This window comes from Halorientalis pallida (assembly GCF_049605515.1).
GTDB classification, from domain to species: domain Archaea; phylum Halobacteriota; class Halobacteria; order Halobacteriales; family Haloarculaceae; genus Halorientalis; species Halorientalis pallida_A.
In genome coordinates this window covers 1,475,614-1,529,702 of the sequence record NZ_CP187158.1, presented here as the reverse complement: position 1 = coordinate 1,529,702, position 54,089 = coordinate 1,475,614, and the positions used below count along the sequence as shown (strand labels likewise).

The 54,089-nt window shown below is 67.9% G+C and carries 60 protein-coding genes and 1 pseudogene (2 of these 61 only partly in view); 30 read left to right on the top strand and 31 right to left on the bottom strand.

What is annotated here, in order from left to right:
• Positions 1–3,298: the 5' portion of a glutamate synthase large subunit gene (gltB, locus tag ACOZ4N_RS09545; protein ID WP_424019692.1), read on the bottom strand. 1,265 nt of this gene lie to the left of the window's left edge; only the first 3,298 of its 4,563 coding nucleotides appear in the window; it begins with the start codon at positions 3,296–3,298; its stop codon lies off the left edge, out of view.
• Between the two features lie 264 nt (positions 3,299–3,562).
• Positions 3,563–5,014, bottom strand: coding sequence for a proline--tRNA ligase (gene proS, locus ACOZ4N_RS09540; protein WP_424019691.1), 1,452 nt, complete (start codon positions 5,012–5,014; stop codon positions 3,563–3,565).
• 116 nt (positions 5,015–5,130) lie between these two features.
• Between proS and ACOZ4N_RS09535 the strand changes: the two genes are divergently transcribed.
• Complete coding sequence (locus tag ACOZ4N_RS09535) at positions 5,131–5,526, top strand: winged helix-turn-helix domain-containing protein (RefSeq protein ID WP_424019690.1); 396 nt, start codon at positions 5,131–5,133, stop codon at positions 5,524–5,526.
• Positions 5,523–6,248: a DICT sensory domain-containing protein gene (locus ACOZ4N_RS09530; protein WP_424019689.1), complete on the top strand. Its 726-nt coding sequence runs from the start codon at positions 5,523–5,525 to the stop codon at positions 6,246–6,248. The genes ACOZ4N_RS09535 and ACOZ4N_RS09530 overlap by 4 nt, the downstream gene beginning before the upstream one ends.
• Before the next feature lie 264 nt (positions 6,249–6,512).
• Here ACOZ4N_RS09530 and ACOZ4N_RS09525 read toward each other — a convergent pair whose 3' ends face one another.
• Positions 6,513–6,995: a hypothetical protein gene (locus ACOZ4N_RS09525; RefSeq protein ID WP_424019688.1), complete on the bottom strand. Its 483-nt coding sequence runs from the start codon at positions 6,993–6,995 to the stop codon at positions 6,513–6,515.
• A 261-nt stretch (positions 6,996–7,256) separates the two neighbouring features.
• Between ACOZ4N_RS09525 and ACOZ4N_RS09520 the strand changes: the two genes are divergently transcribed.
• Positions 7,257–9,182 (top strand): beta-CASP ribonuclease aCPSF1, encoded by a 1,926-nt coding sequence (locus tag ACOZ4N_RS09520; protein ID WP_424019687.1) that lies wholly within the window; start codon positions 7,257–7,259, stop codon positions 9,180–9,182.
• Here ACOZ4N_RS09520 and ACOZ4N_RS09515 read toward each other — a convergent pair.
• The 6 genes from ACOZ4N_RS09515 to ACOZ4N_RS09490 form a co-directional block, all read right to left on the bottom strand.
• Positions 9,179–9,526, bottom strand: coding sequence for a cupin domain-containing protein (locus ACOZ4N_RS09515; RefSeq protein WP_424019686.1), 348 nt, complete (start codon positions 9,524–9,526; stop codon positions 9,179–9,181). The genes ACOZ4N_RS09520 and ACOZ4N_RS09515 overlap by 4 nt on opposite strands.
• 249 nt (positions 9,527–9,775) lie before the next feature.
• On the bottom strand, positions 9,776–10,831 hold the full coding sequence (locus tag ACOZ4N_RS09510) for a phosphotransferase family protein (protein ID WP_424019685.1): 1,056 nt from the start codon (positions 10,829–10,831) through the stop codon (positions 9,776–9,778).
• On the bottom strand, positions 10,824–11,642 hold the full coding sequence (locus ACOZ4N_RS09505) for an endonuclease III domain-containing protein (RefSeq protein ID WP_424019684.1): 819 nt from the start codon (positions 11,640–11,642) through the stop codon (positions 10,824–10,826). Before ACOZ4N_RS09505 ends, ACOZ4N_RS09510 begins: the two co-directional genes overlap by 8 nt.
• A 42-nt stretch (positions 11,643–11,684) precedes the next feature.
• Positions 11,685–12,152, bottom strand: coding sequence for a hypothetical protein (locus ACOZ4N_RS09500; protein WP_424019683.1), 468 nt, complete (start codon positions 12,150–12,152; stop codon positions 11,685–11,687).
• A 67-nt stretch (positions 12,153–12,219) separates the two neighbouring features.
• A complete protein-coding gene (locus ACOZ4N_RS09495; protein ID WP_424019682.1) occupies positions 12,220–12,633 on the bottom strand; it encodes a DUF371 domain-containing protein in 414 nt (137 codons plus the stop codon).
• A 39-nt stretch (positions 12,634–12,672) separates the two neighbouring features.
• Positions 12,673–12,819: a hypothetical protein gene (locus ACOZ4N_RS09490; protein WP_424019681.1), complete on the bottom strand. Its 147-nt coding sequence runs from the start codon at positions 12,817–12,819 to the stop codon at positions 12,673–12,675.
• 135 nt (positions 12,820–12,954) lie between these two features.
• On the opposite strand from ACOZ4N_RS09490, the gene ACOZ4N_RS09485 reads away from it, so the two are divergent.
• The 4 genes from ACOZ4N_RS09485 to ACOZ4N_RS09470 all read left to right on the top strand — a co-directional run bounded on the left by ACOZ4N_RS09485 (position 12,955) and on the right by ACOZ4N_RS09470 (position 18,283).
• The gene (locus ACOZ4N_RS09485) at positions 12,955–14,805 is read left to right on the top strand and encodes a hydrolase (RefSeq protein ID WP_424019680.1); all 1,851 of its coding nucleotides are present in this window, start codon (positions 12,955–12,957) and stop codon (positions 14,803–14,805) included.
• A 249-nt stretch (positions 14,806–15,054) separates the two neighbouring features.
• On the top strand, positions 15,055–15,945 hold the full coding sequence (locus tag ACOZ4N_RS09480) for a coiled-coil protein (RefSeq protein ID WP_424019679.1): 891 nt from the start codon (positions 15,055–15,057) through the stop codon (positions 15,943–15,945).
• Between the two features lie 153 nt (positions 15,946–16,098).
• Positions 16,099–17,100, top strand: a complete 1,002-nt coding sequence (gene sppA, locus ACOZ4N_RS09475; protein WP_424019678.1) for a signal peptide peptidase SppA — start codon at positions 16,099–16,101, stop codon at positions 17,098–17,100.
• 46 nt (positions 17,101–17,146) lie between these two features.
• Positions 17,147–18,283, top strand: a complete 1,137-nt coding sequence (locus tag ACOZ4N_RS09470) for a DUF373 family protein (RefSeq protein ID WP_424019677.1) — start codon at positions 17,147–17,149, stop codon at positions 18,281–18,283.
• On the opposite strand, the gene ACOZ4N_RS09465 is transcribed toward ACOZ4N_RS09470, so the two are convergent.
• Entirely contained in the window at positions 18,280–19,101 is an 822-nt protein-coding gene (locus ACOZ4N_RS09465; protein ID WP_424019676.1) for a hypothetical protein, read from the bottom strand. The two genes, ACOZ4N_RS09470 and ACOZ4N_RS09465, sit on opposite strands and share 4 nt — an antisense overlap.
• A gap of 87 nt (positions 19,102–19,188) precedes the next feature.
• On the opposite strand from ACOZ4N_RS09465, the gene ACOZ4N_RS09460 reads away from it, so the two are divergent.
• On the top strand, positions 19,189–19,911 hold the full coding sequence (locus ACOZ4N_RS09460; RefSeq protein WP_424019675.1) for a diphthine--ammonia ligase: 723 nt from the start codon (positions 19,189–19,191) through the stop codon (positions 19,909–19,911).
• Positions 19,912–20,248: 337 nt separating this feature from the next.
• Here ACOZ4N_RS09460 and ACOZ4N_RS09455 read toward each other — a convergent pair whose 3' ends face one another.
• Positions 20,249–20,587, bottom strand: a complete 339-nt coding sequence (locus ACOZ4N_RS09455; RefSeq protein WP_424019674.1) for a winged helix-turn-helix transcriptional regulator — start codon at positions 20,585–20,587, stop codon at positions 20,249–20,251.
• An 85-nt stretch (positions 20,588–20,672) separates the two neighbouring features.
• On the opposite strand from ACOZ4N_RS09455, the gene merB reads away from it, so the two are divergent.
• Complete coding sequence (merB, locus tag ACOZ4N_RS09450) at positions 20,673–21,284, top strand: organomercurial lyase (RefSeq protein ID WP_424019673.1); 612 nt, start codon at positions 20,673–20,675, stop codon at positions 21,282–21,284.
• 12 nt (positions 21,285–21,296) lie between these two features.
• Here the strand turns inward: merB and ACOZ4N_RS09445 are convergent, their stop codons facing one another.
• Positions 21,297–22,262, bottom strand: a complete 966-nt coding sequence (locus ACOZ4N_RS09445) for a sugar phosphate nucleotidyltransferase (RefSeq protein WP_424019672.1) — start codon at positions 22,260–22,262, stop codon at positions 21,297–21,299.
• A gap of 119 nt (positions 22,263–22,381) precedes the next feature.
• Between ACOZ4N_RS09445 and ACOZ4N_RS09440 the strand changes: the two genes are divergently transcribed.
• Positions 22,382–22,678, top strand: a complete 297-nt coding sequence (locus ACOZ4N_RS09440) for a transcriptional regulator (RefSeq protein WP_092689373.1) — start codon at positions 22,382–22,384, stop codon at positions 22,676–22,678.
• A 118-nt stretch (positions 22,679–22,796) separates the two neighbouring features.
• The gene (locus ACOZ4N_RS09435; RefSeq protein WP_424019671.1) at positions 22,797–23,294 is read left to right on the top strand and encodes a hypothetical protein; all 498 of its coding nucleotides are present in this window, start codon (positions 22,797–22,799) and stop codon (positions 23,292–23,294) included.
• Here the strand turns inward: ACOZ4N_RS09435 and ACOZ4N_RS09430 are convergent.
• Positions 23,282–23,749 (bottom strand): Rieske (2Fe-2S) protein, encoded by a 468-nt coding sequence (locus tag ACOZ4N_RS09430; protein ID WP_424019670.1) that lies wholly within the window; start codon positions 23,747–23,749, stop codon positions 23,282–23,284. The genes ACOZ4N_RS09435 and ACOZ4N_RS09430 overlap by 13 nt on opposite strands.
• A gap of 92 nt (positions 23,750–23,841) precedes the next feature.
• On the opposite strand from ACOZ4N_RS09430, the gene ACOZ4N_RS09425 reads away from it, so the two are divergent.
• Positions 23,842–24,894 (top strand): saccharopine dehydrogenase family protein, encoded by a 1,053-nt coding sequence (locus tag ACOZ4N_RS09425; RefSeq protein WP_424019669.1) that lies wholly within the window; start codon positions 23,842–23,844, stop codon positions 24,892–24,894.
• Position 24,895: 1 nt separating this feature from the next.
• Positions 24,896–25,093, top strand: coding sequence for a hypothetical protein (locus ACOZ4N_RS09420; RefSeq protein ID WP_424019668.1), 198 nt, complete (start codon positions 24,896–24,898; stop codon positions 25,091–25,093).
• 1 nt (position 25,094) lies between these two features.
• Here ACOZ4N_RS09420 and ACOZ4N_RS09415 read toward each other — a convergent pair whose 3' ends face one another.
• The 5 genes from ACOZ4N_RS09415 to ACOZ4N_RS09395 are packed head-to-tail and all read right to left on the bottom strand — an operon-like array spanning position 25,095 to position 29,647.
• Complete coding sequence (locus tag ACOZ4N_RS09415) at positions 25,095–25,979, bottom strand: aminotransferase class IV (protein WP_424019667.1); 885 nt, start codon at positions 25,977–25,979, stop codon at positions 25,095–25,097.
• Positions 25,955–26,644: an anthranilate synthase component II gene (locus tag ACOZ4N_RS09410; RefSeq protein ID WP_424019946.1), complete on the bottom strand. Its 690-nt coding sequence runs from the start codon at positions 26,642–26,644 to the stop codon at positions 25,955–25,957. Before ACOZ4N_RS09410 ends, ACOZ4N_RS09415 begins: the two co-directional genes overlap by 25 nt.
• The gene (gene pabB / locus ACOZ4N_RS09405; protein WP_424019666.1) at positions 26,611–28,200 is read right to left on the bottom strand and encodes an aminodeoxychorismate synthase, component I; all 1,590 of its coding nucleotides are present in this window, start codon (positions 28,198–28,200) and stop codon (positions 26,611–26,613) included. The genes ACOZ4N_RS09410 and pabB overlap by 34 nt, the downstream gene beginning before the upstream one ends.
• A gap of 42 nt (positions 28,201–28,242) precedes the next feature.
• On the bottom strand, positions 28,243–28,824 hold the full coding sequence (locus ACOZ4N_RS09400) for a helix-hairpin-helix domain-containing protein (protein WP_424019665.1): 582 nt from the start codon (positions 28,822–28,824) through the stop codon (positions 28,243–28,245).
• Positions 28,825–28,849: 25 nt separating this feature from the next.
• A complete protein-coding gene (locus tag ACOZ4N_RS09395) occupies positions 28,850–29,647 on the bottom strand; it encodes a shikimate dehydrogenase (RefSeq protein WP_424019664.1) in 798 nt (265 codons plus the stop codon).
• 124 nt (positions 29,648–29,771) lie between these two features.
• Between ACOZ4N_RS09395 and ACOZ4N_RS09390 the strand changes: the two genes are divergently transcribed.
• The 7 genes and pseudogenes from ACOZ4N_RS09390 to ACOZ4N_RS09360 all read left to right on the top strand — a co-directional run bounded on the left by ACOZ4N_RS09390 (position 29,772) and on the right by ACOZ4N_RS09360 (position 35,577).
• Positions 29,772–31,157, top strand: a complete 1,386-nt coding sequence (locus ACOZ4N_RS09390) for a sodium:calcium antiporter (protein WP_424019663.1) — start codon at positions 29,772–29,774, stop codon at positions 31,155–31,157.
• Positions 31,157–32,533, top strand: coding sequence for a D-aminoacyl-tRNA deacylase (locus tag ACOZ4N_RS09385; protein WP_424019662.1), 1,377 nt, complete (start codon positions 31,157–31,159; stop codon positions 32,531–32,533). The genes ACOZ4N_RS09390 and ACOZ4N_RS09385 overlap by 1 nt, the downstream gene beginning before the upstream one ends.
• Before the next feature lie 96 nt (positions 32,534–32,629).
• Entirely contained in the window at positions 32,630–33,787 is a 1,158-nt protein-coding gene (gene ftsZ, locus ACOZ4N_RS09380) for a cell division protein FtsZ (protein WP_424019661.1), read from the top strand.
• A gap of 91 nt (positions 33,788–33,878) precedes the next feature.
• Entirely contained in the window at positions 33,879–34,055 is a 177-nt protein-coding gene (locus ACOZ4N_RS09375; protein WP_092689343.1) for a protein translocase SEC61 complex subunit gamma, read from the top strand.
• Between the two features lies 1 nt (position 34,056).
• The gene (locus ACOZ4N_RS09370) at positions 34,057–34,494 is read left to right on the top strand and encodes a transcription elongation factor Spt5 (protein WP_092689341.1); all 438 of its coding nucleotides are present in this window, start codon (positions 34,057–34,059) and stop codon (positions 34,492–34,494) included.
• Positions 34,495–34,593: 99 nt separating this feature from the next.
• Positions 34,594–34,662 (top strand): annotated as a pseudogene (locus ACOZ4N_RS09365) (transcription elongation factor Spt5); the annotation flags it as partial.
• Positions 34,663–34,815: 153 nt separating this feature from the next.
• Positions 34,816–35,577 (top strand): potassium channel family protein, encoded by a 762-nt coding sequence (locus ACOZ4N_RS09360; RefSeq protein WP_424019660.1) that lies wholly within the window; start codon positions 34,816–34,818, stop codon positions 35,575–35,577.
• A 2-nt stretch (positions 35,578–35,579) separates the two neighbouring features.
• Here ACOZ4N_RS09360 and ACOZ4N_RS09355 read toward each other — a convergent pair whose 3' ends face one another.
• Positions 35,580–35,981, bottom strand: coding sequence for a hypothetical protein (locus ACOZ4N_RS09355; protein WP_424019659.1), 402 nt, complete (start codon positions 35,979–35,981; stop codon positions 35,580–35,582).
• A gap of 80 nt (positions 35,982–36,061) precedes the next feature.
• Positions 36,062–36,367, bottom strand: a complete 306-nt coding sequence (locus ACOZ4N_RS09350; protein ID WP_424019658.1) for a DUF7565 family protein — start codon at positions 36,365–36,367, stop codon at positions 36,062–36,064.
• A 99-nt stretch (positions 36,368–36,466) separates the two neighbouring features.
• On the opposite strand from ACOZ4N_RS09350, the gene ACOZ4N_RS09345 reads away from it, so the two are divergent.
• Positions 36,467–37,240, top strand: coding sequence for a PHP-associated domain-containing protein (locus ACOZ4N_RS09345; protein ID WP_424019657.1), 774 nt, complete (start codon positions 36,467–36,469; stop codon positions 37,238–37,240).
• 1 nt (position 37,241) lies between these two features.
• Here ACOZ4N_RS09345 and ACOZ4N_RS09340 read toward each other — a convergent pair whose 3' ends face one another.
• Genes ACOZ4N_RS09340 through ACOZ4N_RS09330 form a run of 3 tightly spaced genes read right to left on the bottom strand, consistent with a single transcriptional unit; the run spans position 37,242 to position 38,779 of the window.
• A complete protein-coding gene (locus ACOZ4N_RS09340; protein WP_424019656.1) occupies positions 37,242–37,736 on the bottom strand; it encodes a metal-dependent hydrolase in 495 nt (164 codons plus the stop codon).
• A gap of 45 nt (positions 37,737–37,781) precedes the next feature.
• On the bottom strand, positions 37,782–38,300 hold the full coding sequence (locus ACOZ4N_RS09335) for a CinA family protein (RefSeq protein WP_424019655.1): 519 nt from the start codon (positions 38,298–38,300) through the stop codon (positions 37,782–37,784).
• Positions 38,301–38,338: 38 nt separating this feature from the next.
• Positions 38,339–38,779, bottom strand: a complete 441-nt coding sequence (locus tag ACOZ4N_RS09330; protein ID WP_424019654.1) for a hypothetical protein — start codon at positions 38,777–38,779, stop codon at positions 38,339–38,341.
• 141 nt (positions 38,780–38,920) lie between these two features.
• On the opposite strand from ACOZ4N_RS09330, the gene ACOZ4N_RS09325 reads away from it, so the two are divergent.
• From ACOZ4N_RS09325 to ACOZ4N_RS09310, 4 genes are all read left to right on the top strand, one after another.
• A complete protein-coding gene (locus ACOZ4N_RS09325) occupies positions 38,921–40,021 on the top strand; it encodes a pyridoxal phosphate-dependent aminotransferase (protein WP_424019653.1) in 1,101 nt (366 codons plus the stop codon).
• A 43-nt stretch (positions 40,022–40,064) separates the two neighbouring features.
• Positions 40,065–42,575, top strand: coding sequence for an ATP-dependent DNA helicase (locus tag ACOZ4N_RS09320; RefSeq protein ID WP_424019652.1), 2,511 nt, complete (start codon positions 40,065–40,067; stop codon positions 42,573–42,575).
• 66 nt (positions 42,576–42,641) lie between these two features.
• Positions 42,642–42,797: a DUF7563 family protein gene (locus tag ACOZ4N_RS09315; protein ID WP_170845305.1), complete on the top strand. Its 156-nt coding sequence runs from the start codon at positions 42,642–42,644 to the stop codon at positions 42,795–42,797.
• Positions 42,798–42,887: 90 nt separating this feature from the next.
• Entirely contained in the window at positions 42,888–44,006 is a 1,119-nt protein-coding gene (locus ACOZ4N_RS09310; protein ID WP_424019651.1) for an ArsA family ATPase, read from the top strand.
• Here the strand turns inward: ACOZ4N_RS09310 and ACOZ4N_RS09305 are convergent.
• The 3 genes from ACOZ4N_RS09305 to ACOZ4N_RS09295 are packed head-to-tail and all read right to left on the bottom strand — an operon-like array spanning position 44,003 to position 46,388.
• The gene (locus tag ACOZ4N_RS09305) at positions 44,003–44,179 is read right to left on the bottom strand and encodes a hypothetical protein (protein WP_424019650.1); all 177 of its coding nucleotides are present in this window, start codon (positions 44,177–44,179) and stop codon (positions 44,003–44,005) included. The two genes, ACOZ4N_RS09310 and ACOZ4N_RS09305, sit on opposite strands and share 4 nt — an antisense overlap.
• A 56-nt stretch (positions 44,180–44,235) precedes the next feature.
• Positions 44,236–45,564, bottom strand: a complete 1,329-nt coding sequence (locus tag ACOZ4N_RS09300) for a glycerate kinase type-2 family protein (RefSeq protein WP_424019649.1) — start codon at positions 45,562–45,564, stop codon at positions 44,236–44,238.
• Positions 45,561–46,388 (bottom strand): SDR family oxidoreductase, encoded by an 828-nt coding sequence (locus ACOZ4N_RS09295; protein ID WP_424019648.1) that lies wholly within the window; start codon positions 46,386–46,388, stop codon positions 45,561–45,563. Before ACOZ4N_RS09295 ends, ACOZ4N_RS09300 begins: the two co-directional genes overlap by 4 nt.
• A 114-nt stretch (positions 46,389–46,502) precedes the next feature.
• On the opposite strand from ACOZ4N_RS09295, the gene ACOZ4N_RS09290 reads away from it, so the two are divergent.
• The gene (locus ACOZ4N_RS09290) at positions 46,503–47,279 is read left to right on the top strand and encodes a creatininase family protein (RefSeq protein ID WP_424019647.1); all 777 of its coding nucleotides are present in this window, start codon (positions 46,503–46,505) and stop codon (positions 47,277–47,279) included.
• A 1-nt stretch (position 47,280) separates the two neighbouring features.
• Here the strand turns inward: ACOZ4N_RS09290 and ACOZ4N_RS09285 are convergent, their stop codons facing one another.
• The gene (locus ACOZ4N_RS09285) at positions 47,281–48,081 is read right to left on the bottom strand and encodes an endonuclease V (RefSeq protein WP_424019646.1); all 801 of its coding nucleotides are present in this window, start codon (positions 48,079–48,081) and stop codon (positions 47,281–47,283) included.
• A 3-nt stretch (positions 48,082–48,084) separates the two neighbouring features.
• Complete coding sequence (locus tag ACOZ4N_RS09280) at positions 48,085–49,056, bottom strand: rhomboid family intramembrane serine protease (RefSeq protein WP_424019645.1); 972 nt, start codon at positions 49,054–49,056, stop codon at positions 48,085–48,087.
• 119 nt (positions 49,057–49,175) lie between these two features.
• Between ACOZ4N_RS09280 and ACOZ4N_RS09275 the strand changes: the two genes are divergently transcribed.
• Genes ACOZ4N_RS09275 through ACOZ4N_RS09260 form a run of 4 tightly spaced genes read left to right on the top strand, consistent with a single transcriptional unit; the run spans position 49,176 to position 52,379 of the window.
• Positions 49,176–49,625, top strand: coding sequence for a DUF5788 family protein (locus tag ACOZ4N_RS09275; protein ID WP_424019644.1), 450 nt, complete (start codon positions 49,176–49,178; stop codon positions 49,623–49,625).
• A 48-nt stretch (positions 49,626–49,673) separates the two neighbouring features.
• Positions 49,674–50,084, top strand: a complete 411-nt coding sequence (locus ACOZ4N_RS09270; RefSeq protein ID WP_424019643.1) for a GNAT family N-acetyltransferase — start codon at positions 49,674–49,676, stop codon at positions 50,082–50,084.
• A 52-nt stretch (positions 50,085–50,136) separates the two neighbouring features.
• A complete protein-coding gene (gene polX / locus ACOZ4N_RS09265) occupies positions 50,137–51,879 on the top strand; it encodes a DNA polymerase/3'-5' exonuclease PolX (protein WP_424019642.1) in 1,743 nt (580 codons plus the stop codon).
• Positions 51,876–52,379, top strand: coding sequence for a Mut7-C RNAse domain-containing protein (locus ACOZ4N_RS09260; protein ID WP_424019641.1), 504 nt, complete (start codon positions 51,876–51,878; stop codon positions 52,377–52,379). Before polX ends, ACOZ4N_RS09260 begins: the two co-directional genes overlap by 4 nt.
• Before the next feature lie 25 nt (positions 52,380–52,404).
• Here ACOZ4N_RS09260 and ACOZ4N_RS09255 read toward each other — a convergent pair whose 3' ends face one another.
• The 3 genes from ACOZ4N_RS09255 to ACOZ4N_RS09245 form a co-directional block, all read right to left on the bottom strand.
• Positions 52,405–52,779, bottom strand: a complete 375-nt coding sequence (locus ACOZ4N_RS09255) for a hypothetical protein (protein WP_424019640.1) — start codon at positions 52,777–52,779, stop codon at positions 52,405–52,407.
• A gap of 44 nt (positions 52,780–52,823) precedes the next feature.
• Positions 52,824–53,582: an SDR family oxidoreductase gene (locus ACOZ4N_RS09250; RefSeq protein ID WP_424019639.1), complete on the bottom strand. Its 759-nt coding sequence runs from the start codon at positions 53,580–53,582 to the stop codon at positions 52,824–52,826.
• Positions 53,583–53,656: 74 nt separating this feature from the next.
• Positions 53,657–54,089: the 3' portion of a DUF7504 family protein gene (locus tag ACOZ4N_RS09245; protein WP_424019638.1), read on the bottom strand. The gene runs 224 nt beyond the window's last position; the window shows 433 of its 657 coding nt (coding positions 225–657); its start codon lies off the right edge, out of view; its stop codon occupies positions 53,657–53,659.

Sequence of the window (54,089 nt, the reverse complement as noted above, 5' to 3'; positions counted from 1 at the left end):
CGCGGCCGGTCTTCATGCCGCCGTCGGTCGAGACCTTGATCCGGGAGCGCAGGTTCGTCGCCCGGAGCATCTGGTTTGCCTCTGCGACACCGAGTTCCCAGGGCAGGCCCGCGCTCTTGATGGAGGTCTTCGGTGACGCCCCGGTCCCGCCGTCGTGACCCGAGATGTGGACCACGTCGGCGTTGGCCTTCGCGACACCGGCGGCGATGGTGCCGATGCCGTCCTCGGCGACCAGTTTGACGTTGATGTCGGCGTCCGGGTTGGCCGCCTTCAGGTCGTGGATCAACTGCTTGAGGTCCTCGATGGAGTAGATGTCGTGCAGCGGCGGCGGGGAGATGAGGCCGACGCCCGGCGTCGCGTACCGGACGTGGGCGATCATCTCGTTGACCTTCTTGCCGGGCAGGTGGCCACCTTCGCCGGGCTTCGACCCCTGGGCCATCTTGATCTGGATCTCCTCTGCGGCCGAGAGGTAATCACTGGTGACGCCGAACCGACCGGAGGCGACCTGTTTGGTCTTGCACTCCTTCTCGGTGCCGAACCGCTCGGGCGGTTCGCCACCCTCGCCGGTGTTGGCGTTGGCGCCCAGTCGGTTCATGGCGATGGCGTTGTTCTCGTGCATCTCCGGCGAGAGGCTCCCCAGGGACATCGCGGCCGTCTCGAAGCGCTCGACGATGTCCTCGATGGGTTCGACGTCTTCGATGGGGATGGACTCCCGATCCTCGTCGAACTCGAGCAGTCCGCGAAGGGTCTGGAGCTTCTCGTTCTGGACGTTGATCTTCTCGGCGAACTCCTTGTACTTCTCGTAGTCGCCCTGCCGGACGGCCTGCTGGAGCGTGCCGACCGTCTCGGGGTTCCACTGGTGGTGGATGCCGCCGGTACGGTGCTCGAACTCGCCCTGGCGCTCGATCTCGGGATCGTCGCTGAAGGCCACGTCGTAGCGCGTCCGGAGGTCGTCTTCGAGGTCCTCGATCTCGATCCCTTCGGTGCGGCAGGTCGTCCCCTCGAAGTACTCGGCGACGAAGTCCGAATCGAGTCCGACGGCCTCGAAGATCTGGGCCCCCTGGTAGCTCTCGACGGTCGAGATGCCCATCTTGGCCATCGTCTTGAGGAGGCCGTCCTCGACGGCTCCGATGTAGGCCTCGATGGCGGTGTCGAGGTTCGCGCCGTCCGGTCCGGCCACCAGGTCCTCGATGGTCTGGTAGGCCAGGTAGGGGTTGACCGCGCCCGCACCGTAGCCGATCAGCGTCGCGAAGTGATGGACCGTGCGCGGGTCGCCCGACTCGACGACGAGCCCGACGTGGTTGCGCAGGCCGTTGCGCACGAGGTGGTGGTGGACGCCGCCCACGGCCAGCAGGCTCGGGATGGGAACCGCGTCCTCGCCGGCACTGCGGTCCGAGAGGACGAGAATGTCGTGCTCGGTCGCGGCCGCGTCGGCCTCGGCCCGCACGTCCTCGACGGCCGTCCGGAGGTCTGTCTCCTCGGGGTCGTAGGTGATGTCGACGACCGCAGTCGAGAGGCCGTTCTCGTCGATATTCTTGATCGCCGCCGTCTCCTCGTCGGTGAGGACGGGGGAGTCGACGACGAGCTGGCGGGCGTGGTCCTGGCTCTCGGCGAGCAGGTTGCGCTGGTAGCCCAGCCGCGACTCCAGGGAGGTCACCAGTTCCTCGCGGATGTAGTCCAGCGGCGGGTTCGTGACCTGGGCGAACAGCTGTTTGAAGTAGCTAAAGAGCGGCCGGTTGTGCTCGGTGAGTACCGACAGCGGCGTGTCGTCGCCCATCGAGCCGACCGGGTCCTTGCCCTTCTCGGCCATGGGCTGGATGAGGTGGTCGACCTCGTCGTACGTGTAGCCGTACAGCGCCTGGTAGGACCGCAGGGCGTCGACGTTGCCCTGGGGTTCGATCTCGTGGTCGGCCACGTCGTCGAGGTGGACCTGCTCTTCGTCGACCCACTCGGCGTACTTCTCGTCGGTGAGCCGGTCGAACACCTCGTCGTCGGGGATGACCCGGCCCTCGTTGGGGTCGGCGAGGAACAGCTGACCGGGCTGGAGCCGTCCGCGCTCCTCGATTTCGGCCGGGTCGTTGTCCAGCGCGCCGGCCTCGCTGGACATCACGAGGCGGCCGTTCTGGAGGATGTCGTACCGGCAGGGTCGCAGGCCGTTGCGGTCCAGCACCGCGCCGATGCGCTCGCCGTCGGTCGCCGCCACGAGTGCGGGACCGTCCCAGGGCTCGACCAGCGAGGCGTGGTAGTCGTACCAGTCACGCCGCTTCTGGGAGATCATGTTGGCCTCGCCGCGCCACGCTTCCGGAATGAGCATCCGGAGCGCGTGGGGCAGGTCCCGACCGCCCTCCATGAGCAGTTCGAGGCCGTTGTCGACGCTCGCCGTGTCGGACTGCTCGGGGTCGTCGATGATCGGCTTGATCTTCTCCATCTCCGCGTCGGAGTAGTGGTCGGCGAAGCCCTCGGCGGAGAGGTCCGTCTCCCGCGCGCGCATCCAGTTGATGTTGCCCTGGATGGTGTTGAACTCGCCGTTGTGGATGATGTTGCGGTAGGGGTGTGCGAGGTGCCACGCGCCGAGCGTGTTCGTCGAGAACCGCGCGTGGACCATCGCGAACGTCGAGGTCATCCGCTCGTCTTCGAGTTCGGGGTAGTACTCGGGCAGCTGCTCGGCGAGGAGGAGGCCCTTGTAGACGACCGTGTCCTGATCGAGCGAGACGATGTAGAACCGTTCGTGGCCCGCCGGCTGTTCGTCCTCGACAGTGTTCTCTACTACTCGGCGTGCGACGTAGAGGCGCTTGTCGAACTCCTCGTCGTCCACGTCGCCCTCGGGGCGGACGAACGCCTGCTCGACGCGGGGTTCGGATTCGACCGCCGTCGTCCCCAGCGTCGAGTTGTCCGTCGGGACGGTTCGCCAGTGGAAGACCTCCAGGCCTTCCGCGGCGAGTTTCGACTCGAACAGGTCTTTCAGTCCCGCGGCGGCGTCCTCGTCGTCGCGGGGGAGAAAGAGCGACCCGACCGCGTACTCGCCTCGCGGCGGGAGATCGGCGTCGACCTCGGCGTCGAAGAACTCGTGTGGCATCTGGAGCAAGATGCCGGCACCGTCACCGGTGTTCTCCTCGGCACCCGTCGTTCCGCGGTGTTCGAGGTTCTCGAGTAGTTCCAAACCGTCGGCGACGATGTCGTTGTCTCGACCCCCGTCGAGATCCATGACGACACCGACGCCACAGTTAGACCGTACGTCAGTGGGATCCGCGAGCCCGGCCTCGCTCGCAGACTCATCAGTAGTCCGTTGCCCAACCATACGCGTTACTTTGACTGGTCCGTTAAGAGACTGTCCCTCAAGGGCTAAGGGTCTGTTAAACGCAAATAAGGGCATATAAACACATTCACTACAATACTGACAATATTCGACGAAAAACCGAAACACACTTCAGAGATGTCCCAGCCCGCCGGAACTCAGCTTTCAACAGACGAACTATTTCGGGACGGATCGTCTCGGACGCACCCTCTGGAGTCCCCCGTCACCGCCATCTAGCGGCAAAAGTAACTGCTTGTTGGGCGACTATCAGTAACTCTTGGCGAAGTATGCGGTCTCCGTGGCGTCCTCGCCACAGATCGCGCAGTCGTCGCCGATTGGGTCTTCGTCGGGGTCCATCGGGACCATGACGATCTCGGCGGCGATGGCCTCCTTGATCGGGTCCTCGCAGTCCTCGTCGCCACACCACGGCGCTTTGACGTAGCCGCCGTGCTGGCCGATGGTCCCGAGGATGTCCTCGCGGCTGTGGGCCTCACGGACGTTCGCCTCGAGGTTCTCCTCGGCGTCGGCTTTCAGCTTCGCGAACACCGTGTCGAGGTGGTCCTCGACCGTCTCGCCCAGCCCGTCGCGGTCGACCGTCTCTGTCTCCCCGTCGGGCCGATGCACGAGGGTGACTTCCTCGTCCTCGACCTCGTTGGGGCCGACCTCGATCCGGAGGGGGACGCCCTTCAGCTCCCACTCGTTGTACTTGAAGCCGGGGTTGCGCTCGTCGCGGTCGTCGAGGTGGACGCGGAACTCCTCGTCCAGGTCGAGTGCCAGATCCTCGGCGTAGTCGAGGACTTCGTCTTTCGTGTCTTCCTGCCAGATCGGGACGATGACGACCTGTTCGGGCGCGAGCGCGGGCGGGAGGACGAGTCCCTGGTCGTCGGAGTGGGTCATCACGAGCGCGCCCAGCGAGCGCCAGGACAGCCCCCAGGAGGTGGTGTGGGCGGTCTGTTCGTCCTCGTTCTCGTCGACGTAGGTCACGTCGTAGGCCTCGGCGAAGGACTGCCCGAGGTAGTGGGAGGTCGCGCCCTGGACGGACTTCCCGTCGGGCATCAGCGCCTCGACGGTCGTCGTGGTGTCCGCGCCGGGGAACTTGTCGTGGTCGGGCTTGCGGCCCCGGAGAACCGGGATGGCCAGCACGTCCTCGTAGAGTTTCTCGTACTGGTCCAGTCGGGTCATCGCCTCGTCCCAGGCCTCGTCGCCGTCCTCGTGTGCGGTGTGGCCTTCCTGCCAGAGGAACTCCTTGGTCCGGAAGAACGGCTTGGTTTCGGTGGCCTCCCACCGGACGACCGAACACCACTGGTTGACGCGGTGAGGAAGGTCACGGTGGCTTCGCGTCCACTGCGCGAGGAAGGGGGTGATGATCGACTCGCTGGTCGGGCGCACGGCCAGTCGCTCCTCGAGTTCGTCGTAGCCGCCGTGGGTGACCCAGGCCACTTCGGGGTCGAACCCCTCCACGATGTCTTTCTCCTTTTCGAGGTACGATTCGGGGATGAACATCGGGAAGTAGGCGTTGGTGACGCCCGTGTCCTTGAACCACGCGTCGAGGTGGTTCTGGAGGCGTTCCCAGAGCGCGTACCCGCGCGGGCGCGTCACGATGAATCCGCCCATCGGCGCGTAGTCGGCGAGTTTGGCCTTCTGGATCACTTCCGCGTACCACTCGCCCGTGGCGTGTTCCTTGCTCTCGGTGATACCGAGTTCCTGCGAATCGCTCATACACGGTCATCCGACACGGGACTAATAAACTCGCCGTGTTCGCACCCGATCCACCCGGAACAGATCATAATTACACCGCAAAAATAAATAAACCAACCTGTGATACAAATACACCCATGGGTCCCGATGCCACACCTTCCCCACCCCAGGCTGTCGACGGTCGACTCGAAGCGCTCTCGAACCACACCCGTCGGTTTCTCCTCTACTACCTCCGGGAACACGGGGACGCCACCCAGGCCGAATTGACCGACGTGGTGACCGGCTGGCTCGCGACGAACGCCGGGACCGACGCCGCCCCTGCCGCCCACGACGAGCGACGAATCGCTCTGCAACACGTCCACCTGCCGAAACTGCTGGAGTGCGGTCTCGTCGAACACGATCCCGACACCGGCGTCGTCGCGCTCGGGGACTACCCCGGGTGGGTGGACGACTGTCTCGACGTGACCTTTCAGGTCGAGGCCGCGGCCCCTGGTGATCGACCCCAGTCGCTCCAGGACCTGATCGACCGATGACCGAGACACTCCAGTCGCTCGTCGACGACCTGGCGGCCCAGCGGCGGACGGTGACCGTCTACGCCGCCGATCCACCCGCGGACCTCGCCGAGCGACTCTCGGACTGGCACGTCGACGTTCGATTCGACCGGCTCCCGCCGGAATCGGGGGACGGGTTCATCACCGTCCGGCAGGGCGACCGCTTCCTCGGAACCGTTCCGCTGGAAACCGTCGCGACGCTGTTCGAGCCCACCACCGGGGTTCTCGACGCCGAGACCACAGAGACTGGATCGCTCGAACCGTTACTGGAACTGCTCGACGACACGCTCTTTCAGTCGTTCGAGCGCCGGCAACTGCTGGCGGCGACCCGCGAGATCGAGGATCGGGCCTGGCGGCACGGACGGGGTGAACTCCACGCCGGCTTCCAGCGCCCGGCCGCACTGGCCGCCCAGCGTGCCGTCTACGAACGGCTCGCGGAAAGTGACCTCGACGTACACGTCTACTTCGACGGGGAGTGGGACGCCCCCTCGATAGCCGGCGTGACCGAACACAGCGAGTCCGACGGCGAACTCGGCGAGTTCTGGTTCGTGGCTTTCGAGCCCGACTCGGCCGCGCGGTCACAGACATGTGCTCTGCTCGCCCGTGAACGCGATGCCGCCACCTACGGCGGGTTCTGGACGTACGACCCCAACCGCGTCTCGGCACTGGTGTCTCATCTCCGGTCGACGTACGTCGACGCCTGACCCGATCCACCGTGCGGCGCGGACGGGTAGAGGTTATAAATGCCCCTCTATATCCGGCGAAGGTTACACCCCCGGAGAGCGTGTGAGAACATGTAGCCCGATGGCTGAGGGGGCCATCGGGGAACGACCCGTGGTATGGGCCTCCGACGGTACCTGGGGGGGTACTGGAGGACCACTGGGGTGGGGCCCAGAGGGTGGCACCGACACGCGCTCGCCGTTCTCCGGTTTCCGATTCGTCTCCAAGCGTCCGCTCCGCGCAGTCGCTCACTCGCTTCCGAACGGGCTCGCCGTCTCGGTCCACTCCCAGCCGGGGAGTCGCGTCTGGAACCCGGCGGCCAGCGCGGCGTCGAGGTCGTCCGCGCCGGCCGGGTCGTCGGCCTCGCCGTGTGTCAGCACGTCCGCGTAGTGGAACGTCGCCTCGCCGAGCAAGCGGAGCGGCTGGTTCCCGGCGAGCATCCCGGCCAGTTCCCGGCCGAGCAGTTCGTCCACGACGAACCCGGGGTAGTCCCCGTCCACGTCGAGGTCACGCAGGAGGTGGATCAGCGCGGCCACGTTGACCGCCAGGTCGCCGTTCGCGAACACGTCGTCGACCGCTCGGTGATACTGGTCGACGGTCACGGTGGCCACGTCAGTGCCGAACTGCTCGCCCAGGTCGGATCGGACGGTGTCGATCAGCGCGACGACGGTCGGTGCGCGGTCACGGACCCACTCGTGTTCGGCGGCCACGACGGCAGGGGAGACGTGCATGGGCTGTCATCGTCCCGAAATACCTACTGTTTTGCGAAGGCTTTTATAATGGAGAGGCAATAGAGGCGGATACAGGCCGGTTTTCCGGACTCATCCTGCAGCGACGAGTTCGGACCGCATATAGCGGATCACACAAGACACTATGACCCTTACAGGAGACAGCCTGTGTCCCGCCGTGTGGGGGCCGGTGGGGAGTACCCCCATCGACCACTGCCGGCGTTCCGTTCGGACACGGGACCGCTTTTTGGCCATTTTCGAGCTATGAGTACGGTAGAAAATCAGTTAGACGAGTTGAAAGCAGAGATCGTCAGCGAAGTTCCCGACGACATTTCCATCTCGGACGTCCAGTACGAGGGACCGGAACTTGTCGTGTACACGCGCGACCCGAAGAAGTTCGCCCAGAACGGCGATCTCATCCGGCAACTGGCGAGCCAGTTGCGCAAGCGCATCACCGTCCGGCCGGACCCGGACGTGCTCTCGGTACCGGACAAGGCCCGCGAGCAGATCATGGACGTGACGCCGGAGGAAGCCGGCATCACGGATCTGGACTTCCACGCCGACACCGGCGAGGTCGTCATCGAGGCCGAGAAACCCGGCATGGTGATCGGTCGCCACGGCTCGACGCTCCGGGAGATCACACAGAAGGTCGGCTGGACACCCGAGGTCGTCCGGACGCCGCCCATCGAGTCCTCGACGGTCTCGAACGTGCGGAACTTCCTCAAGCAAGAGCGCGACGAGCGCCGTGACATCCTCGAACGGATCGGCCGACAGATCCACCGCGAGGAGATGTCCGACGACGAGTGGGTGCGCATCACGACCCTCGGGTGTTGCCGCGAGGTCGGACGCGCCTCGTTCATCCTCTCGACGCCGGAGACCCGCGTCCTGATCGACTGCGGGGACAAACCGGGTGCCGAAGACGAGGTGCCCTATCTGCAGGTCCCCGAGGCGCTGGGCTCGGGCGCGAACTCGCTGGACGCGGTCGTGTTGACTCACGCCCACCTCGATCACTCCGCGCTCATCCCGCTGCTGTTCAAGTACGGCTACGACGGCCCGATCTACTGCACCGAGCCCACGCGGGACCTGATGGGCCTGCTCACGCTGGACTACCTCGACGTGGCGGCCAAGGAAGGCCGCGCGCCGCCCTACGAGTCCGAGATGGTCCGGGAAGCGATCAAGCACTGCATCCCACTGGAGTACGGCGACGTGACCGACATCTCGCCGGACATCAAGCTCACGCTCCACAACGCGGGGCACATCCTCGGCTCCTCTATCGCCCACTTCCACGTCGGCGACGGGCTCTACAACGTCGCCTTCTCGGGTGACATCCACTACGAGGACACGCGCCTGTTCAACGGTGCGGTCAACGAGTTCCCCCGCGTCGAGACGCTCGTCCTCGAATCCACCTACGGAGGTCGCAACGACTACCAGACCGACCAGGAAGACTCAGAGCGCAAGCTCAAGGACGTCATCAACGAGACTTACGACGACGGCGGGAAGATCCTGATCCCGGCGTTCGCGGTGGGGCGGTCCCAGGAGATGATGCTCGTCATCGAGGAGGCGATGCGGAGCGGCGACATTCCCGAGATGCCGGTCCACCTCGACGGGATGATCTGGGAGGCGACGGCCATCCACACCACCTATCCGGAGTACCTGCGCGACGACCTGCGCGACCGGATCTTCCACGACGACGAGAACCCGTTCCTGGCCGACCAGTTCAACCACATCGACGGCGGCGAGGAGGAACGACAGGAGGTCGCCGACGGCGAACCGGCGATCATCCTCTCGACCTCGGGGATGGTCACCGGCGGGCCGATCATGTCCTGGCTCGAACACCTCGGGCCGGACCCGGACACCACCCTGACCTTCGTCGGCTACCAAGCACAGGGGACGCTCGGCCGCCGCATCCAGAAGGGTCAGGACAAGGTACCGCTGGGCAACAGCCGCGGCCGCGGACGCTCGGACTCGCTGACGCTGAACTGCAACGTCGAGACCGTCGACGGCTTCTCCGGTCACGCCGACCGGCAGGGGCTGGAGAACTTCGTGAAGACGATGAACCCGCGTCCGGAGAAGGTGCTCTGTGTTCACGGCGACGAGCAGTCCACGCAGGACCTCTCGTCGGCGCTGTACCACGAGTTCAACATGCGGACGTTCGCGCCCAAGAACCTGGAGACGTTCCGGTTCCTCTAGACCCAGACCGTATCGCCCTCGACGAGGTCGGTCTTGAAGACGAGGATACGAAACGGCTCGTCGGAGTCGTTGTACACCTCGTGAACGTCGCCCGGTTCGCAGACTACGACTTCGCCAGCCGTCGGCGTCACCTCGGTCCCGTCGATCACGAACCGGCCGCCGGCCTGCTGGACGTAGAACACTTCCCGCGTCTCACGGTGAAAGTGAGGCTCGACGTGTTCGCCCGGCGGCACCTCGACGACCTGTAGCAGGTTCCCTTCGGAGCCGATCTCCGCGTCCGTCGCGAGTATCTGTTTCCGGTAGCTGTCCCGCTCTCGCCACTCCGAGGGTGTCGGTCGTTTCACGCTTCGTCGCTGGTCGAGGACGCGTTTCAATCTTCGCCACCGACGGGGACGGCGGTGGGTTCGGTAGGCAGGCCAGCCGTAGGTTTATATTCCGAACCGCGACCAGCCCTCCCCGTGACCTGACTGCGGCCGCGGAGCGCACTGGGCGGGTGTGCGACACGCCGCTCCGCCGGATACCCCCCGTGTCGCCTGCTCGCCCACTCCCCGGTCCGCTGGGACGACGGTCACAGCGGGGTCACCCGCTCGGATTCACCGTTCTTCCCCCTCTATTATCCGCTCCGCGCGCTCCAGCAGTGCCGGAACCGCGTCGGCCAACGCCGCGAACGCCGGCCGGTCGGACTCGCCTCGCAGATGCCGGAGATAGAACCCCTCACAGACGGCGGCCTGTTCGTAGACCGCCAGCGCGCGGTAGAACCGGTCGTCGGTGAACGGTCGTCCGGTCACGCGCTCGTACCGATCCACGAGCGCCGACCGTGACGGGAATCCCTCACGGGTCGTGAACCCGGGCACCACGGTCGTCGGGAGTCCCGCGCGCTCGCGCTCGTCTTCGAACCAGAACGCCGTCAGCCGGCCGAGGTCCACCAGCGGGTCGCCGGCACCCGCTCGCTCCCAGTCGAGGACCCCCACCAGCTCCGGCGGCGTCGACCGACTGAACGACACGTTCGCGAGCGTGTAGTCACCGTGGATCAGCGTGCGGTCGCCCGACGCCGGGACGTTCGCGGCGAGCCAGTCGGCCACCGCGTCCACGCCCGAAATCTCGCGGTCGGTCGCGGCGCGGTAGCGGTCGAACCGCTCGCGCCACGTCTCGATCCGCGTCGAGAGGTCCGGATGGCCGAGGTCGCCCAGCGCCACGTCGTCGAGGTCGACGGCGTGGATCGCCGCGAGCGTGTCGACGAGTTCCTCGGCGACCGTCTCCCGGTAGCCCGGCGTCGCGTACTCGACGGGTTCCCCGTGGCGGAGCACGTCTCCCGACACCCGCTGCTGGACGGTGAACGGCGCGCCGGCGACGGTCTCGTCGTCACAGGAAAGCACCGGCCGCGGTGTCGGCACGTCGGTCCAGTCCAGCGCCGACAGCACCCGGTACTCCCGGCGCACGTCGTGGCTCTCCCCCGCCGTCTCCGAGAGCGGCGGCCGCCGGAGGACGAACCGCCGCGAGCCCCAGCCGAGAAACAGCGTCTCGTTGCCCAGTCCGGCGTCGTGGTGGCTGAGCGACCACGTCTCGGCGCGGCCCAACCGCTCCGCGACTCTGCTGTAGACCCCTTCGGTGTCGAGATACCGGCTCGCACCGCCAGCGCTCTCAGTCATCGGCCACCCCGGCCTCGGCGGGATCGGTCACGTCGCCAGCCCTCGGATCGACGCCGACCTGGTCGCAGAGGTCCGCCATCGGGCAGGCCTCGGGGTCGTCGAGACAGTCGGGCCTGCGCGCCGAACAGTACTCCCGACCGAACTGGATCATCGCCGTGTGGCCGAAGCCGCACTTCCCGCCGGGCACGTCGCGTTCGAGGTGTTCCCGGACGGTCTCGTGGTCCGCGTCAGGTGGTGCGAGCCCGATCCGGCGGGCGATCCGGTGGACGTGCGTGTCGACGGGGAAGACGCCGTCGCGACCGCCGGCGAACAGCAACACGCAGTCGGCCGTCTTGGGACCGACGCCGGTCATGTCGAGCAGGGTGTCCCGGACGGTCTCGGGGTCGTCCTCGCGGACGAAGGCGTCGAACTCGTCTTCGCCCCCGTACTCCGCGACGATCCGCTCGGCGATGTCGATGATCCGCTCGGACTTCTGGTTGTAGAGCCCGGCCGAACTGATCGTCTCGGCGAGTTCCGGCTGGTCGGCCCCGGCGAGAGCGGTTGCGAGATCCGGACCACCACCATAGCGATCCATCAACGCGTCGTGGGCCGGCTGGCTGGCCACGTCGCTGGTGTTCTGACTGAGAATCGTGCGGACGAGACACTCGAAGGCGTCCCGGCCGCCGTAGGACTTCTGCCAGTAGAGGTCGCCGAGGCGGTCGACGACGGCCTCGGCGCGGGTCGCTGGCGCGTCGGCGTCGAATGTGTCGGCGTAGCCGCCGCCCGCGCTCCCGCCGCTGATGTTCTCGGCCGGCTCGGGGTCGTCGGACATACCCCGTCTAGCGACCCAGCCTCAAAAGGCTCACCGGATCGCTCAGAGGCGGAACCCGACACCGGGAAGGATGTTCTTGCCGTGGTAGAGTCGAATGGCCATCACGAACCCGAGGAAAAAGAGGATGGCATGGCCAGGTCCCAGCACCGTCCCAAGATCGGTCTCTGCGAATTCGTTCGTCACGACTACCAGGATGTTGTTTACCACGTCACCCACGTAGACGATGGCACTCCCTTTGAGCAGCGCGTCCTTGCTTCCCTGAGTCACTGCCGCCCAGAGGACGGCCCCGAACACCGCCGCCTGGTATGGAATATCGTCCAGTTGGTCGACGATGATGTCACCGAACTCGACCGAGCCGCCCTGCAAACTGATGCTGAACACGGCGAAGACGACACTTCCGACGAAGACGACGCCCGCCGCCGCAAGCGCGATCTTTGCCACGCGTTCCGGCTCGATCCGGCGCCCGTTCTGTACACCACCGGGTTGCCCCTGCGTCTGCTGTCCTGCCATGTCGGTACCACCCGGCTGACGTGTTGAAAGACTTACGTTCCGGGCAGCGCCGCGACTCCTGATTGGTTCACTCGACGGTGAGCGTCATCGTGAGGTCCGCACCGTCGGCCAGCGCCGCCACGAGGTCACGGTCCAGGTCGCCCGCCGCCCCGTCGGCGTCGACCAGGATCGTCCGGTCGTCGACGTAATCGCTGGTGCGGCCGACGGCGCTGCGGTCGTTCTCGAAGGACAGGTCGGGGTGGCCGCGGCCGGTGACGGTCTCGGTGTGACCGCCGGCGTCCAGCGTGACGGTGATCGTCGCGTCGGTCGACTGGCAGGCCGCCACGAACTCGGGGTCGAAGTCGGCGGGGACGCGGTCGGCCTCGATGCCGAGGATGCAGTCGCCGGCGGGGGTGAGGTAGTCGTCGCTCGTGACCTCGAAGGTACTCGCGTGCTCGGCCGAGACGTGTTCGTGGCCGCGTGCGCGAATGACTTCGTCCATGTCCCGGCGTTTCCGCCCGGCCCACTTCAGGAAGTCGTTTCAGCGCGCGACGGTGATGGTCACGGCCCCACAGGCACACTCGTAGGCGCGGCGCTCGCCGCCGTCGGTCCGGTAAGTGAGCCGGAGCGACCCCTCGCGGAGTTCCCGGTCGCAGCCACTGCAGGTACAGGCCAGTTCTTCGATCATGTCAGCGGAGACGGGCGGATCGGGTATCAAAGCGAGCCGTCCGCGGAGTGAAAGTGAAAGTGGTCGGGCCGGGGCCACTTCGAGGGCCGAATATCGCGTAAAGGATATGGCACAGGCGGACGCCCGGACACGTATATGCTGGGCGAGTGGACTGGGACGTCGGTCGAGCCGGGGGCGGGCAAACCCGAACCGGACGTGTGGACGCCGGTGGAGATACCGGGGCGGCCACAGGTGTTCGCCGACGCCGACGCCGCCGCGTACCGCTCCGTGTTCGACGACCCCCGGTCGGGCGACGAGGACCGCGCCGTCATCGAATTGCGGGGGCTGTTCGCCCACGCACGTATCTGGCTCAACGGCGACCTCGTCGGGGAACACGACGCCTACTTCCGACCCTTCCGCCACTCGTTCGAACCCCAGGACCAGAACGAACTGATCGTCGAGTGCCGCCCGCCCGAGGATCGGTTCGGCGGCGTCCACGACACCGATCTCGTCCCGGAGCGCGACCGCATCCCCGGTATCTGGTGGGATGCGACCGTCGAGACCCACCCCGGGACGTTCATCTACGAACTGGACGTGCATCCGCGGCTGGTCGATGGGACCGCCGAGATCGACGTTCGGGCGGTCGTCGAGACGGACACCGATCTCGACGACCGCGTGACCTTCTCCCTGCGCCCCGAAGGCGAGTTCCAGAGCCGGGGCATGATGGACCGGGCGGCCGTCGAGGCCGAGGCCGGCGAGCGGGCCGTCGTCGAACACACCATCGACGTGCGCGACCCGTCGCTGTGGTGGCCGCGGGGACTCGGCCCGCAACACCGGTACGCCGTCCGGGCGAAGGTCGGCGACGCGACTCGCTCCGTGGTCACCGGACTCCGCTCGATGGACCGCGACGCCGACGGGCTGATCGTCAACGGCGAGCGCGTGCCGGGGCGGGGCGTCACGCTCCTCTCGGCGACACCCGAGGACATCGACCGGGCCGTCGAGGCCAACGCCACGTTCGTTCGCATGCACGCCCACGCGCCCGACCCGGCGGTCTACGAGGCCTGCAACGAGGCCGGTCTGCTGGTCTGGCAGGACCTGCCACTGACCGGTCCCGGCGAGTTCGACGCCGACCGCGGCCAGGACCTCGCGGCCGCGCTCGACCGGACCTACGGCCGTCACCCGTCGTTGTTCGCGTACAGCGTCCACGACGACCCGCTCGACCTCTTTCCGGACCCGCTGGGCTCGGGCACGCTCGACCGGTTACGCCTGCGCTGGCGAGCCTGGCGCGCCAGTTACGACCGCGGCCCGGCGGAGTCGGTCGCCTCGGCGCTTCCCGAAGACCGACTCGTCTTCCCGGTCGTGGGTGCGCTGGGCAGCGGGGCCGACGCGCCGACGCTGTATCCGGGCTGGGACTACGGCGAGGTCGACGACCTGGGCTGGCTCCTCGACACGTTCGAGGTCGGCGGCGTCGTCGGCGAGTTCGGGGCCGGCGCGTACGGTGCCGTGATGCCCGACGACGATCCGGCCTTCGACCGGGCGAAACACGACGCCCACGTCGACGGCGGGACCGACGCGTCGCAGGGCTACCAGGCCCGCGTCGTCAAACGCGTCGCCGAAGAACTCCGACGGCGCGATACCTCGCTGTTCGCCGCCCATACCCTCCGGGACGCGACGCCCGCAGGAATGGGCGTCGTCGAACGCGACGGCGACCCGAAGACCGGGTACGAGGCGCTCCGGGAGGCCTACGAACCCGTCCAGGCGACGCTCGCTGCGCCGGCCCCCGGCGAGACGACGCCGCTGACGGTGATCAACGACGGGCGGGAACGAGTCTCGGGAACCGTCGAGTGGTCGGCCGCCGACGACGGCGGCGAGGTCGAAGTCAGTGTCGACGCCGGGGCGACCGCGACGCCGGACTCGATCTCCATTCCGGCCGACGCGGCGTCGGTCACACTGACACTGACGCTCCCCGAGCGGGTCGTCGAAAACACCTACCGATTCGACGGGTGAGCGCCGGTCCGTGGGAGACCGTACCGTGGCTCCGTCGGGCGTTTGGTAGCTGTTTTCATGGGTGTTGGCGACCGGAATATTTAAATTGCCATCGCCAGTAGTATGAGTCACCAGAACGCCTCCAGCGTTCCGGCAGTATCGTGCGATGCCCGTAGAATGACAGGGAACCCTACTTATCAGGTGCTGGCTGCCGCCACGCAGTCCCAACTGTCGCGTGCTGGAGCGGTAATGGCATAGAGGTGTTAAAACATGGCAGAGTCAATCGACGAATCCGAAAATATCGAAGTAACAGACGACGACATCGAAAACAAATCGAAAGGCGAACTGATCAAACTCGCCGGTCAGCTCCGTGACCGACGAAACGATCTCAACCAGCTCGCATCCGAGCGTGCGTCCAAGCGCGACGACCTGAACGCGAAGACTCGCGAGAAGGTCGACGAGGCCCAGGAACACCGCGAGCAGCGCGACGAGCTCAACTCCCAGGTCCAGGAGCACAAGGAGAAGCGCAACGAGCTCAACGCCGAGGCCAACGAGCTGTTCGATCAGGTCGAGGAGATGAAATCCGACCTCGAACTCGACGAGGGCAGCTCCATCGAGCAGCTCAAAGAGGAGATCGAGGATCTGGAGTTCAAACAGCAGACGGAAGTCCTCAACCCGGAAGAAGAACGGGAACTGATCGAGAAGATCGAGGACAAACGCGAACAGCTCCAGGAGAAACAAGAGAAGCTCGACCAGACCGGTGACGTCGAGGAACTCAAGGCGGAAGCCGAGGAGATCCGCTCGGAGGCCTCCCAGCACCACCAGAAAGTCACGGAACTCGCGGACGAGGCCCAGAAACATCACAACCAGATGATCGAGGCCTACCGCGAGGCCGACGAGATCCGTGACGAAGCCGACGAGATGCACGAGAAGTTCGTGGAGGCCCAGGAGGCGGCCGACCAGCACCACGAGGACTTCGTGCGCGTCCAGAAGCGCCTGCGCGAACTCGACAAGAAGGAGGAAGAAGAGGAACGCAGCAAGCGCGAGGAAGAGCAGGAAGCCGCACGCGAGGAGGCAGAGGAGATCTACCAGAAGTTCAAGGAAGGCGAGACCCTCGACACCGAGGACCTGATGAAGCTCCAGAAGACGGGGCTGCTCTAGACGACGCGATATTTGCTTTCGTTTTCCGCCGGCCAGTGGCGACGCTGGCCTGATGCGGTCCAGTCCGAACCGGCCCGCTAGACGGGCCGAACCGCCGGCCGGTGTCGGTCGAAGGCTGGTAGTTTTACTGTCGTCGGGCACCGAGGCTCTGGTATGAGCGGTGGACAAGGACGACTGTGGGCGCTGGGTCGTGGCGTCGTCGCGCTCGTCTGTGTGCTCGGAATCGTGGCGCTCGCGTGGCTACTGCTGGTCGTCTACCCGCAGGACCTGACGACGTTGTTCGGGGTGGTGCTGGTCGTGTCGCTCCTCCCGCTGGCCGTTCGGGCGGGCGGGTCCGTGGCCAGCGCCGTCCTCCCGGGGTACAACGTCGCCGAGGTCGCGGTCGAGGGACCGATCACGCGGTCGACCGGCGGCAGTCTCGTCTCCAGTCCGACCGGGGCCGACGCGGACGCCATCGTCGAGCAGATCGAACGGGCCGACGCAGGGGCGGCCGAGGCCCTGCTCGTGAAACTCAACACGCCGGGCGGGGAGATCGTCCCGAGCGAGGACATCCGGCTGGCCGCCGAGCGGTTCGACGGCCCGACCGTGGCGTACGCGACCGACGTGTGTGCGAGCGGGGGCTACGACATCGCCAGCGGCTGTGACGAGCTGTGGGCGCGCCGCGGGAGTATCGTCGGCTCCATCGGCGTCATCGGCTCGCGGGTCAACGTCAGCGACCTGGCCGACGAACTCGGGGTGAGCTACGAGCAGTTCACCGCCGGCGAGTACAAGGACGCGGGCCTGCCACTCAAAGAGCTCTCCGAGGACGAACGGGAGTACCTCCAGGGGATCGTCGACGACTACTACGACGACTTCGTGGATACCGTCGCCGAGGGGCGGGACATGGACCCCGAGCGAGTCCGTGAGACGGAAGCCCGGATCTACCTCGGCGGCGAGGCCCACGACATCGGGCTGGTCGACGAGATCGGGACGCGCGAGGACGTGGAGGATCGACTCGAAGCGCGACTGGGCGAGTCGATCAGCGTCAAGGAGTTCACGCCGTCGCTGGGCCTCCGTGACCGCATCGGCGGCGGGGCGGCGTCGGTCGCCTACGCCTTCGGTGCCGGAATCGCGAGCGTGTTCGACGACGGAGACGGGTTCGACTTCCGGTTCTGAGTCGGTCTGCAATGTTTTTTATCCGTTGGCGCACCAACAGTCGGTCGTGACCACGTTGGTGGCGTGTATCGACCGGACGGGGAACCTCGGTGCGGAGCCGCCGGTCGTGGGGTGGGAGGCCGTCCAGTCGCTCGTGACGGATCTCGGGGTCGCCGACCCCGAGGACAGCCGCGTCAACTGCGTGCTGGAGGCGTTGCGGGTCACGCGTGATCTGCGCGACGACGGCGAGGACGTGGTGGTCGCGGTCCTCTCGGCGGCCGGTGATTCGGTCTCGGCCGACCGGGCCGTCGCGCGACAGACCGAACAGCTCACCGACGAGTACGACCTCGAATCGGCGGTCGTCGTCGTCGACAGCGCCGAGGACGAACGGCTGGTCCCTATCGTCGAGAGTCGCGTGCGCGTCGACGCCGTGGACCGCGTCGTCGTGCGCCAGGCCCGCGACATCGAGTCCACCTACTACCTGCTCAAGCAGTTCCTCGCCGACGAGGAACTCCGGAAGACGGTCCTCGTCCCCGTGGGCGTCGCCTTGCTCGCGTTCCCGGCGCTGATGACGCTCGCGGACAGTCCGGCGGTCGCGGCCGGTGCCATCGCCGCCGTCATCGGCGTCTTCTTCCTCTACAAGGGGCTGGGCATCGACTCCGTGCTGGCCTCCTTGCCCGGCCAGATCCAGAACGCGCTCTACTCGGGGCGGGTGTCGCTGGTCACCTACGTCGTGGCCGTCGGACTGGCGCTGATCGGTATCTTCGCGGGTGCTATCGGCGTGTCCGCGACCGCCAACGACGCGCCGTTCATCCTCGCGATGCGTTTCGCCTTCGACGCCATCCCGTGGCTGACCGCGGCGGCCTTCGCGGGCTCTACCGGCCGCCTGCTCGACGAGATCATCCGCGACGACCGGGTCCGCAGCGCCTACGTCAACCTGCCGTTCGGTGCGGTCGCGGTCGGGCTCGTGGTTCGAGGGTTCTCCGCGTTCTTCCTCGAAAGTGCGGGCGTGTTCTCGGCGTTCCGGATGCCGGCGATGGACTTCGGTGCCGTCTCGATCCAGGGGATGACGCTGGAACCCCGGATCCGCCTGTTGCTCTTTATCCTCGCCGGCATCTTCGTCTCGCTGGTCGGCGTGCGCTTCTCCTCGTACTTCAACGAGTCCGATCTCGAAGAGGAACTCGCCGAACAGAGCGACAGCTAATCTCGTTCTGTGACGACGAAACCCGACGGTGAGACGGTCGCTTCGTCCTCGTTCCCGGTCGCGTACTGGAACAACGCGGCCTGTGACACGCCGTGGATCGTCGCACACAGCAGGATCGTCGCCACCGGAACGAGCAGGAATCCGAGGAACGGCGTCCAGAAGCCGAGTGGCTCGACTCGATAGCCGGTCACCACCGATCCCAGTCCGAACGCCGCGCCGATCCACAGGCAGACCGTCGAGATACCTCGGTTCACCTGCCGCGTGAGCAACGACTCGACCCAGACCGCCTCGGTCACGGCCTCGATAGTGTCGAGGTTATCGCGCAGGTCGCCAGTCCCGAGGACCGCTATCTGAATGGCTGTCAACAGCCCTGTCCCGACGATCACGTCGAGGATGACGGCCGCTTCGTCGCCGAAGACGCCCTCCAGTATCGGACGCCCAGCCCAGGACGCCAGGCCGACGGTTCCGACGACCAATCCGACGATCAGGAGCCGCCGTCTGTTCCGCCAGGCTGCCAGCAGCCCGATCAGCGGGGGTCGCGCTCCCTCCCGGAGGACCGCGTCGCTCTCGTAGTACAGTGCGCCGAACGCGAACGTCGTCAGTACTCCGCCCACGACGAAATACGAGGCGTAGAGGACCGTCCAGACGACTGGGCCGCCGTTCGTGATGTAGATGCCAGCACCGACCGCTACGACGAGACCCACGACGAGTGCCGTCAGCACGATCGGGTACACGAGGAGCGTCGGCTGTCGAATCACGACCCGTCCGGTCGCGGCGATGGCGGATAACGCTCGGTGGACGTGTGGCAAGCGTCGCATCGATCCAGGATCGGGTGCTTCGCTATCGTACAAAAACGCTCGGACGGGAGCGGCGAAGCTATACGTGCGAATCGACAACCGACGAGCATGGCAGACGACGGCGCGTGGGTCAGTCTCTTTTCGGGCGGCAAGGACTCGTCGTGGGCGCTGTACCGCGCGCTCGAAACCGGACTGGCGGTCGAGCGACTGGTCACCGTCCACCCCGAGGGCGACTCGTACATGTACCACGTCCCGGCCACCGACCTCGCCGCACTGGCGGCGGAGAGCGTCGGTATCCCACTCGTGGACGTACACCCCGACGACTTCGAGGCGGAGACGGCGACCGACGCTGGCGAACAGGGCGACGCGGAACTGGAACCGCTGGAGGCCGCCCTCCGCGACCTCGACGCCGACCTCCCCGGTGGGATCGCCGGGCTGACCGCGGGCGCGGTCGAGAGCGAGTACCAGACCAGCCGGATCGAGGCGATGGCCGACCGGCTCGGGGCCGACCTGTTCGCGCCGCTCTGGCAGGAAGACCCCCGCGCCCTGGCCGACGCGATGCTCGATACGGGCTTCGAGATCCGGATCATCCAGGTCGCGGCCTACGGACTGGACGAGTCCTGGCTCGGCCGGACGCTGGATCGCGACGCCCTGGCGGACCTCGAAGCCCTCAACGAGGAGTACGGCGTCCACGTCCTCGGCGAGGGCGGGGAGTTCGAGACGCTGGTGACCGACGGGCCACACATGGACCGGCCGATCCGACTGGAGTACGATACCGTGTGGGAAGGCTCGCGGGGCTACATCCGGATCGAGGACGCCCGGCTGGAGTGATACGGTCAGCTCCGGTCCACGTCGTTTCCCGTGGCGCGTGCCGTCGAGTGCCCGAGCGACTGCGAGGGTGCGAGACGGACGCGCGAGGGACGAGCACCGCACGGAGCGACCGGGGGGAGCGAGTGCGGAGCGCAGTCGGCTGGGGAGGGTGTGGTCCGCGTCTGGGTGGATAGACAGGGGCCGCCCGCTGGCCGACGGCGGGCGACGAAAGCACTGGACCGACCGAGCGACGCGAGGGAGGGAAGCGCGCAGCGAGGCCCCCGAGGTCAGCGGGCGGGGGCTGTCGAAGTGACGTTCGCGGCGGTGGTGTTCGTGGCGGTGGTGTTCGCGGCGGTGCTCACTCGGCCTCGAACGCCTCGGCCCACTCCAGCAACGGCTCCAGCCGCCGGCCCAGTTCCTCGCCGTCTTCGGTCAGTTCGTACTCGACGCGGGGCGGGATCTCGTCGTACTGCTCGCGCCGGAGCAGTCCCGCCGCTTCCAGCTCGTCCAGTCGCGTCGAGAGCGTCGAGGTACTCGCATCCGGCAAATGCGACTCGATCTCCCCGAACCGCACGCGCTCGTGGATGGCGACGATACAGACGAGATCCATCACGTACTTCCGGCCGAGCAGGTCCATCACGTCCGACAGCAGGCAGTAACACCCGCCGTCCTCCAGGGTACAGGCGATCTCTGACATACCTTCCGTTCCTCGCAGTTCCTCCAACACTTTGGACTTCACAGCTTAATAGCTTCGGGTATCGAAGTATAGATGGAGAAGTCCAATGACGGCAGAATCAGACTCGATACGGATCGAACCGGCCTTCGAACCAGCGGCAATCGAGATCCCCGAACCCGTCGGCGACCGGATCGCCGACCTGTACGGTGTCGAGACGGTCCGCACCGCCGAGGACTGGCTGGTGGCGCTGGCGACCGCGCTCGACTCGACGGACGGCGAGCCACTCGGCGTCGCGGATCTCTGTACGACCGACGAGTCGCCACACGTCCTGGAACGTGACGGCGAGCGCCAGGCCTACCAGTGCGTGTACGACCCGATGATCGTGCCCTTCCTGACGGACGAACCGGCGGACGTGACGACGGCGTGTCCGACGACCGGGGAGACGGTGACGCTGGAAATCCGGGACGGGGCGGTCGACGTGACGCCGGAGACGGCCGTGTTCTCCATCGGCGTCGACGCCAGCGGCGCGGCCGAACCGCCGTCCACGCCCGCCGAGAGCTACGGGTACGTCTGTCCCTACGGCAACGCCTTCGCCGACTGGGACGCCTACGAGGACTGGGCCGCGGACACCGACGCGGTCACGGCGGCGATCCCGCTCGAGTACGGTGTCTCGCTGGCCGGCGAACTGGGCAGACGGATGGCAGAAACGGAGCGGTAAGGAGGCGAGCCGTCAGTTCCCGTTCGTGATCTGGGTGTGCGCGCCGATCAGTGCGCTCGCGAGGTCGAGGTTCTCGACGTGGGTCTCCTTGTCGATGATCGAGTCGCGGATCTCACAGTCCTCGATGGTGGCGTCGGAGAAGACGACGGCCGACTCGATGGTCGAGTCGATCACGTCGGCTCCCGGGAGGACGTGGACGTTCTCGCCGATGGTCGAGCCTTCGACGGTAGCGCTCTCGGCGACGAGTTGTCCCCCGTCGAGTTCCCAGGCGACGGCTTCGAGGTAGCTCTCGGGGGTCCCGATGTCGTACCAGGCGTCGTCGAAGGCGAAGGCGTAGGTGTCCTCGCGGGACTGGAGCCACTGGATGAACCAGCCCGGTTCGTCCGGGTTGTTGTCGCCGTCGAGGTACTCCGCGAAGCGGATGCTCTCGGCGGGGAACGCGTAGCAGGCGATGGAGACCAGCGTGCTGTTGGGGTCCTCTGGCTTCTCCTGAAAGTCGACGACCTGCTCGCCGTCCAGTTCGACGAGGCCGTAGGACTTGGCCTTCTCCCGGGTGCCAACGTCGTAGGCGGCCAGCGTCGGCGCGCCCTTCTCCTCGAAGTAGTCGAGGAAGTCCGCGGTATCGAAGCCCATCAGGTTGTCGCCGGCGACGACGAGCAGGTCGTCGTCGACGTTCTCGCGCTCGACCAGCTGGGCCAGCGCGCCGACGACGCCGAACTTCTCGTCCTCCTCGGTCGTCTCCTCGATGGAGAGTTGCGGTTTCTCGTAGCCCTCCTGCTCCACGTGGGCCTCGAAGTCCGGCGCGAACCGCTCGTTCGTGCTGACGTAGACGTCGTCGATGCGGTCGTCGGTCTCCAGTTCCGTGAGGATACGGTCGATGACTGTCGTCTCTCCCACCGGCAGGAGCATCTTCGGTCTGTGTTTCGTGACCGGCCACAGCCGCGTCGCGTAGCCCCCGGCGAGAACCACTGCTTCCATGTCCGGAGCGTCACTCTACGGGGCTAAGTTCTTTTTGGACCCCGCACGTTTGGGTACCGTCTTTTCCAGTCGTTTGCGTCGTCCAGAAGAAGTATGGTAATCGGACCCAAACGGCCGCCATGCGCGAGGCGAAGACGGACAAGACGACCCGCCAGCGCGTGACCGAGCGGCTCCGCGAGGAGGCGATGCCCGCCGCGGCCATCGCCCGGGAGTTCGAGATCGAGGCGAGCGCGGCGATCAGCCACGTCGAACACATCGCCCAGTCGCTGGAACACACCGACGAGCAACTGCTCGTCGCGCCGCCGACCTGTCGCGACTGCGGGTTCGACGACTTCGACGACCTGCTGAACCGGCCCGGCCGCTGTCCGGAGTGTAAAAGCGAGAGCGTCGACGAACCGGCCTTCCGGATCGAGTAACGGCGCGACCGATCCCCGACGAAACCGGGAGACGACGCTCCCGATGCCCGGGTGTCGAGAACTGACAGGTCACTCGAAAGTAGCAAACTATAGGGCGTTCAACGGGGATGGGGGGAACGTGCGCGGAACAGTGGGCGCCGTCGTGCGGACGGCACTGGTGGCCGTGGGGATCGCAGTCCTGCTGACCGGCATCGTGACGCTCGCGTTTCCGCAACTGCTGACCGGGGTTCTGGACGGCGGTCAGCAGGAGCCGCGGGTGCCGAGCCAGCGCGGCGGGACGGCCAGCTGGGGGATGAACTCCCTGGTTACGTCCGTCGTCGGAATCGTCGCCGGGATGACGATCACTGCCGCGGGGCTCGCGGTCCCCGGCCGGTCGTCCCGCTTTCTCCTGCGTGAACAGGCGTTCACGCGGACCCAGCGAATCGCCGTCCTGCTCGGGACGGTGTTCGCCGTCGGTCCGCCGGCACTGCTGGCCGCGGGATTCGACTTCGGCAACTCGCTGTTCGCCCTGCTCGGGTCGGTCCTGCTGGCGTTCGTCGGGGCACTGATGGTCCTCGTCGGGACGACGCGGGGCCTCCAGACGAGTCAGCGCCGACCGCCGAGTCAGAACTCGTAGTTGGACTTCGAGGAGAGATCGAGGTCGTCCTGCTCGCCCGGGCCGACGCCGACGAACGCGTAGTCCTCGTCGGTCAGGTAGACGGCGCCGTCGGCGACTTCGATCTCGACGGCCTGCAGATACGCGCCCTCACAGGGGCCGTAGGTACACAACCCGGAGTCGGTCTCGAAGTACGCGCCGTGGTTGGCACAGATCACTTCGCCGTCCCGCATCGGCGCGCCCGACCCCTTGTCCAGTTTGATGTGCGTGAAGTGCTGGCAGTAGTTGAGCCAGCAGGCCAGTTCGCCCGCTCGCGGGTCGTCCTGTCCGTCCTCCCCGCTGGCCCCATCACCGTCGGTGACCCGGACGATGATCGCCTCTTTCTCCTCGTCGGTCTCGCGATTTCGGACCCGGAACAGGAACGTAGAGTCCGTCGGCACGTCGTCGACGGCCGCGATCCGGCTGTCCTCGTCCATGTCGGATCGTGGACTGTCTCGGGTTTCAACGCCTCGGTTCGCGACGCGCCCGACTCGCTAACTTAACGGGGCCGGCCCTCCGACGGTCGGGTATGTCCGGGCTGCTCGTCTACGGATCGTACGGGTACACGGGGGAACTGATCGTCGAGGACGCCGTCGAGCGGGGGCTCGACCCGATCCTGGCCGGCCGCAACGAGCGCAAGCTCTCGGAACAGGCCGCCGCGCTGAACTGCGAGATGGCGGCGTTCGACCTCGACGACCGCGCCGCCGTCACCGACGCCCTCGAATCGGTCGACGTGGTGCTGAACTGCGCCGGCCCCTTCGTCGAGACCTACGAGCCGATGGTCGAGGCCGCAATCGAGACCGGCACGCACTACCTCGACATCACCGGTGAGATCGACGTGTTTCAGGCCGTCGCTGGCTACGACGAGCGGGCCGCCGAGGCCGGCGTCATGCTGATGTCCGGCGTCGGCTTCGACGTGGTGCCGACGGACTGTCTGGCCGCCCACCTCGCCGAGCGCCTCCCCGACGCGACCCACCTCGCGCTGGCGTTCAAGGGACTGGCCGACATCTCGCCGGGGACGATGAAGACCATGCTCAACTACGCGGGCGACGGCGGCTACGTCCGCCGGGACGGCCTGCTGGAATCCGTGCCGGCCGTCTACCGGACCCGCAAGATCGACTTCGGGTCGGGCGAGCGCTCGGCCGTGACCATCCCCTGGGGCGACGTGGTCACCGGGTACCACACGACCGGCATCCCCAACATCGAGGTGTACATGGCCGCGCCGGAACCCGCCATCTGGGCGATGCGCGGGACCCGCCCGGTCGCGCCGTTGCTCGACATCGGCCCCGTCAAGTCGACCCTCCAGCAGGTCATCGACACCGCCGTGACCGGTCCCGGCGAGCGGACTCGGGAACGCGGCCGCGGGTACGTCTGGGGCGAGGTGACCGACGAGGACGGTGGCCGAGCAGTCTCCCGACTCGAAACTCCGGAAACCTACAAGCTGACCGTCGAGTCCTCGCTGGAGATCGCCGAACGCGTCCTCGACGGCGACGCACCGACCGGCTACCAGACGCCCGCCGGGGCCTACGGCCCGGATCTCGTCCTCGACCTGCCGGGCGTCGAACGCGAGGACGTGATCTGAGATGACGGCCGAACTCACCCGTCGGGCTCGCATCGGGTTCGCCCTCGCGCTGGGTGGGTTCGCCGCCGCCCTGGCGGGCGCGCTGGCCTACCTCCCCCTCGGGCTCGAATGGCCGGCGGCGGTCGTCGTCGCCGGCGCGATCTACGTCCTCCTGCTGTTCGAGACGCTCCTCGACGACGCGACCTTCGGCGGGGAGTGACTCACTCGTAGTACGCGCGCTCGATCCGCTCCTCGAACAGCCGGGAGAGCAGTTTCGTCATCGGGCCGGTCCCGATCTCGATCCCGTCGACGCTGGCGATAGGTCGGATCTCCCACGTCGTGTTCGTCAGGAAGGCCTCGTCCGCGTCCCGGACGTCGCCGATCTCGTAGCGGCCGGGTTCGACCGGGAACTCCTCCTCGCGAGCCAGGTCGATCACTACGTCCCGGGTCACGCCGGGCAGGATGTCACAGTCCTCGCCGGGCGTCTTGAGAACGCCGCCGTCGACGAAGAAGACGTTGCTCGTCGCCCCCTCCGCCACCGCGTCGTCGAACGTCCGGAGCAGGGCCTCGTCGGCACGGAAGGCGTCGGTCTCGGCCCGCCGGAGTTCGAGTCGGGCGCGGATGCCGTTCAGGTAGTTGTGGGTCTTTGCCGCCGCCGGCGTCGCCGCGTCGGGCGTCCGCCGGGTCTTGACGGTCTGGACCACCGCCGGGTCGTCCCACGGCGTCGTCCCCTCGACGCCGCCTCGGGGGAGCGCTTTCACGAGCACGACCACCGTCGGATCCACGTCGGGGTCGGGCGTCAGCTTCCCGGGCTGGACGCCTCTGGAGACCGAGAGCCGGACGTAGGCGTCGTCGAGGTCGTTCGCGTCGAGGGTCGCCTGCACGCGCTCGCGGAGGTCGTCGGGGACGGCCTCGGGAAAGCCCAGCAGGTCGCAGGTGTTCCGGAGCCGGGCCTCGTGGGCGTCCCACTCGAAGACCGTACCGCCGTAGGCGCGCAGGGTCTCGAAGGCCGCGTCGCCGTACATGAATCCGCGGTCGCGGACGCTGACGGTCGCGTCCGCGGCCGGCACGATCTCGCCGTCTACGTGGTAGCTGTAGTCTGACATCTGTCACAGAAGGCCGCGATCAGTCGTTTGCCGATGTCGGTCAGGATGCTCTCGGGGTGGAACTGCACGCCGTAGTGGGGCCGGTCGCGGTGGCGCACGCCCATGACGACCCGCGGTTCCCCGGGCTCGTCGGACGCCGCCTCGCCCGCTCGGTCGACGGTCCAGGCGGTCTCGGCCAGCACGTCGGGCAGGTCGGCGCGCTCCACGGCCAGCGAGTGGTACCGGCCCACCTCGAAGCGCTCGGGGAGGTCGGCGAACAGGCCTCGCCCGTCGTGTTCGACCGTCGAGGGCTTCCCGTGGACGACCGCCTCGGCGTGCCCGACCGGCGCGCCGTTGGCCGCACACAGCGCCTGGTGGCCGAGACAGACCCCGAGCGTCGGGACATCGAGGGCCGCGAAGATCGGCACCGACACGCCAGCGTCCGCCGGCGTGCCCGGGCCGGGCGAGACGACGATGCCGTCCGGATCGAGGTCGCGGATTTCCGGCACCGTGATCGCGTCGTTCCGGCGGACGAGTACCTCGCCGCCTCCCGACTCGGCCACGACGCCCCACGACGGATCGGTCACCACCTCGCCCACGTACTGCACGAGGTTGTAGGCGAACGAGTCGTAGTTGTCGACGACGAGGACTCTCACGGCTCCCCTCCGTCGCCCGTCTCGGGTGATCGCTCGCCGTCGTCGCTCTCGCCGGAGCGGCGCTTGCCCCCGTCGGTCACGGCTTCGACTGCCAGGTCGCCCTGCCGGCCCAGCGCCTCGTCGACCGCCGTCACCAGCGCCCGCGCCTTGTCGAGCGTCTCCTCGTACTCCCGTTCGGGTTCGGAATCGTGGACGATCCCGGCCCCGACACGGAGGTGGTACTCGTCGTCGTAGCGCACCAGCGTCCGGATGACGATGTTCAGCGTCGCCCGGCCGTCGAACCCGAAGATCCCGACGCTCCCGGTGTATGGCCCGCGGCGGGTGGCCTCGACTTCGTCGATGATCTCCATCGTCCGGGGCTTCGGCGCGCCGGTGATCGTGCCGCCCGGGAACACCGCCGCGATGGCGTCCGCCAGGTCCGCGCCGTCACGCAGGCGGCCCCGAACCTCCGAGACCAGGTGCATCACTTCGCTGTACCGGTCGACGCGCCGGTAGTCCGTGACCTCGACGCTCCCGAACTCGCTGACCTTCCCGAGGTCGTTGCGCTCCAGGTCGACCAGCATGGCGTGTTCGGCGCGTTCCTTCTCGTCGGTCCGGAGGTCCCGCTCCAGTCGCTCGTCCTCGGCCGCGGTCTCGCCCCGGGGGCGCGTGCCGGCGATGGGTTCGGTCACGAGCCGGTCGCCCGCCCGCTCCAGCAGGAGTTCGGGGCTGGCGCTCACCAGGTCGACGCCGGGGAACTCCACCAGCGCGGAGTAGGGTGCGGGGTTGACCCGCCGGAGCGCGTCGAAGGCCTCGACCGGGTGGACCGCCGCCGGAGCCGTCAGCCGCTGGGAGACGTTCGCCTGGAAGGTGTCGCCGTCGCGGACGTACTCTTTGACCCGGCGAACGCGGTCGGCGAAGGCCGCCCGGCCGCAGTCGCTCTCGAACCGGGCGGTCTCGGCCGCAGTCGGCGGTGGCCCGACCGCCGGATCGCCCGTCGTCGCTCGCTCGACCAGCTCGTTCGCCCGCGCCAGTCCGTGATCGTACGCCTCCGCGACCGGTCGCCCCTGCTCGCCACTGGGGTCGATCCGCGGGCAGGCCGTTACCCGAAGCGTCGCCTCGCCGGCCCCGTCGCGGGGTTCCTCCCACGCGGCGAGGCGGTCGTACAGGGCGACCTGTACTCGCGGGAGGTCCCGATCACGGTCGGCGTCGCTCGGCAGTTCCTCCAGTTCCCGGGCGAGGTCGTACGAGAGCCAGCCGACCGCGCCACAGGGGTAAGGTACGTCGCAGTCGCCACGGACCAGCGACTCCGCGGCGAGGCGGTCGCCCAGTGCCGACAGCGCCGGTCCATCGTGGGGGCCGACGGTCACCCAGTCGACGGGGTCGACCCCGAAGTAGCCCCACCCGGACTGGCCGCCCGTGGTTTCGAGGTAGACGCCGTCCGGGGTGTCGTCGGTTCCCTCGCCGGCCGGGCGGGCACGCCGGTAGGCCGTGAAGGGGTCGTCGACCGTGACCCTGACCTCGACGGGCACGCGCGTGCCGGGCGAAACGCCGTCGGCGACGCTCCGGAAGGTGGTCCCGTCGGTCACGACCGTCGGCGTCGTCATCTACCGAAAGAGAACAGATACAGGAGTAACCGTCTTGCGGTTCTACTCGTCTTCGCCGCGAGCGCGGGCGATCCAGCGCTCGACGCGTGTCTCCGAGAGGTCGGTCTGCTCCCCGATGTCGGCGGCCTCGGCCGCCGCGAGGTCACCGACCGTCTCGATGCCGATCTCGGCCAGTGTCTCCGCGTAGGAGGGCCCGATGCCTTTGATCGTGTCGGTGTCCGCGTCCGCGTTCTCGACCTCGATCTCGGGTTCCGCGTCGTCGGACGCTTCGGATTCGTCGGCGTCCCCGGTGTCGGCCGTCGCCTCCGTCTCGGCATCGTCGGCCTCGACTTCGGGTTCGTCGTCGGCGGTTTCGACCTCGGCGTCCGATTCGTCGGTTTCGACTTCGGGTTCGGTCCCGGTATCACTCTCGTCGGCCGGTTCGGCGGCCGGACTCGATGCGGCGTCGGCGGTCGTTTCGTCGCCGGTTCCCTTCACTGCGTCCTCGGACGTGGTGTCCGGTTCGGGTTCGTGTTCGACTGTCACGTCGACGTTTTCGCGCCCGGGCTCGGCTGTTCCGGACGTCGAGCGAGACCCGGAACTGCCGAGTCCGATGACCGACTTCAGTATCTTGAACAGCCCCATGGTCCGATATAGTCAACCCGCCTACTTAAAGACGCTCCCGCAAAACGCGGTTCATTTTTTCGACCGGTGCGTCCGCGCCGGTCCACTGCTCGAAGGCCTCCACGCCCTGGTACAGCAACATCCACGCGCCGTCGACCGTCGTCGCCCCCGCATCGGCCGCGTCCTGCAGGAGCCGCGTCTCGATGGGGTCGTAGACGGCGTCTAACACCCCCAGGTCGGCGTGCAGGGCATCGGCCGGAACCGGCGAGCGGTCCGCTTTCATCCCGACGCTGGTGCAGTTGACCAGCACGTCGGCGTCGGCGACCAGTTCGTCGAGCGCGTCGAGGCCGTGCCCCGTCGCGTCGGGCACTGCTTCGGCCAGGTCGTGGGCCTTCGACTCGGTGCGGTTCGCGATGTCGACGGCCATTCCTTCGTCGGCGAGGCCGAACGCGACCGCCCGGCCCGCGCCGCCCGCGCCGACGACGACCGCGGTCCCCTCCAGAGCCACGTCGTGGTCCCGGAGTGCGCGGGTCGCACCGACGGCGTCGGTGTTGTAGCCGGTCGGCGGGTCGGTGCCGAAATCGACGGTGTTGACCGCGCCGATGCGTTCGGCCAGCGGTGCGGGTTCGACTGCGTCCAGCACGTCCTGCTTGAACGGAATCGTGACGTTCAGGCCGCGAACGCCCAGCGTCGCGGCCGACTCGACGGCCGCCGCGCCGCCGTCGGCGGGCGGTTCGAAGGTGACGTAGCGGGCGTCGATGCCCAGTTCCTCGTAGGCCGCCTCGTGCATCGGCGGCGACAGCGAGTGCCCCACCGGATTCCCGATCAGTCCGTACACGTCCATACCGGTGGCCAGTTCCGGGGTCGGCATAATCGCACCGCTCCCGGTCCGGTCGCGTTCACTGCACGCGAACGCGGCCGCACCGAATTGGCAAAGTTTTCGTGCTGGTGCCGTCTCCGCTGGTGTAGTGAGCCGACTACGCCATCCGCTCGTCGCGGTCGCCGTCGCGGCCGCCCTGACGGCACCGTGGGTCGCGGTCTTTCTCACCGGGGCACACCCGGGAATCGTCGCGGAGGTCGCCATCAGCGGCGTGGCGATCCTCGGCGCGTCGTTCCTGCTCGCGTGGGGTGCCGAGACCGCCGAGAAGGACGTGCCACGGGCGTTCGCCATCGCCGTGCTGGCGGTACTGGCGGTCGCCCCCGAGTACGCCGTCGACGCGCTGTACGCCTGGAGCGCCGGGGCCGGCGGCGCGACCGCCGAGGCCTGTGCGGCGCTCAGTCCCGGGCAGATCGAGGCGCAGGCGACGCCGGTCGCCGAGGCCTGTCACGACGCCAATCTCGCCATCGCCAACATGACCGGTGCGAACCGCATCCTCATCGGCATCGGCTGGGCGGGGATCGCCGCGTTCACGGTCTGGCGGTCGTTCGATACGCGGGACCCGGCGGTCGTGAACCGCGAGGGGTGGCTCGGCGACGCGGTCCAGCTCGACGAGGACATCGCCACCGAAATCACGTTCCTGTTCCTGGCGACCGCGTGGGCGTTCGCGGTCCCGCTGGGCGGCGGCATCGACGTCCTCGATACCCTCCTGCTGGTCGGCCTGTACGTCGCCTACATCGGGCTGGTCCTCAAATCCGACGTGGAACAGAGCGAGCACACCGTCGGCGTGCCGAAGTACCTCCAGGGGTGGTCGCTCCCGTGGCGACCGCTGGCCGTCCTCACGCTCTTTGCCTACTCCGGGGCGATGATCTTCATCGCGGTCGAGCCGTTCGCGCACGGCCTCGAAGTCATCGGGGTCCAGAACGGCGTCCCCGAGTTCTTCATGATCCAGTGGGTCGCGCCGCTGGCCAGCGAGTCGCCCGAGTTGATCGTCGTCGCCGTCCTCGTCAACAAGGCCCGCTCGACGGCCGGGTTCAACGCCCTGATCTCCTCGAAGCTCAACCAGTGGACGCTGTTGATCGGGACCATCGCCGTCGTCTACTCGCTGGCGCTCGGGTCGGTCGGAACCTTGCCGTTCGACGCCCGCCAGTCCGCCGAGATCTGGATCACTGCCGGCCAGTCCTTTTTCGCCTTGGCCCTGCTCTGTAACTTCGAGATCTCGATCCGGGAGGCCGTCGTCCTGTTCGTCCTGTTTATCTCGCAGGTCCTGCTGGAGTTCGCCCTCATCAGGAGTCTGATCGAGTTACCCATCTCGAGCCACGACTTGCTGCTCGCGTACACGGCCGTCTATCTGGTGCTGGGCACGGCACTGTTCGTCAAGCGCCGGGACTCGCTGCGCCGCCTGTTCGGCCTCGCCGGTGACGCGGTCCGGACCGCCGTCGGTCGCGAGCCCGTCTACATGGAGCAGGCCGACTGATGCTCGGTATCGTCGTCTCCCGTGCGGACCGGGCCTCCGAACACGTCGGCGAGCACCTGCGCGACCTGGCGGACTGGTCCCCGGTCGAGAGCCCCGACCATCCCGACGCCGCAGGCCCTGCCTATCAGGCCGACGGGGCACAGCTCCGCGAGTTCGACGCGTGGCACCTCCACCTGGCCGACGCCGCCGACGCCTTCCCCGCCGACCTCGACCTGCTGGTGTTCGCGTCCCGGCACAGTGGCGAGACCGGCCCGCTCCTCACGGCCCACCACACGGGCAACTTCGGCCCGGCCGAACACGGCGGCGAGGACGACGCGCTCGCGCGGGCCTGCCCGAACGCCCACAGCCACGTACTCGACGCGCTCGCCACCTACGCGCCCGAGGACTACGAGGTCGGCATGGAGTGTACCCACCACGGCCCGACCGACGTGGGCGTCCCGTCGATGTTCGTCGAGGTCGGGAGCGGCGACCCCCAGTGGGACGATCCGGCGGCCGCCGAGGCGGTCGCGCGAGCCATCCTCGACCTCCGCGGGGTCGCGCCCGACGCCGACCCGGAGCCGGCGACAAACGGCGTCGGCCCCGACGGGGAGACCGCCCGCCGCCACCTCGTCGGGTTCGGCGGGGGCCACTACGCCCCGCGGTTCGAGCGGATCGTCCGCGAGACCGACTGGGCCGTCGGCCACCTCGCCGCCGACTGGGGGCTGGAGGCCATGGGCGACCCCGCCGCGAACCGCGACCTCGTGGACGCGGCCTTCGCGGAGAGCGCGGCGACCCACGCCGTCGTGGACGGGGATCACCCCGACCTCCGCGAGGAGATTACGGCCCTCGGCTACCGCGTCGTCGGCGAGACGTGGCTGCGCGCGGTCACGGGCGTCCCGCTCGCACTCGCGGACCGGCTGGAAGACACGCTCGTCTCGGTCGCGGCGGGCCTGCGATTCGGCGAGCGGGCCGCTGATGTTGCTCCCGACATCGACTTCGAGACCGTGTCCTTGCCCGACGACCTGCTCGACAGGGCACAGGGGATCGATCAGGAGCGCACCCGGGAACTCGTCGCCGCATCCGCCCTGGCGTTCGAGACCGAGGAGAACGGGAACCGGGTCGCGGGCCGCGCGGCCGTCGCTTCCCGTGGAGATTACACGACGATTATCGACGGTATCGTCGACCTACTCCGGACGGCCTACGACTCGGTCGAGCGCCGCGAGGACGCCGTGATCGCCCGTCAAGAGACCTTCGACCCGGGGAAAGCGAAGACGCTGGGGGTCCCCGAGGGTCCCAAGTTCGGTCGCCTGTCCGCGGGCGAACCTGTCGAGGTCGACGGAAAGACGATCCCACCCGACCGGGTCCGGTCCGAACGGGAAGATCGCTTCTCCCTGTAATTTAATTCGCCCCTACCGGATCGAATGCAACGTATGACGCGCGGCTGACAGGAGGGGAAAGATAATTAATCCTGCTCTGCAATTTCCCCTTTAAATATGGACTCCATTATTAACGACGCCATGGAGGAAAGCGAGGAGGAGTCGGCACAGGCACCCGAGGAGACCGAGACTGGCGGGACGACGGCGACCGAGGACGTATCGACCTCGGGCCAGATGACCGACGAGGAACTGGCCGATGTCGTCAAGGATCTCGAAACGAAAATCACCGTGGTCGGGTGTGGCGGTGCGGGCGGGAACACCGTGACCCGGATGATGGAGGAGGGCATCCACGGCGCGAAACTCGTCGCCGCGAACACGGACGCCCAGCACCTCGCCGACGAGGTGAAAGCCGACACCAAGATCCTGATCGGCAAGAAACGCACCGGCGGCCGCGGCGCGGGGTCGGTCCCCAAGATCGGCGAGGAGGCCGCTCAGGAGAACATCGAGGACATCCAGCAGTCCATCGACGGCTCGGACATGGTGTTCGTGACGGCGGGTCTCGGCGGCGGGACGGGAACGGGCGCGGCCCCCGTCGTCGCCCAGGCCGCACAGGAGGCCGGTGCGCTGACCATCGCCATCGTGACGATCCCCTTCACCGCGGAGGGTGAGCGCCGGCGGGCCAACGCCGACGCCGGTCTCGAACGCCTGCGCGCCGTCTCCGACACCGTGATCGTCGTCCCGAACGACCGCCTGCTCGACTACGCGCCCTCGATGCCCCTGCAGGACGCGTTCAAGATCTGTGACCGCGTGCTGATGCGCTCGGTCAAGGGCATGACCGAACTGATCACCAAGCCCGGCCTCGTCAACGTCGACTTCGCGGACGTTCGGACGATCATGGAGAACGGCGGCGTCGCCATGATCGGCCTCGGGGAGTCCGATTCCGAGAACAAGGCACAGGATTCGATCAGATCGGCGCTCCGGTCGCCGTTGCTCGACGTGGAGTTCGACGGTGCCAACTCCGCGCTGGTCAACGTCGTCGGTGGGCCGGACATGTCCATCGAGGAGGCGGAGGGCGTCGTCGAGGAGATCTACGACCGGATCGACCCCGACGCCCGGATCATCTGGGGCGCATCGGTCAACCAGGAGTTCGAGGGCAAGATGGAGACCATGATCGTCGTCACTGGCGTCGAGAGTCCACAGATCTACGGCAAAAACGAGACCGAGGTCGAACAGGCCGCGGAGAACCTCGGCGACGACATCGACTACGTGGAGTAGTCCCGTTCTCGCGCTCTCGTTCGACTCCGTTGCGTCTCTGTTTCCGCTTCGCACCAATAGATAGAAAAAGGGGCAGGGGCTACACCCGGGTATGCAAGTACCGTACGACCTCACCTCCTACGTTCGGGTGCTGAAACTCGCGAGCACCCCGTCGTGGGAAGAGTTCTCCCAGATCGCCAAGATCGCAGGGGCCGGGATCGGCCTGGTCGGGCTGATGGGATTCGTCATCTTCCTGTTGATGAGCTTCATCACGAACCCTCCAGTCTAACATGGGCATCTTCGCTGTCAAAACCACGGCCAGTCAGGAACGCACCGTCGCGGACATGATCATGAACCGCGAGGAGCCGTCCATCCACGCCGCCCTCGCGCCCGACAGCCTCACCAGCTACGTGATGGTCGAGGCCGACGACGACGCCGTCTTCGAGCGCATCTCCGACGAGATTCCGCACATGCGCGGGGTCGTCCAGGGGAAAAGCTCCATCGCCGAAGTCGAACACTTCCTCTCGCCGAAACCCGACGTGGAAGGGATCGCCGAGGGCGACATCGTCGAACTCATCGCCGGCCCGTTCAAGGGCGAGAAGGCCCAGGTCCAGCGGATCGACGAGTCCAAGGATCAGGTGACGGTGGAACTGTACGAGGCGACGGTGCCGATTCCGGTCACCGTGCGGGGCGACCAGATTCGGGTGCTGGATTCGGAAGAGCGGTAGTACTGCGACGAGCGACGCGAGTCGCAGCTTTTTCGCCCACGTTTTTCAAGGAGCGGTGGCGAGCAACGCGAGCCACCCGACGCAGAAAAAGGTGGGAGCGCGACGGTGCCGATTCCGGTCACCGTGCGGGGCGACCAGATTCGGGTGCTGGACTCTGAGGAACGGTAAGCGAGCAGTCTCGCCGGAGACACGCGGTTCGCCCAGCGAACGAACGCCTTTTCACCGGTCGATCCGCGAACGTCACGACCGCCAGCTATCCGGGGCAGTGCCACCGACCGCCAGGGTTCCCCGTCGCTCGAATGAATATCATGATAATTTATTATGGACGGGTTCCTAGCGGTGGGCGTGTCCGGGACGGTCGGGTCGGTCCGCGGTCGGATCGGCGCTGCGCTGGTGCCGATCGGACTCTTCGTCGTGACGGGGACCGTCGGTATCGTCGGATTCGTCGCGCTCGCCGGTGTCTCGCCCGTTGACGCGGCCTTCTGGCTCCTGGACCCGACCAGCATCGAACTCCACTTCCAGCACCACTCCGGACCAGAGCGGGTAACGAAGGGGTTCGCGCTGGTCGTGTTCGCGGGGCTGATCGCGTCGGGGCTGTGGATCGGCGAATCGGTCCTGGACACGGTTTTCGGCGGCCAGTTTCGGGAGGAACTACGACGCGTGCAAACGGAACAGACCATCGAGAGTCTCTCCGACCACGTCGTGATCTGTGGCTACGGGATGTTCGGCCGGACGGTCGCACAGCGACTCAGGCGGCGCGGCGAGGACGTGGTCGTCGTCGAATCGGACTCGACGGTCGTCGAGGCGGCCAGCGACGAACCGCTCGTCATCGAGGGGGACGCGCGCCGCGAGGACGTGCTGGAACGGGCCGGCGTCTCCCGCGCTCGCGCCGTCGTGGCGGCCATCGACGACTCGAACGTGACAATCCAGATCGCCATCGTGACGAGCCAGCTCGCGCCCGACGCCGCCCTCGTCGTCAGGGTCGGCGACGAGACCTACGAGTCGGTCGCACGGCGGGCCGGTGCGGACACGGTGGTGATTCCGGAGGTCGTCAGCGGGACCGAGGTGGTCGACGGGCTGTGAGGTCAGCCCTCGCGCCCGAACAGCGCGAGCGGGACCGCGTGGACACCGCCGACGGTCACGAGGAACGCGCCGACGCTGGCGGGGAACGCCGAGAGTGCGAGTCGCTCGGTCCCAGCCAGAAAGAGACCGGCGAACGCGGCGGTCGCGACGGTACAGGCGACCAGTACCCACGCGACGGCTTTCCAGGTCCGGTCGAAGGCCGGCCAGTAGTCGTTGTACGCCGTCGGGACGCCGACGGCCAGGGTCATCAACAGGAGGAAATCGCCACCGCCGGCGTCGAACACCGTGTGAAAGCCGTACGCCGCGGGAACGGCCACCAGGATGGCGGCGTAGATGGCGACGTTGCGCTGGGCGGTCGCACGGTCCCAGAGCGAACTCCGGCCGTCGGTCGAGTGAGAGGGCATAGTCGACACGTGGACGGCGACGCGGATAAAGACAGGCGCGGCTTTTCCGAGCCAGAAAACCGTTCGGTCGTGGGGGACTGTCAGGCCCTGGGACCGTTGCCTTCGAGGCGGTCGATGACCTCGTTGATGTCCGCGTTGTCTTCGATGGCTTCCTTGACTTTCTCGCGGCGGCGCACCTCGTCGCTGGTGGCGTCGTAGGCGCGGACGTACTCGGCGCGACTGTGTTCGTCGAAGGCGTGGCGGATCGCGAAGTAGCCGTCCGGGAGGACGGTCCCACAGACCTGACACTCGATGCGGTCGTGTTCGGTCGCCTGGTGGATGATGAGGTCCTCCACGCGCTCGAACCGCTCCGTGTCGCCCTCGATCGCACACTCCCAATGTGGCATCGACCTGATGCAGTCGGGCAACGGATAAAAACGTTCGCCAGCCTCGGCTGCGTGAAACCAGAATCCATATCACCCGACCGACGAAACTCCCGGACGAGTATGGCCGGTAGGGCGACCGACGACGGGTTCCGGGTCGACATGCACGTGAAGATCCTCGACGACGAGGTGGTCCGCCGGGCCAAAGCCCGGGGCCTGGACGCGCTGGTCTACGCACCCCACTTCGAGCGCCTGCCCGACATCGAGGAGCGTGCCCGGGAGTACTCCGACGACGAGTTGCTCGTGATCCCGGCCCGCGAGCTGTTCACCGGCGACTGGCGGTCGCGTCGGCACGTCCTCGCTATCGGCCTCACCGACCCGGTGCCCGACTTTCTCACCCTCGAAGGCACGATGGCCGAACTCCGCCGCCAGAACGCCGCCGTCGTCGTTCCCCACCCGGAGTTCCTGACGGTGAGTCTCGATATCGACCAGATCCGGGAGTACCGCGACCAGATCGACGCCGTCGAGGTGTACAACCCGAAGCATCTGGACCGGGACAACCGTCGTGCCCGCGAGATCGCCCGCGAGACCGACCTGCCGGCCTTCGCCTCCTCGTACGCCCACCTCCCGAAGACCGTCGGCGAGGTCTGGACGACCTTCGAGGAACCAATCGAAAGTACCGCGGACCTCGTGACGATGCTACAGGCCGGCGCGCCGCGTCGGATCTTCCACCGCGACGGGCTCACCCACACCCTGCGGTGCAAGGCCGAGTTCGCGCACCTGCTCTGGGAGAACACGTACAAGAAGTTCGACCGGATCTACCTGCAGGGGACCGAGCCGACCCATCCGGGCCACATCGCGTACCGCGACGAGTTCGACGACGTGCGCCTCTACTGAGTCACACTCCCAGCGCCGTCGTCCCGTGATCGATCAGTTCCTGCGGGACGTACGACGGCGCGTAGAACACCAGCAGGCCGATGATCAGTAACTCGACCCCCGTGATGATCAGCGTCGCCAGATTGGCGTACTTGCTGGAGGTGGCGACGCCGACGGGGAGCCCGAACTCCTTGTCCCATGGGTAAAACAGCGCCAGCCCGCGCTTGCTCCCGGCCAGGTCCAGAATGTAGTGGGTCAACACGCCCAGCCAGACGAACTGGAGGTTGTCGAAGACGAACGGGTAGGCCAGGAAGATGCCCAGCACGATGAAGTTGTGCAGTGTCTTCCGGTGGCGGCCGAAGGCGGTGTCGACGTCGGGAAAGAGCGCGCCCAGCGTGACCGGGATCGTCACTTCGGCGATGGTGCGGAACGTCGAGAAGTCACCGGCCGGTTCGAGGATGTACCCCAGCCCGATGCTCAGGAGTACGGCGTTCAGGACGTGGCCCTCTTTGTTCATCCGTCCGGTGGCAGGTCCGGCCCCCTCAAATGCTTTCCCGTCCCATTACACCCGGTCGGCGACGTGACTGTCCAGGTCCGACAGCGCCAGCCTCGCGACTCGCTCCCGTATCGCCGCGCGGTCGCCGTCGATCTCGTAGCGCTCGACACTGGCCGTCGAGGTACCGGTCCCCCACTCGCCGGCGTAGGCGACGGCGACGAAAGCGGTGCCGACGGGTTTCTCGGACGTGCCGCCCTCCGGCCCGGCGACGCCGGCGGTCGCGAGGCCCCAGGTCGTGCCCGCGGTATCCCGGACGGCCCGGGCGAGGTCGCGGGTGACCGGTCCGCTGACGACGCCGTGGTCGTCGAGCAGTTCGCGGTCGAGCGCCAGCAACTCCCGCAGGGAGTCGTACGAGTAGGGGACCAGTGCCCGGTCGAGGTAGTCGCTCGCGCCCGGCGCGGCCGTCAACAGCGTCGCCACGAGCCCGCCGGTACAGCCCTCGGCGACGGCCACAGTATGATCGGCCTCGCCGAGTCGGTCGCCGACGGTCTCCTCGATGGGTGGGTCGGAAGCGAACTCGCGCATGGTGGGAGCGACGGCCGCGCCCACAAAGAACTCCGCGGTCACCGGGTCAGGTCGCGCGTGTCGAGGTGGAGGTTGTCCCCGTCGCCGGCGGCCGCGATGTACAGCTCCGGTCCCTCGTGCCAGAGTTCGGCCACGTCGATGATTCGCTCGGTCGACCAGCCCTGCACGCGCATGATCCCGTCCTCGTCGATCTCGACGAAGGTTCGGGGCGACTCGCCGGTCTGGATGTCCCAGGTCTCGCCGTCGACCTCGAAGGAATCCCCGCCCCCGGACCCGGTGGCGAACACGCACTGGTACTGGGTCCGGGACTCCTCGGCCCGGTCGTGGTCGACCCGTGAGTAGGTCTCGAACTCGTAGCCGTAGTGACGACACCACTTCCGGAAGTGGTCGCCGTCGAACCGTTTGATCCCGTTCGCCTCGTCGCTCGTCCAGAGGACCTGGGTTTTCGAGGGTTTCCGACTGATCGACGGCTCCTTCATAACTGTCGATGGAGTCCATCATCGGTCATAAATCAATTCCATCATCGGTCATAAATCAATTTGCCGAGAGATGACATCACGGTCTGACAGGTAGCCGGCGGAGTTGGAAAGACACAGGTTTCGGGGCCACGCAGTCGGTGTATGGACTACGAGCGGCCGCAGTTCTTCCGCGTCATGCAGTACGCGGACGCCGCGGCGGGGGACGTCATCGACATGGTGAGCGGGAACCCGGACTGGGAACCGCCGGGGGCGCTCCGCGAGGGGTTGGTGGAGTACGCCGACGGCGACCCCGAACAGTTCCAGTATCCCGCCAGCGAGGGCCTGCTGGAGTTGCGCGAGGAGATCGCCGCCCGGCGCAACGTCGACCGCGAACAGGTGCTGGTCACGAACGGCGCGGGCGAGGCCAACCACCTCGCGATGGCCGAGGGGCTGACCCGCGACGCCGGCGACGAGGTGATCCTGACCGATCCGGTCTACCCCTACTACGCCGGGCGGACGAACCTGCTGGGCGGGCGGGCCCGGTACGTGGCGGTCGACGACGACGGCCGCCTCGACCCCGACGCCGTCCGGGAGGTCGCCAGCGACGATACCGCGCTGATCGTCGTCAACAGCCCGAACAACCCGACCGGGGCGGTGTACCCCGAGGCGACGATCCGGGAACTCGTCGATATCGCCGAGACCTACGACGCCCTGCTCGTGAGCGACGAGGTGTACGATCACTTCGACTACAGTGGGCAGTTCACCAGCGCGCTCGCGGTCGACTCCGCGCATCGAATCGTCACCAACGCGTTCTCGAAGTCGCTGGCGATCACCGGCTTCCGGGTCGGCTACGCCATCGTCTCCGAGTGGCTGGTCGACCGGTTCCGGACCCGGCACATGCTGACCAACGTGACGAGCAGTCGGCCGGCCCAGTTCGCGGTCTGGCGGGCGCTCCGGGAGACGCCGCCGGACTACTTCGCACAGAACCGCGCGATGCTCCGCTCGCGGGTCGAGGCGTTCACCGACGCGCTGGACGCCGCCGGGGCGGAATACACCACGCCCGGGGGGAGTTTCTACGTCATGGCGCGGTTCCCGGGTTTCTCGGGCACCATGGAGAACGTCGAGCGACTGATCGACGAGGCTGGCGTCGCGGGGATGCCCGGCGCGGCCTTCGGCGAGTCGCGGGCCGACTGGTTCCGGTTCGCCCTGGTGACGCCCCGGGCCGAGGAAGCGGCCGAGCGCCTGGCCACCTACTTCGACTGAGAATCCGGGGGTTCATACCCGAGGACGTCCCCACCTTCTGGCAATGAGCGACCGCGAGGGGACCGGTTCGGAATCCAGGTCCGCGTCGGCGTCCGCGACCGCCGAGAGCGACGGAAACGGAGACGACCCGCCCTGGCGGACCTACTTCGGGTACGACGAGCCCTACGCGAACCAGCCCGACGCCGTCGAGGCGGCCATCGAGGTCGGCCGGAAGAACGGCTACCTCGCGATGGAAGGCCCCTGCGGGACGGGCAAGACCATGGCCGCCCTGACCGCCGCGACCACGCTCGTCCGCGAGGACGACTACGAGAACGTCGTCGTCGTCACGCCGGTCAAACAGCAACTCGACCAGTTCGTCGAGGACCTCCGTGTCGTCAACTCGGGGCTGGACGACCCGCTGGACGGGATCGCCCTCGTGGGCAAACGCGACCTCTGTCCGTACGGCCGCGAGGACCTGTTCCCCCGGGACGCCACCGTCCACGACCGCTGTGAGGACCTGCGCGAGGACACCGCCCGCCTCGTCGAAGCCGACGGCGGGACCGACGCCCACAGCGGGGCCGCGACCGACGCCGCCGTCGGCGGGGATACCGACGAGGAGGACCAGTGGTGGGACCCGAAACGCGGGGCCGACCTCGCCGAGGCCGCCCGCCGCGACCCCGAGCAGTTCAACACGATGGCCGACGACCGCCTGGAGACGGCCGGCGAGGAGTCACCCTACCGCCGCGAACAGCCACGCGCGCCGGAGGAGATGGTCGACGGCGACGACCCGCCGCTGTACTGTCCCTTCGAGGCCGACTGGTACGCCCGCAACAAGGGGTCGCCCGTCGATTTCACCGACGGCGAGGACAACGTCCTCACCTCGACGGAGTTCCTGCCCGAGTCCGTCGCCCACGGCACCTGTCCGCACCGGGCGATGGGCGTCCTGCTGGGCGAAGCCGACGTGGTGATCGGCAACTACAACCACCTGTTCGACCCGGACTCGCGGCCCCTCCTGTCGCAGGTCCTCGACGAGAGTACCTTCGTCGTCGTCGACGAAGCCCACCGGCTCGAAGGGCGCGTCCGGGACCTGCTCTCGGATCGCGTGGGCCGGCACACCCTGGTGCGGGCGCGCAACGACTGCGCCCAGCTCCTCCAGCTGGCCAACCAGAGCCGCGACCACGAACGCGAGGTCGACGACCGGCTGGCCAGCCACGACGTGCCCCGCGACGCCGTCGCCACGGCCCGGGCGTTCTACGACGACGTGGTCGGCTGGCTCGACGACCGCGTGACCGCCCACCTCGATTCGGAGTTCGGCCGCGGCTGGGAGCAGGACCTCCGCTCACTGCCCGAGGAGGACATGGAAGTCCCGCTCCGCGATCCGGAGACCGAGGAGGTCGACGACCTCACGGAGTGGGCCGAGCGCGAGGGCTACGGCGGCGACCTGTGGCGCTCGCTGGCCGCGGTCGGCACCGCCGTCGAGACGACGCTGGACGAACTCGGCGAGTCCCGGCAGTGCGTCGCGGCGGCCGTCGGCGCAGTGATGGGCGACTGGTACGAGCGCGACCACGCCACCGCGTTCCGGGAGATCGAACTCGAACACTCCCCGTCGGACACGGGTGCGACCGCCACCCCCTGGCAGGAGGTCTACACCGCCGGGCTCCTGCTGTACGACTGCATGCCTGCACAGGCGCTCAGGACCATCTTCGACGAACTCGGCGGCGGCGTCCTGATGAGCGCCACCCTCGAACCGCTGGACGTGTTCACCCGCGTCTCCGGGCTGGATGCTCTCGAACGGTCCGGAACCGGCGGGCTGGCGGCCGCAGACGACGACCCCGGCCGGCCGGTGGAGACGCGATCCTACGGGCTCACCTTCCCCGAGGAGAACCGGGCGAGCTGGCTCGTCGACGCGACGGCCTACACCGCCCGGAACCGCGGTGATCCGGTCCGGGACCACGGCAACCGCACCCGCGACGAGTACGAGCAGGTCCTCCGCACCGTGGCCCGCAGCCCCGGCAACGTGATGATCGCGATGCCGAACTACCGGGAGGCCGCCTGGGCCGGCAGTTACCTCCGGGACGTAGTCGAGAAGGAGGTCCTGGTGGACGAGAGTTCGAGCAACGAGGCGACCGACGAACTGAAACGCGACTTCTTCGCCGGGCCGGGGAAGGTACTCGTGACGAGCACGCGGGGCACGCTCACGGAGGGCGTCGACTACGACGGGGACAAACTCCACGCCTGCGCGGTGGTCGGCGTCCCGCTGGTCAACATCGGCTCGCCGCGAGTCCGCGCGGTCCAGGCCGCCTACGGCCGCGCGTTCGGCGACGACGTGGCCTTCGAGTACGCCCTGACCGTGCCCGCGGTCCGGCGCGCGCGCCAGGCCATCGGCCGCGTCATCCGGGGGGCCGACGAGGTGGGCGTCCGGATGCTGGTCGGCGAGCGCTACACCGAGGACGCCGTCCACTCGGTCCACGAGTATCTCTCGCCCGCCGAGCGCAGCGAATTCGTCCGGATGACGCCCGATTTCCTCGGCCCGCAGTTCGACTCGTTCTGGAGCGACCACGACCGGCCCGAGTGACCCAGCGTTCGCCTCGCGACTTCGTTTCAGAAAGCATATGTGGCGTGATTCCCCGCTTTCAGTCGGATGCCTGAGTGTCAGAACTGCGGTTCTTTCGTGACTGAGGCGTACGTCCGGGTGTTCACGCCCGAGACTCTCGACGCACCGCGTGTCTGTCCCAACTGCGAGGACAAGATCAGGGACGGCAACGACGTCCGCGAGGCCCGTTCCTCGCGGTCCTGAGTTCCTTTCTCGCTTTTCGTCGCTCATCGGCACCCGCCAGCCGCCACGCCGGACCGACGGGTACACAAGTCCCCCGACGAACCCGTAGGTATGGATCTCGAGGTCGAGGCCGTCGAGGAGATCGACGAGACGGCCGTCCCGACAGGCGTCGACGCGGCCGACTACGTCCTCTACGGCGGGAAAGGCGGCGTCGGCAAGACGACGATGGCTGCCGCGACCGCGCTCGCGAGCGCCCGCGACGGCACCGCCACGCTCGTCGTCTCGACCGACCCCGCCCACTCGCTGTCGGACACCCTGGAGACGGACATCCCCGCCGATCCCGAGCGCATCCGCGAGGACATCCCCCTCTACGCCGCCGAGATCGACCCCGAGGAGGCCGTCGGCGACGGCCCCTTCGATTCCGAGGGCGGCCTCGGCGGGATGGGCGGGCTCGGCCAACTGCTGGGCGGTAGCGGGCCGATGGGCGGCATGGGCGGACAGGGCGAGCAGGCGGGCGCTGGGCCGACCGGCGGTGCCGGTCCCGACGCCGATGGCGACGCCACGGCCGCGGACCCCCTCGCCGGCCCGATGCCCGGCATGGACGAGGCGGCCGCGATGCGACTCCTGCTGGAGTACATGGACGACGAGCGGTTCGACCGGGTGATCGTCGACACCGCGCCGACGGGCCACACCCTCAGGCTGCTCGAACTGCCGGAACTGCTCGACTCCATGATGGGGCGCCTGCTGAAACTGCGCCAGCGGCTCAGCGGGCTGTTCGACTCCCTGCCCTTCGGCGGCAGTGACGACGAGCAGGGCGCTGACATGGAGGATCTGGAGGTGCTGCGCGAGCGGATCGAGCGGCTCCGGGCCGTCCTGCGGGACCCGGCGAAGACGGACTTCCGGATCGTGATGGTGCCCGAGGAACTGAGCGTGATGGAGTCCCAGCGGTTGCTCGACCGACTGGACTCCTTTGGCGTGCCCGTCGAGACCGTCGTCGTCAACCGCGTCATGCAGGACCTGGCCGACGTGGCCGACGTGGAGGGCGACTGGTTCGTCTCGCCGGACCTGGACGACTGCGAGTTCTGCCAGCGCCGGTGGCAGGTCCAGCAGAAAGCCCTCAAGGAGGCCCAGGACCTGTTCCGGGGTCACGACGTGAAACGCGTCCCGCTGTTCGCCGACGAGGTGCGCGGGGAGAACCTGTTGCGAGTCGTCGCGGCCTGTCTCGACTAGTCGACCAGCCGCGAGACGCCGACGCCCATCCCGATGATGAGCAGGCCGAGCAGGCCGTTCAGCACGAGACCGATCTCGCGGCCGCTGACGAAGTTCTGGACTCCCAGCCCGACGAACACCATCCCCACGAGTACGTGCAGTGCCAGCACCGCTTTCTGCAGATCGAAGTCCATGCCTCCCCTTGCCCCCGACGAATCAAAAGTCGCCCGAAACCCGGTCGGTCGCCGTCCTACTCGTCGTCGGCCACGACCAGCACGTGTAGATCGTTGACGTTCGTCCCAGTCGGCCCCGTCCGGAGCAGGGCGTCCCGGTCGTCCAGATACGTCGCCGCGTCGTTGTCCGCGAGCGCCCGGCCGGCGGCCCCGTCGTCCTCGACCGTCTCGGCGTCGACGAGCGCGCCAGCCCCGCCGCTCGCGCCGTCCCGGCCGTCCGTGTCGACCGCAGCGAGCACAGTAGCGGGCGGGAGCGAGCGGGCCGCACTCAGCGCGAACTCGCAGTTGGGGCCCCCGCGACCGTCACCGTCGACCGTGACCGTCGTCTCCCCGCCGGAGAGGACGACTGCGGGCGGCGAGACGGGGTCGCCGCACTCGCGGATCTCCCGGGCCACCGCCGCGTGGGTTCGCGCCACCTCGCGAGCCTCGCCCTCGATGCCCGAAGCGAGCACCAGTGGCGTGAATCCGGCGTCGGCGGCCACGTCCCGGGCCGCCTCGATGGCCGTCCGCCCGTTCGCGAGGACGTGCGTCCGACTGCGCTCGAAGACCGGATCGTCGCCGTCCGGCGTCTCCGGAATCTCGCCGGCTACGCCGCGTTCGAGCCGCTCGTCGACTGCCGTCGGTGGGTCCACGTCGTAGTCGTCGAGGACCTGCCGGGCGTCGGCGAACGTCGTCGGGTCCGGGACGGTCGGCCCGCTGGCGACGACCGACGGATCGTCGCCGACCACGTCCGAGAACAGCAGGGTGATCACTGTGGCGGGGGCGGCCGCGCGGGCCAACTGCCCGCCCTTGATCGCGGAGCAGTGCTTCCGGACGGCGTTGACCGCCGCGATGGGCGCGCCCGCCGAGAGCAGTGATTCGGTCACGTCCTGGAGGTCCGAGAGCGAGAGTCCGTCGGCCGGCGCGGGCAGGAGCGCGCTCCCGCCGCCGGTCAGGACCGCCAGGACGAGCGTGTCCGCGTCCGCGTCGGCGGCCGCTCGCCGGACCGCTCGCGCGCTCTCGACGCCGCGCTCGCTCGGGACCGGATGATCGCCCTCGCGGACGGTGACACTGTCGGTCGCGACGGGGTCGTCGGTGACGACCACGCCGCCGTCGATGCGGTCGCCGAGGGTGGCTTCCAGCGCGGCCGCGACCTGCGAGGCGGCCTTCCCGCCGCCGAGGACGACCACGCGCTCGAACGCGCCGAGGTCGATCACGTTCCCGGCGAGCCCGAGCTGATCACCCTCGACAGTGAGCGAGTCGCGGACGACCCGCTCGGGGTGGGCGGCGTCGATCCCCGCCGCGACGCAGGACAGCGCCAGGTCGTGCGCGGGGGTCCGTGCGAGGGCGTCGCGGTCGTCGATCACGCCAGTTTCTTGGCCAGTCGGTAGAACCCGTCGCGGAAGCGGTCCGGGACGAACCGCAACAGCGAGGAGTACTTCGCGAGCTGGCCGACCGGGTAGCGCGGGTCGGGGTCGGGCGAACAGGCCGCTTCCAGAATCGTCTCGGCCACGTCCGTCGGCGGGACCGCCAGCGCGCTCGTGCCGCCGAAGGTCTGACCCTCCTCGTAGAACGCGTAGATCGAGTCGTAGGCCCCCGAGCGCTCCGTGCCGTTCTCCAGTTCCTCGTCGGCCCGCTCGTCGAAGTTCGTGTCCACGGGGCCGGGTTCGATCAGCACGGCGTCGACGCCGTAGTCGTCGACCTCGCCACGGAGCGCGTCGGTCAGCCCTTCGAGGGCGAACTTCGAGCCGTTGTAGACGCCCATCCCCGGCGTGGCGATCCGGCCCGCGACCGAGGAGACGTTGACGATGGTCCCCTCGCCCTGCTCGCGCATGTGGGGCAGGGCCTCGCGGATCAGCCGGTGTGGCCCGTAGACGTTCACGTCGAACTGGTCGTGGACGCGGTCGGTCGGCACGTCCTCCAGCGGCCCGAACTGCGCGTAGCCCGCGTTGTTGACGAGACAGTCCAGTCGCCCCGCGTCCTCGATGACGCGCTCGACGGCGGCCTCGACGTGTTCGGGCTCGGTCACGTCGAGTTCCTGTGTCTCACAGCCCGCCTCGGCCAGGTCTTCGATGTCGTCCGTGTCACGCGCCGTGGCGTAGACCGTCCACCCCTCCTCGTCGAACGTCTGTGCCGTCGCGCGGCCGATGCCGGACGACGCCCCCGTGATCAGCACCGTCTTGTCTTCCATACCGGTCGCCTCGCCCGGGTCGCTGTTAAATTGCAAGTATTTCGCCCGGCCGCTCTCCCCCGCCGACGCGGGAATGGGCAGGCTATTGGGGTCGGCGCACCTGAAACCGACAGGATGTACCTCGCAGACGAGACGTGGCCCGACCTGGGCACGTACTTCGATGAGGAGTCGCTGGCCATCGTCCCGCTGGGCTCGACCGAACAGCACGGTCCCCACCTCCCCGAGGGGACCGACCACATGATCGCCGAGGCGCTGGCCCGCGAGGCCGCAGAGCGCACCGGCTTCCTCTGTACCCCGACGATCAACGTCGGCGTCTCGCCCCACCACCGCCAGTTCCACGGCACCATGTGGGTCGACGCCCCGGTCTTCCGTGACTACGTGGAGAGTTTCTCCCGGAACCTCACCTACCACGGCATCGACCGCATCGTCTACGTCAACGCCCACGGCGGCAACGTCGAACACCTCCAGGAGGTCGGTCGCCGCCTCCACGAGACGGAAACCGCCTACGCCATCGAGTGGATGTGGGACGAGTCCATCCCCGACCTCGTCGACGACCTCTTTGCGCACAACGGCCCCCACGGCGGGCCCAAGGAGACGGCGATGATCATGCACATCGCGAACGAACTCGTCCACGACGACCGCCTCGAAGCCGCCCGGGACGGCGGTCTCACCCAGTGGGAGGACATGGACGTTCACGGCGCACGCACGTTCTACGACGCCGCGGACAACACCGAGAACGGCGTGCTGGGCGACCAGACCGACGCGACACCCGAGAAAGGCGAGGAGCTGTTCGAGGCCGCCAGCGATCAACTCGTCAAGCTCTGTGACTGGCTCGACGACCAGCCCTTCGAGGACCTGATGCCGGAACCGCACGTCCGCGAACGGGAGTGAATCAGTCACCGAGTTCGGCTTTCAGGTCGTCGGCGTACTGGTCGGCCAGCCGCGTCGGCTCGGGGAGTTTGTAGCCCGCCGAACAGGCGAGAACCAGGTCCGCGGCCGTCTCGGCCCCGACGCGGTGGCCCGGACTGACGATGAGGGGGTTGATGTACTGGTTCGGCGAGTCGTACTGCCGGGACTGGACGGCGTAGCCGATGACCGTCCCGTCGGGCGCGGTCACGTCCCCGTCGGCTTCGATGCCGACCCGCTCGCCCTCGGCCAGTCCGTCGGTCGACGCGACGGGTCGCCCACAGAGCAGGTTCTTCGCGACGCCGACGCTCGGGAGATCGAGGGTCACGCCGACGTGTGTCGCCAGCCCCGCCTCCCGGAAGTGGATGCGGCCGCTCCCGTCGAAGAATGCGATGTCGGGCTCGACCGCGAGGTTCCGAAAGCCCGCCAGTATCGCGCCGCCCTCGCGGAAGGAGAGCAGGCCGGGGATGTACGGGATTTCCGTCGGCGCGACGGCGTGGGCGCGTTCGATCACCTCGCCGTCCTGCAACGCGACCAGCGCCGACACGGCGCGGTCGTCGTCGAGGAAGGCCTGGTCGACGCCGACGACGACGGGCCCATCGTCGCTACTGCTGTCTGTCTCGCCGAGTGTCCGCTGGCCAGTCTCGCGGTCGGCACAGACCCGGTTCGGATCGAAATCGAAGTCGTCCTCGAAAACCGCGGCGTCGGCGATCTCGCGCTGGAGGGCTTCCATCTCCTCGCGGTCGAGACTGGCGTCCGGAACGAAGTCGGGATGGACGGGTTCCATCGGTCAGAAGGGACCGCGTCCGCCGGGGCCGCCGGGGCCGCCAGGGCCGCCGGGGCCGCGACCCATTCCGCCGCCGAACTGGAGTTGTCCGGGGGCCGTGATCTTGTCTTTGACCCGCTGGCCGTAAATCAGGCCGATCACGAGGCCGGCGAGGTGGGCCCCGTCGGCGACGTTCCCGCCGCCGAAGACCGGGACGTTGATGCCGAAGATTCCGAGGACGCTGATCCCGGCGAATCCGACGGTGAGGACCCAGATCGGGATCGGGAGCAGGAACCACAGATAGACCCGCAACTGGGGGTTGAGGACCGTCAGCACGCCCATGATCGCCAGTGCGGCCCCGCTGGCCCCGAGTGCGCTGCCCGCGATGCCCTGGAGGTTGAAGATGAGCAGCTGTCCGAGTCCGGCGAGGATACCACTGCCCAGGAACAGCAGGGCGAAATCCCGGGAGCCGACGTACTTCTCGACGATCCGGCCGAAGAAGTAGATCACGATGCTGTTGACGGCGATGTGGCCGAACCCGCCGTGGGAGAAGATGCTCGTCACCCACGTCCAGACGTACTCCGGATGCTGGGTGGAAATCGTGAACACCGCGGCCCAGACCTCAGTACTCGGCCCGAATCCCAGTGCCGGGAACACGAGGAGCTGGAACGCGAACGTGATCCACATCAGACCCAGGAAGACGAAGGTCATGTTCCCGCGGAAGTAACTGAACACACCCCCGGGGCCGGTGTCGATCCCGAGTTTCGCCAGCAGACCGCCGCTCGAACTCGACGACCCGCCCCAGCCGCCTCCGCCGCTGCCGTCGACGGTGTCGTCGAACCCGCTGTCGAAGACGCCGCTGGGGTCGTTCCAGTTTTCCAGCCCCGGACAGCTGTGATTCTCGGGGAGGCGGTGGTCGCCGCAGTAGGTCCCCCCGCAGTGGCGACACTGATACGGCATGTTTTCCTCTTTCCCACACGCGTCGCACTTCGCCATTGTGCCGGGGTAGGGCACGCCTCCGGAAAGGTCTTCCCCACCGTCCCGACGGCCGTGAACGGCCGCTCGGACCGAGAGCGTCCGAGAACGTTTTGTCGGTCGCGACCCCAGACGCGACCGTGCAGGAGTTCCAGCGCAAACAGCTCCTCGAACGGATCGAGCGCGAGGGCGCGACCGTCGGTGCCGACATCCCCGACGAGATCGAGGTGCAGGGCGAATCCATCGACCTCCGCACGTTCGTCTTCGAGATCAAGCGTCGCGACACGGTGCCGAAGGGCGAGCGCGAACGCGTCGAGCAGGCGAAAAAGAACCTCCGCCGGGAGCGCCTCCAGCGCAAACAGCGCATCGAGGAGGACGACATCACCTTCGAGGAGGGCGAGGCGATCGCCCGGGCGATCATCGGCATCGACCGCGCGCTGAACGCACTGGAGAATCTCGGGCCGACCGACCTCGAAAAGGAGGCCGAACTGCAGGCGGCCCAGGACAAGAAGCGCTGGACGAAGTTCCTCAAGAAGGCGCTGGGTCACGAGGACGACAGCAGCGGCATCGGCACCGGCCGTGGGCGTTGATGTCGGTTCTCGAAAACAGTTAATCGACCACCGTCTCTGTGTCCCGGTATGGACGTTCGAGAACTGACGGCCGAATCCGAGCGCAGAGCGGCGGTCCCGATCCTCCGGCAACTCTGGCGTGACGAGTCGCCCGAGGACGTGCTGGCCTGGACCGGCGAGGACGAGTACCGCTTGTTCGGTGGCTTCCTCGGCGACGATCTGATCTGCGTAGCGGGCGTCCTCGAACAGCGACACCTCCACCACGAACGGCACGCGTGGCTCTACGATCTCGTCGTCGACGAACCCCATCGGGGAGCGGGACACGGCCGGTCGATGGTCGAGTTCGTCGAGGAGTGGGCGGAGAAACAGGGTTGTGTGTCGATTTCGCTCGCGAGTCCGCTGGACAAGGAGGGTGTCCACGAGTTCTACGAGCGACTGGACTACGACGAGTGGGGCTACGTGATCGAGAAGCGGCTCTGAGACCCGCGTCGCGTCCGGACATTCATACCCCGGGCCGCCCAACCGTCGGCCAATGAGCCGCAACGCGGAGGTCGCGAGCCTTCTGGAGGAGTTCGCCGACCTGCTGGAGGCCAAAGACGTGGAGTACAAGCCCCGCGCGTACCGCCGCGCGGCCGAGAACATCCGCGGCCACCCCGCCGCCGTCGAACACCTCGCCGCGGAGGGCGAGGACGGGGTGAAAGAGATCGACGGCGTCGGTGACGCCATCGCCTCGAAAGTCGTCGAGTACTTCGAGACCGGCGGCATCGAGGAACTCGACGAACTCCGCAACGACCTCCCCGTCGACATGGCCGCACTCACGAGCGTCGAGGGGGTCGGCCCCAAGACCGTCGGGACGCTCTACGACGCCCTCGGGATCACGACACTGGACGAACTGGAGGACGCCGCGGAGAACGGCGAGATTCAGGACGTCGAGGGATTCGGCGAGACGACCCAGCAAAACATCCTGGAGGGAATCGAGTTCGCCCGGGAGGCCCACGAGCGGGAACTGCTCGGGGAGGCCCGGCCCTACGGCGACCGCGTGCGGGAGTTCCTGACCGGCGTCGACGCGGCCGCGGCGGTCGAACTCGCCGGTTCGATCCGGCGCTGGCGGCCCACCATCGGCGACGTGGACGTGCTGGTCGGGAGCGACGACGCCGACGCCGTGGTCGAGGCGTTCGCCGACTGGGACGCCGCCGACACGGTGATCGAGGCCGGCGAGAGCAAGGCCAGCCTTCGCGTCGACGACTTCCGAGTCGACCTCCGGGTGGTCGCCGAGAACGAGTTCGGGGCCGCACTCCAGTATTTCACCGGGAGCAAGGATCACAACGTTCGGCTCCGCAACCGCGCCATCGACCGCGACCTGAAGATGAACGAGTACGGCATCTTCGACGTGTCCGAGGTAGACGATCCCGACGCCGGCCAGCGGGTCGGCGAGCGCGTCGGCGGCGCGACCGAGGCGGAGATGTACGACGCACTCGACCTGCCGTGGATTCCGCCGGAACTCCGCGAGGACCGCGGCGAGGTCGCGGCCGCCGCCGAGGGCGATCTGCCGGCCCTCCTCGAACCGGGCGACGTGCGCGGTGACCTCCACACCCACACCGAGTGGTCCGACGGGGGCAACACGATCCGTGAGATGGCCGAGGGAGCAGCCGAGTTCGGCCACGACTACCTGGCGATCACCGACCACGCCACCGGACCGGGGATGGTCGGCGGCGTCGGCCTCTCGGACGAGGAGTTGCGCGAACAGATCGACGAGATCCGGGCCGTCGACGACGAGGCGGCGGTCGACCTGTTCGCGGGCGTCGAGGCCAACGTCGGCGCCGACGGCGAGATTTCGGTGGCCGACGACGTACTCGACGCCCTCGACGTGGTCGTTGCCTCACCTCACGTCGGCCTCGACGGCGACGGGACCGACCGGCTCGTGACCGCTATCGAACACCCGGCGGTCGATATCATCGGTCACCCCACTGGCCGGATGCTCAACCAGCGCGGCGGGCTGGACGTGGACATCGAACGGCTCGCCGGGGCCGCGGCGGACGCGGGGGTCGCGCTGGAGATCAACAGCGATCCGCGGCGGCTGGACATCGACGGGGGCCTCGTCAAGCCCGCCGTCGAGGCCGGCGCGACCGTCGCCATCGACACTGACGCCCACCGGCCCGGAACGCTCGAATACGTCCGCTACGGCGTCCACACCGCCCGCCGCGGCTGGGCCGAAGCCGACGACGTGCTGAACGCCCGCGACGCCGACGGCGTGCGCGAGTTCCTGGGACTGTGACGGACCGACCGCCCGGCTCGGACGACGGGGCCGAGGACGAGCCTGTGTGTGCCCACGACCGCCTCGTGCTGGACGTGATGCTGGGCAAACTCGCCACGTTCCTGCGGATGTGCGGATACGACGCGGTCTACGCGCTGGACCGGGACATCGAGGCCGACGACCCCATCCTGGCGCTCTCCCGGACAGAGGACCGGACGCTGCTGACCAGGGACCGCGGACTGGCCGCCCGGACCGACGATTCGGTCCTGCTGACGGCCCGGGAACCGGTCGAGCAGTTGCGGGAACTCCGCGAGGCAGGGTTTCGTCTGGAACTCCCGGAGCGCCCGGTCCGCTGTAGCCGGTGTAACGGTGTCGTCAGGGCCGTCGACGGCGAGGCGTCGACGCCGGGGTACGCACCCGACCCAGCCGAGACCGGCGTCTGGCAGTGTGTGGACTGCGGGCAGTGTTTCTGGAAAGGGAGTCACTGGGACGACGTGGCCGCGACGCTGGGCGGGTTGTGACGCGCGGCGCGTCGTGTGGCCGTGTTCAGTCTCCGGACAGCACGCCCTTACACCGGTTGACGAAGTTGCCGAGCCCCTGCGCGATCTCCCGGTCGAGCGAGACGACGACGCCGTGGTCGCTGGTTTCCCGGAAGTGGATCAGGGCCGCCTTCTCGTGTAGTTCGACGGCCGCCTGTGTCTCGCCGATTTCGTCGTACAGGTCCGGGGTAACCACCGGGTCGCGGATTCGCGTTCGCTCGGTGAGCGGGTCGAGGGCGTCCCGCAGGTCCGGCGTCGCCACGTCCTCGCGGATGTACAGCACCGACCAGTCGCTCTCGTCGTACGCTATGGCCGCCCGGAAGGCGTCGCCGGCTCTGTCGCGCACCAGCTGGAGGAGTTCCTGATACTGCTCGTCAGTCATCAACTAAATATCTAGACTGCACGTCATTTATGTGTGCCGGGCGGTCAGGACCGCTGGTCGGTCGGCCGGACCAGCAGTTCGTTGACGCTCACCCGCGGAGGCTGGGTGACGGCGTACCGGATCGCGGCCGCGATGTCCTCGGGCTGGAGAACGGTCATGTCCTGGACCATCTCGGCCATGCGTTCCATGACCTGTTCGTCGGGGATGTGCTGGCCCAGTTCCGTGTCGACCGCGCCGGGTTCGATCACGGTCACGCGGACGCCGCTGTCCGCGGTCTCCTTCCGGAGTGACTCCGAGAAGGCGTTGACGCCGAACTTCGTCGCGGAGTAGCCGCCCGAGGCCTCGTTGGCCCGTCGGCCCGCGACCGAGGAGATGTTGACGATGTGGCCGCTGTCCTGTTCGAGCATCCCGGGCAGGGCCGTCCGGGTCGCGGCCATCAGTCCCATCAGATTCACGTCGAGCATCTGCTGGAGGTCGTCGAGATCGGCCCGGATGACCGGCGCGAGCAGCATCACGCCCGCGTTGTTGACCAGAATGTCGAGGCCGCCGAGTTCCTCGCGGGTCCGCTCGATCATCCGCTCCACGTCGTCGGTCTCGGTCACGTCGGCCGTGATCGCCAGGGCCTCGCCGCCCTCGCTCTCGATCTCCTCGGCGAGGGTCTCGATGCGGTCGGTTCGCCGGGCGGTGACCGCGACCGCCGCGCCGGCGTCGGCCAGTGTCTTCGCCGTGGCGCGCCCGATTCCGGAGGACGCGCCAGTTACGAGTGCCACGTCGCCGTCGAGGTCGTGGGGGTCTGTAGACATGCGCGAGAACAGCAGGGCCTCAGCCGTCTAAGGCTGGCGGCTGGGGCAATCCGGACGGTGGCCGCGAGGGGCCGTCACCAGGACACGTCGACGGTGTCGTCGTCGCCGGAGAGGCCCGACACGTCGAGCGTGGCCCGGTTCCGGCCGGTACTCTCGACCTCGACGTGGGCGCTGAAGGAGGTCTTCATGCCGGTGATCGTACTGTTCACGTCGCTCCCGATGTCGGCGCTCGTGTCGACGGCACAGACCCCGAGGGCCTTGCTCCGGCGCAACTCCGAGAGGAAATTCGAGTTGAGGAACCGGTAGACCGACCGGGTGTCCTCGACTTCGCCCATGATCGTCGAACAGAGCAGGATGCCGGCCCGGAAGTCGTCGACGTCGCCGGTCGCCTCGGCGAGCAGGGTGGAAAACTGCATGCCGAGGCCGGTCAGGTCGCTCACGTCGTCGACCGTCCGCACGTCGTCGCCCTGGGCCGGTCCCGTACAGGTGAGTACGGCCGTCCGGTCG

Coding starts and splice junctions, on each gene's coding strand:
- proS (WP_424019691.1), bottom strand. CDS start 5,014: ATGAGCGATTCGCAGGAACTCGGTATCACCGAGAGCAAGGAACACGCC.
- ACOZ4N_RS09535 (WP_424019690.1), top strand. CDS start 5,131: ATGGGTCCCGATGCCACACCTTCCCCACCCCAGGCTGTCGACGGTCGA.
- ACOZ4N_RS09530 (WP_424019689.1), top strand. CDS start 5,523: ATGACCGAGACACTCCAGTCGCTCGTCGACGACCTGGCGGCCCAGCGG.
- ACOZ4N_RS09525 (WP_424019688.1), bottom strand. CDS start 6,995: ATGCACGTCTCCCCTGCCGTCGTGGCCGCCGAACACGAGTGGGTCCGT.
- ACOZ4N_RS09520 (WP_424019687.1), top strand. CDS start 7,257: ATGAGTACGGTAGAAAATCAGTTAGACGAGTTGAAAGCAGAGATCGTC.
- ACOZ4N_RS09510 (WP_424019685.1), bottom strand. CDS start 10,831: ATGACTGAGAGCGCTGGCGGTGCGAGCCGGTATCTCGACACCGAAGGG.
- ACOZ4N_RS09505 (WP_424019684.1), bottom strand. CDS start 11,642: ATGTCCGACGACCCCGAGCCGGCCGAGAACATCAGCGGCGGGAGCGCG.
- ACOZ4N_RS09500 (WP_424019683.1), bottom strand. CDS start 12,152: ATGGCAGGACAGCAGACGCAGGGGCAACCCGGTGGTGTACAGAACGGG.
- ACOZ4N_RS09495 (WP_424019682.1), bottom strand. CDS start 12,633: ATGGACGAAGTCATTCGCGCACGCGGCCACGAACACGTCTCGGCCGAG.
- ACOZ4N_RS09490 (WP_424019681.1), bottom strand. CDS start 12,819: ATGATCGAAGAACTGGCCTGTACCTGCAGTGGCTGCGACCGGGAACTC.
- ACOZ4N_RS09485 (WP_424019680.1), top strand. CDS start 12,955: ATGCTGGGCGAGTGGACTGGGACGTCGGTCGAGCCGGGGGCGGGCAAA.
- ACOZ4N_RS09480 (WP_424019679.1), top strand. CDS start 15,055: ATGGCAGAGTCAATCGACGAATCCGAAAATATCGAAGTAACAGACGAC.
- sppA (WP_424019678.1), top strand. CDS start 16,099: ATGAGCGGTGGACAAGGACGACTGTGGGCGCTGGGTCGTGGCGTCGTC.
- ACOZ4N_RS09465 (WP_424019676.1), bottom strand. CDS start 19,101: ATGCGACGCTTGCCACACGTCCACCGAGCGTTATCCGCCATCGCCGCG.
- ACOZ4N_RS09460 (WP_424019675.1), top strand. CDS start 19,189: ATGGCAGACGACGGCGCGTGGGTCAGTCTCTTTTCGGGCGGCAAGGAC.
- ACOZ4N_RS09455 (WP_424019674.1), bottom strand. CDS start 20,587: ATGTCAGAGATCGCCTGTACCCTGGAGGACGGCGGGTGTTACTGCCTG.
- merB (WP_424019673.1), top strand. CDS start 20,673: ATGACGGCAGAATCAGACTCGATACGGATCGAACCGGCCTTCGAACCA.
- ACOZ4N_RS09445 (WP_424019672.1), bottom strand. CDS start 22,262: ATGGAAGCAGTGGTTCTCGCCGGGGGCTACGCGACGCGGCTGTGGCCG.
- ACOZ4N_RS09440 (WP_092689373.1), top strand. CDS start 22,382: ATGCGCGAGGCGAAGACGGACAAGACGACCCGCCAGCGCGTGACCGAG.
- ACOZ4N_RS09430 (WP_424019670.1), bottom strand. CDS start 23,749: ATGGACGAGGACAGCCGGATCGCGGCCGTCGACGACGTGCCGACGGAC.
- ACOZ4N_RS09425 (WP_424019669.1), top strand. CDS start 23,842: ATGTCCGGGCTGCTCGTCTACGGATCGTACGGGTACACGGGGGAACTG.
- ACOZ4N_RS09420 (WP_424019668.1), top strand. CDS start 24,896: ATGACGGCCGAACTCACCCGTCGGGCTCGCATCGGGTTCGCCCTCGCG.
- ACOZ4N_RS09415 (WP_424019667.1), bottom strand. CDS start 25,979: ATGTCAGACTACAGCTACCACGTAGACGGCGAGATCGTGCCGGCCGCG.
- pabB (WP_424019666.1), bottom strand. CDS start 28,200: ATGACGACGCCGACGGTCGTGACCGACGGGACCACCTTCCGGAGCGTC.
- ACOZ4N_RS09400 (WP_424019665.1), bottom strand. CDS start 28,824: ATGGGGCTGTTCAAGATACTGAAGTCGGTCATCGGACTCGGCAGTTCC.
- ACOZ4N_RS09395 (WP_424019664.1), bottom strand. CDS start 29,647: ATGGACGTGTACGGACTGATCGGGAATCCGGTGGGGCACTCGCTGTCG.
- ACOZ4N_RS09385 (WP_424019662.1), top strand. CDS start 31,157: ATGCTCGGTATCGTCGTCTCCCGTGCGGACCGGGCCTCCGAACACGTC.
- ftsZ (WP_424019661.1), top strand. CDS start 32,630: ATGGACTCCATTATTAACGACGCCATGGAGGAAAGCGAGGAGGAGTCG.
- ACOZ4N_RS09375 (WP_092689343.1), top strand. CDS start 33,879: ATGCAAGTACCGTACGACCTCACCTCCTACGTTCGGGTGCTGAAACTC.
- ACOZ4N_RS09370 (WP_092689341.1), top strand. CDS start 34,057: ATGGGCATCTTCGCTGTCAAAACCACGGCCAGTCAGGAACGCACCGTC.
- ACOZ4N_RS09360 (WP_424019660.1), top strand. CDS start 34,816: ATGGACGGGTTCCTAGCGGTGGGCGTGTCCGGGACGGTCGGGTCGGTC.
- ACOZ4N_RS09355 (WP_424019659.1), bottom strand. CDS start 35,981: ATGCCCTCTCACTCGACCGACGGCCGGAGTTCGCTCTGGGACCGTGCG.
- ACOZ4N_RS09350 (WP_424019658.1), bottom strand. CDS start 36,367: ATGCCACATTGGGAGTGTGCGATCGAGGGCGACACGGAGCGGTTCGAG.
- ACOZ4N_RS09345 (WP_424019657.1), top strand. CDS start 36,467: ATGGCCGGTAGGGCGACCGACGACGGGTTCCGGGTCGACATGCACGTG.
- ACOZ4N_RS09340 (WP_424019656.1), bottom strand. CDS start 37,736: ATGAACAAAGAGGGCCACGTCCTGAACGCCGTACTCCTGAGCATCGGG.
- ACOZ4N_RS09335 (WP_424019655.1), bottom strand. CDS start 38,300: ATGCGCGAGTTCGCTTCCGACCCACCCATCGAGGAGACCGTCGGCGAC.
- ACOZ4N_RS09330 (WP_424019654.1), bottom strand. CDS start 38,779: ATGAAGGAGCCGTCGATCAGTCGGAAACCCTCGAAAACCCAGGTCCTC.
- ACOZ4N_RS09325 (WP_424019653.1), top strand. CDS start 38,921: ATGGACTACGAGCGGCCGCAGTTCTTCCGCGTCATGCAGTACGCGGAC.
- ACOZ4N_RS09320 (WP_424019652.1), top strand. CDS start 40,065: ATGAGCGACCGCGAGGGGACCGGTTCGGAATCCAGGTCCGCGTCGGCG.
- ACOZ4N_RS09315 (WP_170845305.1), top strand. CDS start 42,642: ATGCCTGAGTGTCAGAACTGCGGTTCTTTCGTGACTGAGGCGTACGTC.
- ACOZ4N_RS09310 (WP_424019651.1), top strand. CDS start 42,888: ATGGATCTCGAGGTCGAGGCCGTCGAGGAGATCGACGAGACGGCCGTC.
- ACOZ4N_RS09305 (WP_424019650.1), bottom strand. CDS start 44,179: ATGGACTTCGATCTGCAGAAAGCGGTGCTGGCACTGCACGTACTCGTG.
- ACOZ4N_RS09295 (WP_424019648.1), bottom strand. CDS start 46,388: ATGGAAGACAAGACGGTGCTGATCACGGGGGCGTCGTCCGGCATCGGC.
- ACOZ4N_RS09290 (WP_424019647.1), top strand. CDS start 46,503: ATGTACCTCGCAGACGAGACGTGGCCCGACCTGGGCACGTACTTCGAT.
- ACOZ4N_RS09285 (WP_424019646.1), bottom strand. CDS start 48,081: ATGGAACCCGTCCATCCCGACTTCGTTCCGGACGCCAGTCTCGACCGC.
- ACOZ4N_RS09280 (WP_424019645.1), bottom strand. CDS start 49,056: ATGGCGAAGTGCGACGCGTGTGGGAAAGAGGAAAACATGCCGTATCAG.
- ACOZ4N_RS09270 (WP_424019643.1), top strand. CDS start 49,674: ATGGACGTTCGAGAACTGACGGCCGAATCCGAGCGCAGAGCGGCGGTC.
- polX (WP_424019642.1), top strand. CDS start 50,137: ATGAGCCGCAACGCGGAGGTCGCGAGCCTTCTGGAGGAGTTCGCCGAC.
- ACOZ4N_RS09255 (WP_424019640.1), bottom strand. CDS start 52,779: ATGACTGACGAGCAGTATCAGGAACTCCTCCAGCTGGTGCGCGACAGA.
- ACOZ4N_RS09250 (WP_424019639.1), bottom strand. CDS start 53,582: ATGTCTACAGACCCCCACGACCTCGACGGCGACGTGGCACTCGTAACT.